Here is a 57,671-nt window from a genome sequence, read left to right on the forward strand (position 1 = left end):
CACTTCCTGCACTTCACCCTGTAGGTGTCCATCTTGATGAAGCCCATTTTCGTGCCGAGATCGAGCGTCCGCCATACCCTCTGTTCCCGGCCGTTGTCGTAGAGTTTCCCTTTTCGCCCGCAACAGCCGCACCTGCTGGCGTTGCCCTTGGTGAGTCTTACCGTGATGGTGACCGTGGTATCGGTTTGTTCCTGCTTGACGACTGAACAGCCGTTGACATTGAAGATGGATTTGTATAATTTTGACATGGGCTTTTTCTTCTGTTTTTTTTGGCGATTAAATTTTAGAAAATAGCCCATTTTTTGTTTAATTTAGGCGAAAGTCAACAAAAAAGGGTGGCGAAGCCACCCACACATGTTGATGAAGAGCCATATTTTTTACGATTTATTCTTCAAGGGCGTTACAAATACCAAGGACGAAGAAGATGAACAGGTAGACGACAAGATTTCCCTGGAAAACAATTCTGACCCCAACATCATCATCGTAGATATCGACGAACCCTCCCTGGCAAAGCTTGGCCCTTATAACGAATGGGACCGTTCCATCCACGCCAACGTGGTCCGCCACCTGAACGAAGGCGGCGCTTCGGCCATCGGCTTTGATATCTTGCTAAAAAGTGCAGACTTTGGATCCAAGAAGGCAGGACAGGTAAACACCCTCCTATCAAACATTAGCCCCAAAAGCAACTGGGATTCCCTAAAGCCTAGCATCAGGGCTTTCTTCAACTACGATTCCATGCTGGTCGCAGCCATCAAGGCTGGCGGCAACTCCATCGTATGCGACATGTTCGATGACGCCAAATCCTACAAGCACGAATCCCAGTGGCGCCCCCTCAGTTCCAAGGAACGTGCCGACGAAGTTGGATATAGTTCGGTATTCCGCAACGACCAGATTGACAAAATTGACCAGGTAGAACCCAAGGAACTGCTAGACAATATTTTCCCGGAACTGGCCCAGGCAGGAACCAAGCTAGGATCCGTGAACGCCTATCCGGACCTTGATGGCGTTGTTCGCCGAGTCTCCATGCTGTACCGCTTCCCCAGTCCGGAACTCTATCCCGACGACACCAGCATGGTTTACTCCACCATGTCGCTGATGACCATCCTCCATCTATTCGGTCAAAAACCCGAAAACGTCCAGATCAAGATGGGGCAATACATCGATCTAGGCAAGCCCTTTGGCATCTACCGCGATTCTGCAGGTATATACCACACCACCTACCCCAACTTCAGCTACCCCATGTTCCTGGCGTTGCACAGCGCCCTAGCCGATGCAGATTTCCAGAAAAAGGCTGCCAAGGACTTTATCGACATTTCGTCCAAGATTGTGGCCCGCAAGGATAGCCAGGGCCAGCTGACCTTCGAAATTTTTGAGGGCCAGTACCTGAACGAAAGACTTTCCCAGGAACTGCTGAACATCTCAGAAGAAACCTTGGCCATGGTCAAGGAAGACGCCCCCGTAAACCTGAACTACGGCATGACCCTGAGTTTCGATGACGAAGACAATTCCGGAAACCGATTCATTTTAAACGACCCCGAAGAAGGCGACGACATTATCATCAACAGATACATCGTCAAGACAATCCAGTACTTCCAGGACTCCATTCAGCGGATTCCCGCAAACAGGTCCATTCACCTTTCCATGGATATGGACATCCGATATGACAGGTCTACCAAAAAGTGGAAATCCAATCAGCTAATCCTGTCCGACGAAGTCATCCGCGACATCAAGCTTACAGAAAATCTGGCCATCAAGAACCTCGCCCCCGGCGAAGAAATGCGTTTCGGCCCCGTCAAGCGAGTTCCAATCGACAAATTCGGCCGTTACCAGGTCAACTACAAAGGCCATTACAAAACAACAGTGGGCCAGAGGACCTTCCAGCACCTTTCCTATTATGACGTATCCAACGGCCGTGTCGACCCCTCACTTTACCAGGGAAAAATTTTCATCCTGGGTTCTGCCGCGGCGGCCCTATTCGACTTTGTGTCCGGCCCCCACGAAGAAAACTATCCCGCCGTGCTGATCCATGCCACCATCATCAAGAACATTCTGGATGGGGACTACGTCACTACCCTCAGCGAACACAAGCAGCAGATTATCGTCTTGCTTCTTGCCGTATTCAGCCTGTTAATCGGCCTTTGCTTCAAGAGCAACATTTCTGTGCCGATTTCCTTGCTGTCAATGATTATCTACACCTACGTCGCCTACAATTTCTTTGACCACGGGCTTTACATCGGTGTATCGAGACCTCTATCGACCATGCTGCTCATCAACATTACCACGCTGGTGGTGCAGTTCTATTTCGAAAACAAGGAAAAACGATTCATCAACGATGCGTTCAAGCAGTACATCTCTCCGGCACTGATCGACGCCATGGTGAACAACGAAATTATGCCCACCCTCGGTGGTGAAAAGTCTAACATTACCGCCTACTTTACCGACATCGCCAGTTTCTCCACCTTCTCCGAAAAGATTGGCGACCCGCGAAAACTAGTTGATTTGCTGAACGAATACCTGACCGCCATGACCGACACGCTCCTTCAGAACGAAGGCACTCTGGACAAGTATGAAGGTGACGCCATTATCGCATTCTTCGGAGCGCCCATGCCTCTAGAAAACCACGCCCAGAGCGCCTGCGATACAGCCGTGGACATGCAGCGCAAACTGAAGATGCTCCGTAAGAAATGGGCCAGCGAAGGAAACAAGTGGCCAAAGATCGTCCATGACATGCACATGAGAATCGGTATCAATTCCGGCGACATCGTTACCGGCAATATGGGATCTACCATGCGTAAGAACTACACCATGATGGGTGACGCCGTGAACCTGGCCGCCCGTCTAGAAAGTGCAGCCAAGCAGTACGGAGCCTACATTCAAATCAGCGAAGATACCGAACAGCAGCTGGACAAGTCCAGATTCATCTACCGTTCGCTGGATACAATCCGCGTTGTGGGTAAGAGTCTGCCTGTAAAGACTTTCGAACTGCTGGAACACGTCGGTTGCGAAAACGAAAGCCAACTGCAGCAATTGGTAAAGCTCTGGGAAGAAGCCCGCCAATATTACCTAGCCATGAAATGGGACACCGCCCTGCAGATGTTCAATATGTGTCTAGAACTGGAGCCCCACCACCCAGACCGCGACCCGGGAAGCAAGACCACCCCCTCCCACGTGTACATCGAACGTTGCATTGCCTACAAGCAGCACCCCCCTGTCACCGAAGGCGAAGAATGGGACGGCGTATTTACAGCAACAGAGAAGTAAACGTCTAGGCTTAGCGCATTCCCATTATGCATAAAAAGACCCCGGTTAAAACCGAGGTCTTTTTTTTGAAAGTTCGAGTTACCGGCGCAGCCGGATTCCTGACTAATTCAATTCAATATTATCAATGAGGCGGGTCTTGCCGAAGAAGGCAGCAACCAGGATGACAACCTTATCTTCGGGAGCCAGCATTCCTGCAGAGAACTTCTGCAGAGTCTTCTGGTTCACCACTTCTACGAACTGCACGGTACCGCGAGCGGCCAAGATGGACTTCAGGACAAAGTCACGAAGCTTAGCAACGCTACGTTCACCAGCATCGAAAGCGTCCTTAGCCTGCTTCAAGCCACCGCTAATACCCAGTGCGCGAGCCTTTTCTTCTTCGCTCAGGTATTCGTTACGGCTAGAAAGAGCCAAGCCGGATTCTTCACGGACAATCTTCACACGGTGAATCTGGATATCGAAGTTCAGATCCTTCACCATGCGTTCAATCAGGAACACCTGCTGATAATCCTTTTCGCCAAAGTAGGCGTGATGGGCACCGGAAATCAGGAACAGCTTGGAAACCACGGTGAGCACGCCACGGAAATGGCCCGGACGGTAGGCACCGCAATACATGCTTTCCAAAGTTTCGTCGCGGACCATGGTCAAAGGATCGCCATCCGGATACATTTCTGCAACGGAGGGTGCGAACACATAGTCGGCACCGATAGATTCGGCCAGCTTGGCGTCAGCTTCGAGACGCTTGGGATACTTGTCCAAGTCCTCGTTCTTGCCAAACTGGATGGGATTCAAAAATACACTGACAACCGTTACGTCGCAATCCTTGACCGAAGCCTTGATCAAGGCTCCGTGACCGTCGTGCAGAGCGCCCATGGTGGGCACAAGACCAATAGTCTTGCCCTGCTGAGCCAACGGCTTCAGGGTTTTACGTAGAACATCGATTGAAGTGATGACTTGCATTATTTACCTTCTGGAACAAAATAAGTCGTTTGCCTGGGGCATTCTGCGATAGCATTCAGCACCAGCTGTAGGTGGGATTCGTTATGTACAAAATCGATATTGTCGGTATTGATGATCAACACCGGAGCATAGGGATAATTCCAAAAGAACTGATCATACCGGTCCATCAGGGACTGGAGGTATGACCCCTCGATGGTCTTTTCCATGGGGCGACCACGACCCTTAATTCGGTTTAGCAAGGTAGGTACGCTGGCCTGCAGGTAGACCACCAGATCAGGGCGGGGAATGTCCCTATTCAAGGCCATGGCCACCTGTTCGTACATGGTAAACTCGCTATCCGTCAAATTCTGCGCAGCAAAAATCGGATCCTTTTCGTAAGTGTAGTCACTGACCCGCAGTTCATGGAACATATCGCTCTGCATGGCGCTATTCTGCAATTGCTTGTGACGTTCCAGCAAGAAGAACAATTGTGTCTGGAAGGCGTAAGCCGACTTGTTCTGGTAGAACTTTTCCAAAAACGGGTTTTCGGCAAAATTTTCCTCGATGAACATGGCATTCCACCTCTCCGAAATAATCTTCGCGAGAGTAGACTTTCCCACACCGATAACGCCTTCGATGGCCAGGAAATGCACACCTTTTTCTACTAGCATATTACGCTTCCTCCGAGGTGACTACGCGGAAAGGAATTTTCTCCTCTTTCAGGAGAAGTCTCGTCAGAAGGTCAGAAACCTTGGAATCCATCTGGGGATCCACCCACTCCGGGGCAATATCATTCAAGGGAACCAACACGAACTGGCGGTTAACAATCTGCGGGTGAGGCAATGTAGGAATTCCCCGGCTCACCTCGTTTCCAAAGTAGAGCAAGTCAAGGTCAATTTCCCTGGAATTCCAGTGCCCACGGTACTTACGTCCCAAAATGAACTCTGAACCTTTCAGATAATTCAGCAAACGTTCCGACGTTCCCGAATACCAGAACGAGACAACCTGATTCAGGTAGGGACCCTGCCCCTCCGGACCAACCGGCGGAGTTTCATAAATCGGGCTTTCTTTCCAGCCACCCTTAGACACCTTGCGGAGCATATCGCGCCCCTCACTCAGGTGAGCGGAACGATTGGGCAAATTGGACCCCAGGGCAACAAATACACGTTCTAGTGAATTCACGCTGGTAAATATAACTATTCAAATTGTCACTAAGTTGACACCCCCATTTTTTCGGCACCCCCAAAAAGTTTTTTTATAAAATCTGACCTTTTTTATGACAATCCCCATATAATTAATTATAATTAGCGACGTTCGGTCGACATTCGGCCGCATTCATATTTTTTTTCAAATTTTTCATATCGAAAATTATTCATCCGTCCATTTTGGGAATAATCCAAATACTGCAGATGAATAAAGTCGCATTTTAATACGTCAATTCTTATTTAATAGGACACAATCGTGGCTCCCATCAAAAAAACGACTAAAAGTACCCACTTGGCCGACCAAGAATCCACAGGCATGGAAGTTCCTGCCGAACTCCGCGAAGGCATTGAACTCCCCGTCCAGGCAGAACCGGCTCCCGAAGGAAAACCCGCAAAGCGGGCTCCTCGAGCAAAGGCAGCAAAGAATGACGATGAGAAAAAAGCAAACAGGAAAGTCGAACGGATAAAGGAAAAGAACAACGTTCAGGAAGTTTCCGCCGAAAAGCAGGCCGACACAGCACCCGTTGAAACAGCGAAGGCCGAAAACGAACCGGCAGCCGTTCCCGCAGAAATTAGCGCAGTTCCCGCAGCAGAAACCGCTCCCGCAACGGATTCCGCACAGAATGCAGATGGTCAGCAGGCAGAAACTCAGGCCACCGCAGATCCTAGCGCAGCCCAGGACGGCACCTCCGAAAACGCATCTGCAGACGGTCAGCAGAGACCCCAGCAGAAAGAACGCTTCAACAAGTACGACAAGAAGAACAAGTTTAACAAGTTCGACAAGAACAACCGCAACAACAATAACAACAACCGCCCCCAGCAGCAGGAAGAACAGGAAGACACCGTGCCGATGCCGGATCCGGATTCCGAAGCCTGGTGCAAGGCTCGCGATTGCTGGGCCAAGTACCGCAAGATGACCATGAGCGACTTGCAGGAACTGGCAAGCCAGAAAGAAAATCTGGACTTCCGCCGTTACCGCAAGCAGTCCCTGGGCCTTCTGCTCCAGAGCCTGGAAAACGAAAACAACATCGTTTACGCCGAAGGCCTTTTGGAAGTCACCCCGCAGGGTCACGGTTTCCTCCGCAATACCGAATTCAACTACCAGCAGGGTCCCGATGACGTTTATGTGAGCCAGAACTTGATTCGCCGTTTCGGCCTGAAGGTTGGCGACACCGTTGCAGGTCTTGCACGCCCCCCCCGCGATGGCGACAAGTTCTATGCCCTCCGCCGCGTAGACAAGGTCAACTTTGACGATCCCGAAAAGATCAAGCGCCGCGTAGCATTTGAATACCTGACTCCCATCCATCCTAACGAAAAGATCAACCTGGAATGGGACCAGGACGAACTGACCACCCGCGTCATGGATTTGTTCAGCCCCATCGGTAAGGGTCAGCGTTCCATTATCCTGGCACCTCCCCGTACCGGTAAGACAATCCTCCTGCAGAACATGACCCGCGCCATTGCAGCAAACCATCCTGAATGCATCATCATGGTGTTGCTCATTGACGAACGTCCCGAAGAAGTGACGGAAATGCGCGAAATCGTAGGCAAGCTGGTAGAAAAGAACCCCGCCCTCAAGGCAGAAGTCGTTGCATCCACTTTCGACGAACCTCCTGACCATCACGCCCGCGTGGCCACCATGGTCCTGGAAAAGGCCAAGCGCCTGGTGGAACAGCAGAAGGATGTGGTTGTGCTTCTGGACTCCATTACCCGCTTTGCACGCGCCAACAACGTAGTGATTCCCCACTCCGGCAAGATTCTTTCTGGCGGTGTGGACGCCATGGCCATGCAGTTCCCCAAGAAGTTCTTTGGTGCCGCCCGTAAGATTGCCGACAAGCTTGGCGATTTCCAGAAGGACACCAACGGTCAGATGATTTACACCTCCGCAGGTGAACCCGTTCGTGAAGTCATCCAGAAGAACGGCTCCCTTACCATTATCGGAACCGCCCTGATCGAAACCGGCAGCCGCATGGACGAAGTGATCTTTGAAGAATTCAAGGGCACAGGTAACATGGAACTGGTTCTGGACCGTCGCCTTGCCGAAAAGCGCACCTGGCCCGCTATCGATATCTTTAAGTCCGGCACCCGTAAGGAAGACCGTCTGCTTTCTCTGTACGAACAGAACATCCTCTGGAGCGTTCGTCAAAGCATGCAGAACGATACCGAAAACGGCATTATGGACAAGCTAATCAAGTGGATGAAGCAGTATAAGAGCAATGCCGACCTGCTGGAATTCCTCCGCAAGGCCAAGGACAGCGTGAGGTAAAAATCAACGAAGTTGATTTTTACCTAATTATGAATTATAAAGTACGAATTACTAAAATTAGCTAGGCGGCAGAGCCGCGATTATTCGTCTCGTAATTCATAATTCGTAATTTATAACTGAAAATTTTCACTTTTTTAAAAACAACGAACTATGGTTAATAAAATTTTCTTCGCTGGCACCGGCAACATGGGCGGTGCAATTCTCCGCGGCCTTCTTCAGGCCGGAAATGATCCCAAGTCCATTTTCTTCTTCGATCCCAGCGACAAGGCTGCCGCAGAAGTTTCTGCACTGGGTTGCGTCCGCGTAGCAAGCTTCGCAGAAGGCGTCAACAACGCCGATGTCACCTTCCTTTGCGTAAAGCCCCAGATCTTTAAGCTGGTCAGCGCCGAATGGAAGGCAGCAGCCGACGCCATCGCAAACGAAAAGACCTTCATCAGCATTATGGCTGGCGTTACCCGCGCCGCCCTGACCGACGTTCTTGGCGCAAAGAACCAGGTTCTCCGCGTCATGCCCAACCTGCCCCTCACTGTGGGCAAGGGTTCCGTAGGTCTCGCTACCGACGGCGTTACCGAGGCCACCCTCGCTACCGCAGAAAAGATTTTCGGCAACATCGGCGTTACCTGCCGCGTAGCAGAAAGCCTGATGGATGCAGTGACCGGTCTTTCCGGCAGTGCTCCCGCATACGTCTTCGAATTCATTGAAGCATTGACCCGCGGTGGCGTAAAGGCCGGCCTTACCCGCGATGTCGCCTTGAAGCTGGCCCTCGGCACCATCGAAGGCAGCGTCGAACTGGTGAAGCAGTCCGGCAAGAGCCCCAGCGACTTGTGCGCCATGGTCTGCTCTCCCGCAGGCACCACCATCGCAGGCATCAACGCCCTGGAAGAAGGCGCATTCCGCAGCACCGTCATGAAGGCTGTGGTTGCAGGCACCGAACGCAGCAAGGAACTGGGCAAGTAAAGTTTAAAGGATAAAGGATAAAGGATAAAGGTTAAAGGTAAGAGTTTAAAGCGAGTTTCTTTCTACTTTAAGCTCTACGCTTTACGCTAAATCATGCTCATCGATTTTTTCACCCAGGAGACTCCGACGTCCTCGTTCATCCAGGACGTTTTCTCCACGGTGAATTACGATGTCAACCTGCACATTACCGACACCTACGCGGGTGCGGATTTTCTTTTAAAGTCCGTCGACAAATTAAGCCCCCTCGTCATCTGGGATCTGGATTCCTTTAGCGACAACTTACAGGCACTGACCCACATTCGCGAAAAGAATCCGGACACATTGATTCTTGTTTATGGGGAATCGCTGGACAGGTACAGCGAACTTTCCAATAAACTGTATGATATCATCCTATCTGTCGAAGCCATAAAGCTTCATCTGATGAGCAAGATTTCCAAACTAAAGGAAATCTACAACGCCCGCAAAGTCTTTAGCGAACGCATGAGCCATCTGGTAGGAAACAGCGACGCCATGCAAAAGCTGCGCAAATCCGTAGAACGCGCCATTATCCACACCGGCCCCGTACTGATCCAGGGCGAAACCGGCGTCGGTAAGGAACTGATTGCCCGAGCCGTCTCCTGCGTCTACGACAAGTTCGTAACGGTCAACTGCAGCGCCATTCCCGACAACCTTTTTGAAAGCGAACTGTTCGGCCACACCCGCGGAGCCTTTACCGGCGCCCAGAACGAACGCATCGGCCTTTTCGAAGCCGCCGATGGAGGCGCCATCTTCCTAGACGAAATTGGCGATATGCCGTTGCACACCCAGGTCAAACTGCTGCGAGTGCTGCAGAACAAGGAAATCCGCCCCATCGGAGCCAACAAGACAAAGCATATCGACGTGCGATTCATCGCGGCAACCAATCGCGACCTAAAGGAAGCCGTCCGCAACAAGACTTTCCGCGAAGACCTTTACTACCGTCTCAGCGTCATCCCCCTCAAGATATCACCCCTCCGCGAACGCCGCGAAGATATCGAGGATCTGGCCAGCTATTTCATCCAGCAGTATCAGGCCCCCGGCGAGCAGTTCACCCTTTCCAGGGCCGCCCTGGAAAAACTGCAAAACCACCCCTGGCCCGGCAACATCCGCGAACTGGAAAACGTCATCCAGCGAGCCCTCTGTTTCGCAACGTCCACCCTCATTTCTCCCGAAGATTTACAGTTGGACGAACCCCAGGATTTCCCCAAGATCCAGGATTTTCCCGCAGCCGAAACCTATGACGAATTCCGCGAAATGCAACTGGACCAGGAACGGGAATTCCTTAGGAACAAGATCCGCGAAAACAACGGTTCTGTACGCGCCACCGCCGAACAGCTGGGCCTATTGCGCACCGCCCTCTACAACCGTCTGAGCCACCTCGGCATCGATGTGAAAGATTTAAAATAATTAGAATCGCCGGATTCTAAAGCCCTTACGGCGAAGCAGTTCTATCACATTGTCTTCATCCAAGGCCAAGTGGGCAGCCCCGATTACCACAAATACATTTCTGTCTTCTTCAAGGAACTGCGCAATGGAGCCTGCCATCTTGGCATTGCGACTGGTATAAATTCGTTCTTCCAAGTCCGCCTTCATTTTCTTTTCGGACTCGGAATCACCTTCGCAATTACCGGATTTTTCGTCGCAGAATTCAGCATTCATTACAACACGAAGCAAAGAATCATTGCCAGTCTTCCAGGCACGCATCATTTGCGCCACCATAGAATCCAGCCCCGCAATTTCACGCAGGGTTGTCTTCAGATAGTAAACGCCCGCGGAATCCGACTGCGATTCATCGGAATCTTTCCCCGTTCCAGAAAGGGCACTCACCTGATCCTCGGCAGTTTCCAAGCCCACAATGGCCTTCCCATCGGTAGCGGCACGGTCCATCAGAACGACGTCAATTCCGTATTCCGCCTGGATGCCAGCCCGCTGAATGGCAACGGCGCTTAAAGTCGTGGCCGCAAACCAGGGGCGCAAACGCTGCAAGGCCATCACAGGAAAGTTCCAGGCCGCGCACAGGCTGTCCAGGGAATTCCAGACATTACGGGGCAGCACAGAATTCAAGGTCACCCCCGCAGGCAGCAAGCCGTCCTGCATCATCTTCGACGAAACTTCATTGCTGGTGGAATCGTCATTCAGATTAATTTCTACCGCCAGTTCCTCTGAAGCGACAAAGGCCGTTTCAATCACGGAATCCAGCGGATAAAAAGTCGAGTCCGCAAAATGAACGCTACCCAAAACCCACACGCTGGAATTTTCGTCGGAAACTTTCCAGAAGAAATGCTTCTCCCCGGCAGGCGCCTCAATTCCCTTTAGAGCCGGCGAAACGGAACTTTCTGCAGGAACTTCAGCGGACACCTCTGGGGCCTTGTTCCCGGCGCACCCCGCCAGAATAAATAAGCAGCCCAGAATAACGCACTTCAAAAAATTTGCATTCCCCATAAGCTATTCCCCCTTTGTCCAGTCCAGCAAGCCCCCGGCTCGCGCCCCTTCCCAATTTTCTACAGAAACGCTACGGTCCCCAACGACCATCACGCGCTGGCAATATTTTTCTGCAAAATCCAGGGAATGGGTCGACACCAAAATTCCCACGCCACGTTCCGCCGCAATAGTGCGCAGAGTCCTAAAAAGCTGATGGCTCCAGGGAATATCCAAAAACGCGTTAGGCTCATCCAACAACAAGACCTTCACCTGTTGGGCCAGGGCCATAGCCAAATACACGCGGCTCCGTTCGCCATCGCTCAGTTCGCAAACATAGCGGTCCCCAAAACCGGAAAGTTCCAAAAGTTCCAGGGATTCATCCACAATCTTCACGTCCTCGGCAGTACGGCCATCCAGAAAACCGCTGTAAGGCATGCGGCCGAGCCCCACGAATTCACGGACGGTCATCCGATCCGGAGCGGCCTTGCTAATGGAAATATAGGCGATCAGCTTTGCAAGATCCATAGTTTTTAGGGACTTCAGACAGGTCCCGCAAACCTTTATAGTTCCGCCCAGGGCGGGAATCCGACCGCACAAAGTTTTCAGCAAGGTACTCTTGCCGGAACCGTTGCGGCCCATCAGGGCCACCACTTCGCCAGGCTGCAGTTCAAAATTCAGGGGTGCCGCAAAACCAGAACCGCCATACCCAAAGCAAAGATTTTCACACTTCAGCAATTCCGCCATCAGCGCCCCCTCCCACCACGGATAATCACCCACAGCACCACGGGAACGCCCACCAGGCTAAGAACCGCATTCAAGGGCAAAGTCATGAAGAGGCTTGCGGCCAGGCAAAGCACAGCACCGCACAAGGCCGCCCCAGGAATCAGCACGCGATGGTTGCTGATTTTGAACAACATAAAAGCCAGGTGAGGAACCGCGATTCCAACGAAAGCCACCGGGCCGCAAAAAGCCGTGGCCGATGCCGCCAGGATGGAAGTTCCCAGCAGAACAAGACCGCGGCCCAAACGTACATTCACACCCAGACCTCGGGCAAAATCATCCCCCAGGCGCACGGCATTCAAGTACCGCATGGCACACACCACCAGCCCAAGTCCAACCGCCACCGCAGCCGCAAAAATCCAGACCCCGTCATAAGTTAGACGTCCAAAACTTCCCATGCCCCAGCTCACGTAAACCCGCAAGGATTCCGCATCGCTGTTCACGATCAAGAGGCTAATCACGGCGTCGATGAAGTACCCTACCAGCAGCCCCACCACAAGGAGCACCGTGGAATTTCTAAAGCGGGTAGACACCGCCATCACCAGGAACGTCACACCGAGAGCGCCCACCGCCGCAGCCCCCAGCACGCCAAAGTGTCCAAAGCTAAGACCTGCCAACAGTGAAAGGGCAACACCCAGACTAGCCCCGCTGCTAATACCCAGCACAAAAGGTCCCGCCAGCGGGTTACGGAATAAGGTCTGCAAAGCCAGGCCCGAAACCGCCAACGCCACACCAGACAGAACCGCCGCCACCAGTCGAGGGAAGCGGATTTCCCAGAAAATCTGGGCAGCCATATTCTGGTAGGGAACGTTCCTGAACCCCAGGTCCGACCAGCTGATGGAGGTTGAACCGGCGGTCAAGGTCAGGGCCGCAAAAAACAGAAAGAGCAGTGTTAGCACTACAAAGCCAACAACTGCTCTAGAAATTTTCGAAGAATTTCGGCTCATGGCGCTTGGCCCCAAACCGCAATTACTTTTTCTTCTTGCTGTTTTCGTATTCGCGCTTCATTTCGGCAGAGCCCTTTTCGTCGCGATTATAAACTTCGGGAGGAACGTTATCAAAGCCCTGCAGAGCGTTGAGCCAGTTATCGTTCAGGTCACGGAATTCCAGTTTGTTCAGGTTGTATTCAAGAGCACCATCGGTAATATCGAAGGTGATAAAGTCCCAACGGACCACCTTACGGTCGCTGAACACTTCGCGGCTGACCAGAGAACGGTCAGAATCAAAGCGGTAGCGGGCCTTGAACACATATTCACCAGTCATCTGATAACGACCGGAATCGGAATAAGTACGGGTAACACCGATCAAGGTATCGTTCATGCAGAAACGGAGTTCAGCATCGCGGAAGGCATGACCGTGAGCCACAATGGGAGTGCGCCACACGCCCACCAGCTTTTCCTTCATGGACTTCTGGAGAACGGTATCGATGTTCCAGTGGTCGAAGTTCTTTTTGTCGTACTTGGCGCGCTGGACGTACTTGCCTTCCTTGATCAGTCTGCGAACGCTATCGGCCTGAACCTTAGCGAGGCTATCAGAGTTACGGGGACCGACGGAGGGAACAGCATGATTCATGGAATCCAGTTTTGCCTGGATCATTTCATCAAGAGTCGAAGCGCCACGGGGAGCCGCCACCACCTGGGATTCAACCTTGGAGGGAACGGACTGAGCCATTGCCACTCCGGCAAAAGCCAGAGCCAACAGCGAAATAACAACGTGCTTATAAGAAGAAAATCTCATCACCGTTAAATGTAGTTAAAGCATAAGCAAAAAAGTTTAAAAAGGTGTAAAAAAAGGCTATCTTTGGCCCTATGCTAGACTATTCTCAAGTTCCATCCCCCTGTTTTGTCCTCGATGAGGCCCGTCTCCGCCGAAATATGGAAATTTTGGACGATATCCAGAAGAAAACCGGCGTAAAAATCATCTGCGCCCTGAAAGGTTATAGCTTTTGGCGTTCCTTCCCCCTGATCGGCGAATATCTAGCCGGGGCCACCGCCAGCAGCCTAAACGAGGCTAAACTGGCCAAGGAAGAAATGGGAAAGGAAGTCCACGTCTTCGCACCGGTGTATGACGACGACGAAATCGACGAAATTTTGAGCTGTGCAGGCCACATTACCTTTAACAGCTTCAGCCAGTGGCAACGATTCAAGGAAAAGACCCTGAAGGCAGGCGTTTCTGCAGGCATCCGCGTCAATCCCCAGTATTCCACCGTAGAAACCGACCTTTATAACCCCTGCGGCAAGTTCAGCCGCCTTGGAGTCACCGAAGCCGAGTTCAAACCGGAACTTCTGGACGGAATTGAAGGTCTCCATTTCCACGCCCTCTGCGAACAGGATGCAGACGCCCTGGAAGGCGTACTGAAGGCATTCGAACAGCACTTCGGCAAGTATCTGAACCAGATGAAATGGGTCAACTTCGGTGGTGGCCACCACATCACCCGCAAGGATTACCACCGCGATGAGCTGGTCCGCATCCTGAAGGACTTCATGGGACGTTACCCCCATCTGACTGTCATCATGGAACCAGGCGAAGCGGTCGGCTGGCAAACCGGCGAACTGGTAGCCACAGTCGGCGACATCGTCCACAACGAAATGGACATCGCCGTACTGAACGTCTCCATTAGCGCCCATATGCCCGACTGTCTGGAAATGCCCTACCGCCCTGCCGTTACCGGTTCCGCATTCCCCGGCGAAAAGCCCTACACCTATAAGCTGACCGGAAATTCCTGCCTGGCCGGCGACCAGTTGGGCGACTTCTCCTTCGACAAACCCCTGCAGGTCGGCGACCGAATCATCTTCGAAGACATGATCCACTATACCATGGTGAAGACCACATTCTTCAACGGTGTGCGCCACCCCAGCATAGGCAAGTTTGACGAACAAGGTAAGTTCCACCTGCTCCATAAGTTCACCTACCAGCAGTTCAAGGACAAGCTGTAGCAGGTATCAGGTCGCTCGCAAAGCTCGCTTTCAGGTTCGAGGTATGAGGGCGGGGCCTGCGGCTCCTTTTAGAAAGTAGACAGTAGGCAGTAAGCATTTTTTTGTCAGCGGCTCTTCCTACTTCCTACTAACTTCTAATAACCGTGCCAAAGGCGCCTTGTTCAGCCATGAGTATTCAGCTTTGAGCCATGAGTTATCATAACTGCGCCAAAGGCGCCTGACTTATTAACTCACAGCTCAAAACTCATCACTCACTGCTCATCGCTCAAAACTATTCACTCTTCACTGTTCACTATTATGAAGTTTACGTCAGAAGAAACCACTTATGCTTGGGCCGTGGAATTCGGCAAGTCCCTGAAACCAGGCGACAAGGTGGCCCTGTTCGGCAACCTGGGTGCAGGCAAGACGGTTATTAGCCGCGGAGTCTGCAAGGGTCTCGGATTCGAGGGCGCCGTATGCTCCCCCACCTACACCATCCTCCACGAATACCCCAACAATCCACCCATTTTCCATTTCGATCTTTACCGACTGGAAGGTGGTGCCGACCTGAACGAAGTGGGTCTGGATCCCGACTACCTGGAACAAGGTGTCAGCCTGATTGAATGGCCGGAACGTCTCGAAGAGAATGACCCGGGCATCACCCACGTGATCCGCATCGACATTCTCAACGAAACCGAACGGGAAATACACTTGGAAAAACGTTGAGGCAAAACCTCAAATAGACGGTCCTAAAAAATATTGTGGACATCAAAAAACACCGCATTTCATTGCGGTGTTTTTCAGTTCAGCAAACCTTTTGACAAGAATTACTTCTGAGCATCAGCTGCAGGTTCAGCAGCCTTTTCTGCGGCGGGTTCTGCAACCTTTTCGGCAGCAGGAGCGGCAGTCGCAAACTTTGCGATTTCATCCCATTCAGACTGGTCGCCCGTGTACAGAAGCATAGCACCCTTGTATTCGGTCACGATCTTGACTGCGGCGGCGGTATCGCCCTTGTCGAAAGCGGCATTGGCGCTAGCCAGCAAATCCTTCTGGGCAGTACGCATATCTTCCACTTCGCCCAGGCGGTTCTGGCGAACCACTTCCAGAGTATCGCTTACAAAACCCAGATCCCAGGTAGCCTCATAGCACTTTTCCATTTCGACATACTTGGACGCATCGGTCTGAGCCGCAGTATAAAGAGTTCCGCAGGTAGCGAAGGCTTCTGCACTGGTGCGCTTGGCATACTGATAGTACTGGTAGCCACCAACAACCAGGGCAATAATCACCAGGAGGGCAACACCATCCTGCCAACCCATGACAGGAGCCACAGGCATCTTCGGCTTGCCGTTAACGGTTTCACCAGCTTCCAGGCGTTCTTCAGCCTCGTCAAAGGGGCTCTTTCCATTCAAGAAACTAAAAGACATTTTCCTTTATCCTTTACTTTTATAAATCGCGTTCTTCTACTTCTTGGCCAGAGCAGCAAAGACTCGGGCGTACAAATAAATCTGCTTTACAAGGCTCGCAAAACCGTTAGACCTTGTAGGTGAAAGTCCAACGTTTAGACCAATGTCCTGAAAGAACTTCGGGTCCACCGCCAGAATGTCAGCCGGAGCGGTATCATTATAAATCTTGAGGGCCAGGGCTCCCAGACCACGGCTGATCAGGGGATTCGTAGTGCCGCCTTCCACATCCATTTCAAAATGGAGCAGGTTTCCGTCAAAATTAGGAACCAGGTACATGGTGGATGCGCAACCAGAAATAATGAACTTTTCTGCCTTAAGAGCGGCGTCCATCCCCTTGTGGGCCTTAGCCAGATCAAGGATGAACTTCCACTTGTCATCGGGATCGGTGAAGCCAGCGAACTTGGTTCGAACTTCCTCGAGACGTTTTTCGATAATTTCAGACATACTAGACTACCAGTGGAGGAATGACCTGAGTTTCCAGACTAAGGACGGACTTGCCCACAGGACGTTAAAGAATATGCGGAACAGAGTCTGCTTCTCTTTAGGCAACTTGGACAGACGCAAGGCAGCCTTGTCGAACTGCTCGTCTGTAATCTTGTTGAAGCCAGGCTTTCCGCGGGCAATCTGCATATGGGACTTGCCCATTTCCTGCATCCAGCGCTGGTGGGCGCGGGCCTCGATCGCTTCACGGTTTTCGCCAGAATCCTGCAACCATTCCATGGCAGCCTCGGCCACAATCTTACCGCAAAGGAGGGATTCCGTAATGCCGGAACGGCTAATGGGATTGACGCAGCTGGCAGAATCGCCGGCCTTAAAGAGACCGCACTTGGCGATCGGCTTATGGGACTGTCCGCAGGCAATCATGCCCCCGTAGACAGCCTTGACCGTAGAGCCAGGATAGTCGCGAGCGATAAAATCAAGAAGTTTCTGGCGGAGGGAACCCTCGTTACGAACGTCCTTCCCCAGCACAAAACCAATATTTACTTCCTTGCCGTCACGGGGGAAGATCCAGCCGTAGCCGTCCTTAAATTCACTACCGAAGAACAATTCAATATGTTCACGGCTATGAGGAATGCCCTCGGCCACCGCAAAGACTGCAGGTTCAAGATCAGTGGCACCGTCTTCCATGCCCTCGAGGCAGGGGATTCCACGGGTCAGCTTGGCACCGGGGCCAGAGCAGTCTATAATAAGGGTAGAGCTTAGGGTTTCTTCGACACCCTTGGAAGATACCACCACATTCCAACCGTTTTCGGTGCGATCCAGCTTCTTGACCACGGAGTCAAAATGACATTCCACACCAGCCTTGACGCATTCGTCGGCAATATTCTTGTGCAGAGCGGAGCGATTCAGCTGATAACCGCAATCCTTACTATAAAACTCAGCGCGGTAACGTTTGGGAGAGGTAAAATAAATCCCGGACAGGTTTCCGCGAACAAAGGAGGGATCCACAGGCCAAAGGGCCTTCAGACGCCGAGAAGATACCGCTTCGGCACAGAAAATAGGCTCTTTCCAAGGTTCCTTTTTATCTAGAAGCAAGACCCGTCTAGCACCGGAAGTCTCCTTTTGAACCAGACGTCCAAGGGTGCAGGCAGCCATCAAGCCTGCAGGACCGGCCCCACAGACCACCACATCGTACTGTTTTGACGAAAAATTGCTCATTTCGCCCTACAAGTTAGCTTTTATTTATAGAGTTTTTTTAAAAGTCTTGCAGTTTTGCAAATTATTTAGTTATTTTAGGGCTATCCGTTATCTGGTTTATCCTCAAAGGGAATGTTATATATGAATATGAAGAGAGTTTCAAAGTTTGGCCTTTGCCTTGTTAGTGCACTTGCACTGAACGTATTCGCACAGGACAACTGGGCAGGCAAGGATCTGAACGTTTCTTTCAGTAACAAGCGTATCGATGGCTTCAACTTCAGCAAGGCTAAGGCAGTCAAGAACACCACCGACTTCCGCCGTGCTACTGGCGAAGGCCCCAACTTTACAAAGGCAAGCCTCCAGGAAGTTTCTTTCCAGAACGCTGTGATTAGCGACGCTAGCTTCGAAGACGCCAACCTCGAAAAGGTCGTCATCAGCGGCGCAGACATTCGTAACTCCTCTTTCGAAGGTGCAAACCTTGCAGGCGCAAACCTCTACCGTGCAACCCTCCTGGGTAGCCAGTTCCCCCAGACCAACATGAAGAATGCCCGTCTGGACGCTATGAAGGTAGACGAAAACACCAATTTCGAAAAGTCTGACCTCACTCAGGCTTCTGTCATGGACGTTGACCTTACCGGTGCAAACTTCTACAAGGCCAACCTGACCAACACCAACTTCTCTCGTTCCTTGATGGCTGGTGCAGACCTCCGCAAGACCACCATGGTCAAGACCGACTTTACCGCCTGTAACCTGATTGCAGCAAACTTCAAGGGCGTGGACCTGGTTGACGTTAACTTCGCCAAGGCCGGTCTTTCCCAGGCTGAATTCAGCGGTGCAGACTTCAAGAACGTCAATCTGCAGGACGCAGACCTTTCTCTGACCACCTTTAACGATGTTGACCTTTCTAAGGCCCAGCTCCAGAAGGCCAAGTTCGCTCAGTCCACCGTCAAGAACATGAAGTTCAGCGGCCAGGACCTGACCGGTGTTGTATTCGACAAGGGCTCCGTTTCCAAGAGCGAATTCAACAAGTCCAAGATGAGCAAGACCTCTTTCTTCGACACCGAAGTTAGCAAGAACGACTTTAAGGAAGCTGAACTCCTGAAGGCTGTCTTCGACGGTGCTTACGTCCGTAAGAACATTTTCGACAAGGCTGACCTGACCAAGGCCAACTTCGCCAACTCCACCATCGAACGTTCCGACTTCATCCTCGCTCAGATGGGCGGCGTAAGCTTCGCCGGCGCTAAGCTGGAAATGGTTAACTTCACCAACGCCAACATGCAGGGCATCAAGATCGACGCCGACACCAAGATGAACGACGTTGACTTCTCCGGTGCAAACCTGGATGGCGCTAAGATCGAAAAGTTCACCGCCAAGAAGGTGATCTACGATAACAAGACTGTCTTCCCCTCCGGTTTCGATCCTCGTCAGTACGGCTTCACCAAGCGCGGCGAAAAGGCTGCTGACATCAAGGTCGAAGGCAAGAAGTCTTCTGTAGCAGACGACGCAATGCCCAAGAAGAAAAAGAAGAAGAGAAAATCCGACGACGAAGACTAATTTCTTCTTTGCTTCTTAAAACCAAAGCGGATTTTATAGAACTTAAAAACACCCTGCATCGCAGGGTGTTTTTTTGATGTTCACAGTCAAAGCAGCATTGGCTTTTTACATCTACTTTTTATCCATCAGCCAGGCTATGGCCTCACCCAAGGTCTTTACGCGGACCACCTTAAGGGAACGACCACCCTCGCGGGACGGATCCGCTCCAGACGCAGGAACGATCGCTTCGGACATTCCCAGTCGACCGGCCTCTTTAAGACGCTGATCCAGCAGACTTACGCTGCGGATTTCGCCAGACAGACCTAGTTCACCGATGGCAATAGTCTGACGGGATAACGGAATTCCCAAGTGGTTGCTGGCTATAGCTAGAGCCAAGGCCAAATCCGACGAAGTATCGTTCACCTTCATGCCCCCGGCAATGCTTGCAAATACATCGGACGCCCCGATTGTGATACCGCCAAACTTTTCAAGCAGGGCCAGTATGATAGTGAGCCTCTTGGCATCGATACCCGCCGCCACCCGCTGAGGAACCGCAAAGGTAGTCTGATTCACAAGGGCCTGAGTTTCAAAGAGCAGCGCCCTTGACCCTTCCATGGTACAGCACACGACACTCCCCGGAGTAGGCGGAACGCCTTCCTGCAAGAACACCTTGCTAGGATTCGGGACGGAAGCCAGCCCGTGGCTCGTCATTTCAAAGACGCCGATTTCGTCGGTAGCGCCAAAACGATTCTTTATGGTTCGAAGAAGACGGTATTGATGATTCCGGTCGCCTTCGAAATAGACCACGGTATCCACCATATGTTCCAGAATACGGGGGCCAGCAATCTGGCCGTCCTTGGTAACATGGCCAATCAAGATGGTAATGCAGCCTGAGTTTTTCGCCCAGACCATCAAGTCCAGAGTACATTCACGAAGTTGCGCCGCGGACCCGGGCGTTCCTGAAAGATCGCCCTTATACACAGTCTGAATGGAGTCGATTACCAATATTTGCGGTTTGATTTCGTTTGCCTGCTGAATAATCTTTTCGAGGCTGGTCTCACAGAGCAGTAGCATATCGGAGCCAGCCACGTTCAGACGTTCGCTACGGAGTTTAACCTGACAGGCGCTTTCTTCGCCACTGACGTACAGCGCCTTGACGCCAGCCGCATTCATGGTAGCGAGAGTCGTCAACACAAGAGTCGATTTACCAATTCCGGGATCGCCACCAATCAGAACAAGACTGCCTGGAGCAAAGCCGCCTCCAAGGACCCGGTCGAATTCCGTGTTTGCAGTACTCAGACGTTTCGTATCTTCCGTGGCCACATCTCGCAGGGCCACCACCTTATGCACGGGGCCTCCCAAACCGCGGCCACCTCGACCGGCAGCCACATCCAGCTTTTCTATAGCATGTTCCTTGAGGGTGCTCCAGGCACCACAGAACGGGCACTTTCCGGCCCACTTCGGCGTAGTATTGCCGCATTCCGTACAGAGGAACTCAATTTCTTTCTTAGACTTACTTACTGCTACCATGTGCACTAATATAACAAAAGTCCGTTGACATTTTCTGTCAACGGGCTTTTTTCTTAACAATTAGCGGAACTTTGCCCGACTCTCCCCCATTAACCTCGGGTGAGACGCAGGAATTTCAACCTGGAAACCTGAACCAAATCCAGCCCAGCTATTATCATCCAACGACATGACGGCAGTGACGACATAGCCTACGGAACCGCCAACACAGAAAACTTGTTCACCATTACTTTCTCATGATAGTGAGAGCGAACCCAACGGTATACATGGAAGATTCTTCCCTGCGATAATCGCTATCGTTATCATCAACAGCGTCATCAATACTCAGGGACCATGTGAAACCAATATTGAAGTGATCCGCCATTCTCCACACATATCCTGTTTCAAACTTGATTCCGACGCCCACGTCATCAATGCCCCCCACATCCTCAACGTCATCCCAGGAAATGTGCTTCTGGGCAGCAGACAAAACGAAACCGAAATCCAGGCCCAGGAAAACGCCGCTTGAAGCAGACTGCGGGTCATTGCTAAGGAAACATGTCACACCACCACCAATGAAAAATCTAAAGGCGCTGGTCTTGGCCTTACGATACTCGTTCTCATCGGAATCATAGTATTCTTCTTCTGTTTCACCATAAGATTTGCCAAATTCCATTACAAAATGAGGTGCAGCCCAGCCACGAATGTTGCCACCAATTTTCAAACCAAGTATCGGACCCAAACCAGAGTATTCCCGCTCCATCTGATCACGATTATAGTAATCATCGTAATAGCTGGCATAGCTACGATACATCGTTTCACGACTGTAACTATTCCACATAATACCCAAGGTAAGGTCAAGGAAGAAGGCGCTTCTGGCAGGAGCCGTCTGCACCTGGGCTACAGGTTGACCGGATGCCGTGTTGGATTCAGCGGTGTTTGCACACGGAGAATAAACCGAGCACTTGGAAGGGGATGACGCAGATGCAGGTTCCGCATACGTTGACGGAGCCGGTGCAGAAACAGACGCACTGTTTTCGTCTGCGAAATCCAGGGCATCCGAATCATCTTGCTGCGCAAAAACAGTCGCTGCACAGAATAAAGAAAGAAGAAATAACTTCCTCATGACTAACCTCCAAAAAAAATTTTTACGTCTTCGCAGGCTTTGAAACAACAGGGCGAATACGTTTACCGCACAGAGTCACAACAATGTGGGCCTGGGCGAACATGTAGTAGGCTGTGTCGCGACTGTTGTTCAAGGTGGACTTAGGATCGTAATCGTCCTTCGTGACAAAGACTTCAGAAACACCGGAAAGGCTTACATCCAGAGCACACCTTTCACAGGGGAATCCAATCACGTACAGCTTGGAACCTGCAGGTACCTTACCGCGGGCATAATGCAGGGCATTGATTTCGGCATGTACCATGAAGGGATACTTATTAGCCTCGAACTCGTGATGGCTCAGGAGTTCACCGGAATCAGCATCCAGCAGGTCGTAGGCCAACAACTGCTTTTCGCGAGTGTAGGGAACTGTTTCGTCGTCAAAACCGGCAGGAGCACCATTGTAACCAGTGCTGATGACGCGCCCCTCGGGAGATACCAGGATGGCTCCCATCTGAGTGTTCTGATCCTTGGAAAGACGAGCCTGGGCCACCATCATCTGGGTGTAGACTTCGTCGCGAAGCTGTGTACGGGAAGGTTCCTTGTTCATGGCGCTAAATATATAATAAAAGTTTTACTGGATCCTTCGCTAACGCACAGGATGACAACAAAAACGCATTTATCAACACCTTGCGGAACTCAGGAAGACAATAAAAAACTGGTGGCAGCCGAAGCCACCACCAGCTTTTTTGGGGGTTAGGAGGAACTTTTATTGAACGTCTGCGCCTTTCTTGACAGCGTCTTCAAGAGACATGCCGGTAAATTCCTGTGCGCTAAACCAGCGACCGCTCTTCTTGTCGTCCAGGAGGACACCCACCATGGAGCCGGGGATAACCGTTTCGGGAGCGTTGGGAGCTGCGGGGCCACCCAGGTCGGTACGGAGCCAACCCGGATCCATGACGTTCATCATGACGTCGGTTCCGTTCAGCTTGACAGCGAAATCCTTGACGAACTTGGTCAGGGCGGCCTTTGCGCAGGCATAACCCATCAATTCCGGTTCATTGGCGATACCGCTGGTAGTGAGCTGCATACGGCCAAAACCACGCTTGATCATACCCGGCAAGAAATGATAGGCAATCTTGATGGGAGCGTAGAAGTTCACAGCCATGGCGTGGTGGAAATCTTCCATGGTATTGGACAGATAATCCTGGAAATAATGGCTCATAAGACCGGCATTATTGAAAACCAGGTCTACCTGAACGCCCCAGGAGTCGATTTCAGCAAGGGCTGCGTCAATTTCTGACTCAGATTCAAGATTGCAGCCAACAGCGCGGACTTCAACACCATAGGGTTTCAGTTCTTCGATAACCTTGTCGGCATTAGCCTTGCAACGACCCTGAAGAATGATATTTGCGCCCAACTTGGCCATTTCAATGGCAGTTAGACGTCCTACACCGCGGCAACCGCCAGTAATCAAGGTCCATTTACCCTTAACGTCAATCATTTGTCCAATCCCTTTTTTAAAAAGCCAGTCTTTTTTGTCAAACCGGTCTTGTATGCTCAAAAAATATTCAAAAAATCATAGAAATCGGGAATATTTTACGCAAATCTTGTATACACTTGTAAAAGGGGCAATATTTCACTACAAAAACGCATACATAGCTATTACCTAAATGTGACAAGAGGCACATTTTTCTAGATTGAACCCCAAATTTATTTAGGGACATATACGATGAACAATTCTAGAGACAACTGGGGCTCAAAGATTGGCGTTATTCTCGCCGTTGCCGGTTCTGCCGTTGGTTTAGGAAACTTTTTACGATTCCCCGTTCAGGCTGCAACAAATGGCGGCGGCTCCTTTATCATCCCTTACCTGATAGCATTCCTGCTTTTGGGAATTCCTCTGTCCTGGATGGAATGGACTCTGGGCCGCGCTGCCGGCGGTAGGCGTCATGGTACGGCTCCGGGCGGTTTCCACTATATTCTAGGTCAGAAACCCTGGGCAAAGCACTTGGGCTCCCTCTGCATTCTGCCTCCGCTGTTCATTACCTTCTATTATATGTTCATCCAGTCCTGGATTCTGGCATTCACCTATTATTCTGCAACCGGAATCTTGATGGATGTGGTTAAGGGTGGATATGGCCCCATGAAGGAATTCTTCGGCAACTATATTATGCTGAACACCCAGCTGGGTCCCTTCCCTGCCGCCATCGTTTTCTTCCTGATTACTTTCGCCTGCAACATGGCACTGCTTTCCTTCGGTGTGCGCAAGGGTATCGAACGAGTCAACAAGATTACCATGCCAATTTTGCTGATTATGGGTTTGATTCTGGTGGGACGCGTTCTGACAATTGACGGCATCGGTAAGGGTCTCGCCTTTGTGTGGAATCCGAACCTGTCTGAAATTACCAACCCCACGATATGGCTCGCCGCTTCTGGTCAGGTGTTCTTTACCATGAGTCTGGGCATGGGTATCGTTTTCTGCTACGCCAGCTACCTCAGACCCAAGGAAGACCTGGTTCTCTCGTCTCTTACCGCAGGCGCCACCAACGGTTTTGCAGAAATCATCCTGGGCGGCACCATCGTGATTCCCATGGCCGTTCTTATTGCAGGCAACAACATCGAAGAATGCGCAAAGCTCGGAACCTTCGGCCTGGGCTTCCAGACCATGCCTTTCGTATTCGGTCAGCTGCCCTTTGGCGGATTCTTCCAGACTCTGTGGTTCGCCATGCTGTTCATTGCCGGCGTCACTAGCGCCATCTCCATTATCCAGCCCCTGATCAGTTTCTGCGAAGACGACTTGAAGCAGACCCGCAAGGGCGCAATCACATCTGTCAGTATCGTAACCTTCCTGGGCGGTCTCGTAGGCATCTTCGGTCTTGCAGCCGGTGCCGTAGATGAATTTGATTTCTGGGGAGGCAGCTTCCTGCAGGTATTTATCGGCACCATCCAGGCAATCGTCTTCTCCATTGTCTTGGGCAGACGCAAGTCCGCAACCGTCAAGGACGAAAACGGCAATCCGGAGAGCGAGGCCTTCGCCCTGATGAACGAAGGTGCCGCCATCAAGCTTCCCAAGTTCTTCAGATTCATTATCCGATTTGTATGCCCGATCTACTTGGCCGTAGTGCTGGTCGCCTGGCTGATCCACGACGGTTGGGCCGTAGTCAGCCTGCAGAACGTACCTGCAGACGCCATGGTCACTTTCCTGGGTTGCGAAATGAGTCAGATTTCCTTTACCTGGGGCATCCGTATTTTCTTGCTGGTCCTGACCATTCTCTTGAACGTGCTCATCTACTTTGCTTGGCGCAAGGGTGATCCCGCAGACCAGCCCCCCAAGAACCACCACAAACAGAACATGTCTGTGGGAAATTCCGACACTGAACGTTCGTCAAACATGGAGGTCTAACTATGGAACTCACTACCGGCGGTCTCATTTTCATGATTGGCTCCTGGACAGCCATCATAGCCCTCTGCGCGTTCTGTTTCGCCAAGGTCTTCAAAAAGAAATAAACACCCACCTCGAGTTTTTATGAAACTGTATAAATACCACGGAGCTATTCCTTTCTTCTTCGCTGTATTCTTCGGCGCATTTACCCAGATGGGAATCTTCGTTCACTTCCAGGCCTGGCTCAGTGCCAATTACCAGGATACTGCGTTCCTCTGGAGAAGTCTGCTTTTGCAGGTGGGGATGTTCGTGCCCAGCATCTTCATGATGCCCATTGCAAGCTACTTTGTGAGCAAGCAATCCGAGAGCAGAGCCATGGGTTGGTCCAGCATCATTGCAGCAGCAGCCCTTATCGCCATTTCGGTCTGCTACGTTACGGATTGCAACTGGGTTGCATTTGGCTTAGTTGGAGTCTACGGCATCGGCTATGCGCTCCATGTGCCAGCCCGACTCAGCGCCATGCAGAAAGTCTTTGACGGAAGCGATCTTGTAAAGGCAAACGCCTGGTTCATGATTTACTACGTACTGGGAGTTGCACTGGCCGCCTACCTCGGTTTTATCGGTTTCAATCAGATTCTCTTTATCTACCTGGGCGCCTCCGTCGCCACAACCATTTTCAGTTTCTTTGTCCGCGTGGGACGCCGCGACGAGTCCATCAAGTATCGTTCCGCAAGTCGCGTCTTTACCGCCACCTGGAAGATTCCCAGCGCCCGCCTGGCCATTCTCGGTCTTTCTGCCTTCTGGGGTGTCATCCAGATTCTGATGCTTCTGGCACAGCACATGTCCAGCGGCAGCGCAAACAACGCTTTCAGCCTGACCCTGGCAGGATTTGTATTTACAGTAACGCTGACTGCAGCAGGTATTATCGTCGGCGCCGTCATGGCAAGTCGTTCTTCCAAGGGGTTCGTAGAAACAGGCATCATTCCCTTTGCCGCAATCGCATCGGCTCTGGTCATGTTCCTGATTCCCTTCGTTCATATTGACTGGCTGCAGGGCATCCTCTACAGCATTCTTGGAATCAGCACTGGTGCCGCCTTTGTCATTCTTAGAACAACAACCCAGAATCTGGCCAAGACCAACACGGCAGGACGAATTCATTCTGTATCCAACATGATCCAGATGATTGTTCTTACAGTACTCACAGGCGGTCAGACACTGCTCCTCATCTTTACCGACTGTCAGGTTTACCACTGCTTCCTGATTCTGTCTGTAATGTTCATCATCACCTTCATCCTAACATTGCGGAGTAATCCCATGACACTTCTGCGAGCTGGCCTCCGCTTTGCTTTCAGCTATGTTTTCCGTTACCGTATCATGGTAAAGGGAAGCGTGAACATTCCCGAAAGTGGCCCCGCCCTTCTAGTCGGCCCCCACTTCAGCTACATCGACTGGGCAGTACTCCAGATGGCAAGCCCGCGCCCCCTCCGCATCGCAATCAACAGAAATACCTTTGCGGACTGGTACCAGCGCTGGCTGTTCCACGGCAAGTTCCTGATTCCCATTAACCGCCGCGATCCCAAGCCCGCCATGGAAGAAATCCGTCAGGCCTTGCTCAATGGAGAAGTGGAGGTAATCTTCCCCGAAGGTGAAGTTTCCAAGTCGCCGTTTATTTCAAAGTTTACTCTTGATTATTCCGCCGCCGTCAAAGATACCGGCGCACAGATCATTCCCTTCTATATTCAGGGTCTCTGGGGCAGCCGCTACAGCCACGCCTCGGAATGCGTCAACCGCCCCCAATATTACAACCGCATCGTTAGCGTAGGCTTCTCCAAGGCTCTGACCGAAACGGCAACCGAAGAACAGATCCGCGCCGACTTGCAGGCACTGAGCGCCGACGTGTGGAACGTAACCATGGATCACTCCAAGCCCATCGTTCCGCTGTGGTTCAGGGCCATGCGCAAACGCCGCAACCGTCCCATTCTCATCGACCCTGCAGGCAAACACGTTTCCGGCCACGGCATGCTCCGCCTCTGCCACCGTTTCGGCGGCAAAATCCGTTCCGTTTCCAAGGGAGAACGCCACATCGGCTTTATGCTCCCCACCAGCCGTGACGCCGCCCTAGGCATCATGTCTATTCTCGGCACTGGCAAGACCTCCGTCAACCTGAACTATACCGCCCCCGTAGACACTGTGTTGGGTTGTATCGAAAAGGCCGAAATTTCTACGGTGGTCACCACCCGCGCCTTCTTGACCAAGCTTTCCAGCAAGAACCCCGCTTTCGAAGAAATCGCCAACCGTTGCAAGATGATCTATCTTGACGACGAAGAAGAAAAGTTGGGTTCCATCGGAAGAATACTCGATGCCGCAAAGATCAAGTTCCTCCCCGCCAAGTGGCTCAAGTTCCTGTGGTTTACTTCTGCAAAGCCTAACGACGATGCCTTGATCCTCTTCAGTTCGGGTTCCGAAGGTACCCCCAAGGGCGTTCAGCTGACCCACAAGAACATCGTCTCCAACGCCCAGCAGATGGACTACATCATCAAGATGCATCGTGGCGATGTCATGACCAGCCTCTTGCCGCTGTTCCACTCCTTCGGCTTTACCATGACCTTCATGGCACCCATGCTGAACGGTGTTCCCATGGTGCTCTGCCCCGATCCCACCGACATCAAGACTTTGGCTCGCGTCTGTGCCCAGTACAAGACTACCATCCTGATGGGTACCCCCACCTTCCTGCGCGCAATCGTTATCAACCGCTGGGTCCACCCCATGTGTCTGGACTCCCTGCGTTACATCGTGGCCGGTGCCGAAAAGCTCCGCCCCGAAATGCGCGAAGCCTTCAAGCTGAAATTCGGCAAGGACATCTACGAAGCTTACGGTTGTACCGAGCTCTCCCCCTTGGCTACCCTGAACGCACCCAACGTGTTGCTGGATGACTTCCTGACCATGGGCAAGTGCAACGATACCTCCAGTATCGGCCTCGGCATCCCTGGTTCCATCACCGCCATTATCGATCCCGAAACCAACGAATTCCTGGAACCCACCGCAGAGGGCATGATCGTGGTCAGCGGTCCCCAGGTCATGAAGGGTTACCTGAAGGATCCCGAAAAGACCGCAAGCGTGGTCTTCGAAAAGGATGGCCGCCGCTGGTACAAGACCGGCGACAAGGGCACCCACACTCCCGACGGATTCGTACAGATTCTCGGTCGCTACAGCCGCTTTGCCAAGCTGGGCGGTGAAATGATTTCCCTGACCGCCGTGGAATTGCGCCTCGCCGAAACCAAGCTCCTGGAAGGCATGGAATTCGCAGTCACCGCAGTTCCTGACTCCGTGAAGGGCGAACGAATCGTGCTGCTGGTAAACGGCCAGTTCGACGTCGAAGAACTATCCCGCAACATCCGTAAGTCCGGCATCCCGCCCCTTATGATCCCCGGTTCCGTATTCAAGGTGGACAGCATCCCCAAGCTGGGTTCCGGCAAGTGGGACTTCACCAACATGAAGAAGTTGGCCATCGAACTGATGGAAGGCACCAAGAAGTAAATCTTCTGGGTATTCCTACAACAAGAGCTATAGAAAAGGCGGATCGAAAGATTCGCCTTTTTCTATGAGTTTTTTATGGGGAACCGCAAATAAAAAAAGCAAACTTTATAAAGAAAAAGAAAAACTCAGAAAAGGAAAGTTTGTATTATTTAGAGGTAAAAGTCAAGGAGATCCTTATGCAGAACATCGTTAAGAAAGTCGAAGAACTGGGTTTGACCCTTCCCGCCGTTGCAGCCCCTCTGGCCGCATACGTACCCGCCACTCGTGCAGGCGATGTGATTTTCGTGTCGGGCCAGCTGCCCTCCGTGAACGGTGATTTTTCTGCATACACCGGCATTGTGCCCGACGCCCTTTCTCCGGAAAAGGCCAAGGAAGGCGCAGCCATCTGCCTGCTGAACAACCTTGCCGCCGCCATGAGCTTACTGCAGGACGGCGAAACCTTGAAGCTGGTTCAGCTCCAGGGCTTTGTGCAGTCTAACCCGGAATTCAAGGAACAGCCCGCAATTTTGAACGGAGCCAGCGAACTGGCCGTACAGATTCTGGGTGATAACGGCAAGCACGCCCGCACCGCAGTAGGTGTGGCCGCCCTGCCCAAGAACGCCGGCGTAGAAGTCAGCTGTACCTTCCAGGTGATCAAGAGCGAAACCAAGTTCGAAGGTCGCTACGGCTGGATCGAAAAGTAACTAGAATTCAAATCGAAGCAACCAATCTCGCATTTTTTGCGTCGGAACGTTTTCCTTGCGGGATTTGGTTGCAATAAGGGCGCCCGCCGAGGTCGCCATTTTTTGTGGATCCAAAAGAAAATCTACGCGGCCCAAATCCAGACGGTCGGCATCGTAGCAAGTATCGATCGTCGGGTCACCGCTACTACGTTCCGTAGTATGGTGCTTGCAGGCGTGATACAGTTTTTCAAACTGTTCGTCCGTAATTTCGAACAGTTTTTCTTCGCGACATTTTAGAGCAAATTCAGCCCCGCGGCCGCCATGCTTGCTATCGTAGCCGTCACTTTCCCGCTTGGAATCATGAAAGAGCGCAAACAGACGAACCACAGTGACATCGGCCTTGGTCTTTTTAGCTAACAAAAGTCCGTTAAACTCCACCTGGCGCCAATGGGCCAATCCGTGGATATTGGAATCGTAAACCCGATCCTCGTAAACGTAGTCCTGTAATGCAGCGAAATCGATCATACAACAACTAATAGCAATTTTTTCAGTTGCCACACATTCTTTGTAAAAGAAAAGGTGTTTGCAAGATATGCAAAAACCTTTTCCCTTTAACCTTTACGCTCTACGCTATTTCCCGTAGTGGTCCTTCATGTCCATCAGGTATTGGAGCGCCTGCATGGGGGTCATTTCTTCGGGGCGGAGGCGGCGGATTTCTTCCTTCAGAAGCTGGGCGGATTCGTCTACAGGGGTTGCAAACAGGTCCACCTGGGGCTTTTCCTTCAGTTTCTTGTTGGCGGCTTCATCGCTGGGGTCGATCTTGTGCTTTTCTAGGCGGAGCAAGATCTTGCGGGCACGGCGCAGCACGTTATTGGGAAGGCCTGCCATTTCTGCCACATGGATACCGTAGCTAGAGTCGCAAGCCCCTTCGAGAATCTTATGGAGGAACAAGAGTTTATCGCCCTTTTCCTGAACGGCCACCTGGTAGTTGCCGGCGTGTTCAAGGTCATCCACCAAACCAGTCAATTCGTGGTAATGGGTGGCGAACAGCGTGAGGGCCGCGCGGGCAGGTTCGTCGTGCAACGTTTCTACGATGGCCCAGGCGATGGAGAGACCGTCGAAGGTACTGGTACCGCGGCCGATTTCGTCAAGCAGCACCAGGCTATGGGCGGTGGCGTTACGCAGAATGTTTGCAGTTTCAATCATTTCCACCATGAAGGTAGAAAGGCCTCGGCTCAGGCGGTCGCTGGCACCTACGCGGGTAAAGATACGGTCCACAACGCCAATGCGGGCACTTTCCGCAGGCACAAAGCAACCGATCTGTGCCATCAGGACAATCAAGCCAGTCTGACGCAGGTAAGTTGATTTACCGGCCATGTTGGGGCCAGTAATCAGCATCAGCCGGGTCGCCTCGGGAGAAAGCGTTACATCGTTGCTGATGAAATCCAGGTCAGGATTTACCGCAACGATCACCGGATGGAAACCACCCTTGATTTCGATGCCGGAACCTTCAAAGACTTCAGGGCAAACATAGTTGTACTTGCGGGCGGCGCGGGCAAAACTGTAAAGCGTATCCACGCGGGCAATGGCGTTGGCGATTTCCTGAAGTTCTGCACGCCAGGAGTTGACGCGGTCGCGGAGTTCGCAGAAAATCTTGTATTCCAGAGCGTGAATGTTCACTTCGGCATTGCTGATGATGGATTCGCATTCCTTCATTTCCGGAGTGATGTAACGTTCGGCATTCACCGTAGTCTGCTTACGGATATATTCGTCGGGAATAGGATTGGTGGCCTTGGCCATGGCGGCGCGGGTCACTTCGATGTAGTAACCGAAAACCTTGTTGTAGCCCACCTTAAGACTGGGAATTCCAAGACGTTCCTTTTCGCGAGTTTCAAGGGACGCAATCCACTGACGTCTATCCTTAATGTCAGCATTCATGGCGTCCAGTTCTGCGTTGGCTCCTTCACGGATCATGCCGCCTTCGCGAACGGTCAAGGGCAAGTCTTCGTTAAACTGGTTGAGAAGTTCCTCTCCCCTGCCCTGGGCGCGGATCAAAGCCTCACGCATGGGTTCGAAAATGGGAGAACGCAAACCTTCCAGAACATCGGCCACCTTGGCGGCCTGAGAAAGGGAGCGGCCCATACCCGCAAGGTCACGGGCATTGGCACGGCCAGAGCCTACGCGGCCCATCAGGCGTTCCATATCCAGAATAGAAGTGAGAGATTCCTTCAACTCGTCAAGGGCTACCGGATTGTTCACCAGTTCATCGACGGCTTCTTCGCGAGCCTTGATGCGGTCTACAGAAATCAGCGGATGGCTCACCCAGTCCTTCAAAGTTCTACCACCCATGGCAGTAACGGTAAAGTCCAGCACATAGCAAAGGGTGCTGCTCATGTCATCGGCGTTCAGCGGGCGCACCAGTTCCAGGTTACGCAAGGTGGACGGATCCAATGTCATGTAGTCATCCAGATTCAAAATTTCCAGAGCCGTAAAATGAGACAGCTCAGACTTTTTCTGGAACATCAAATACTGGAGCATGGCCCCAGTCACAGAAGTTTCTTCGGGGCGGCCATCAAGACCAAGGCCATCCAGAGCTTCCACCTTGAAATGGCTAAACAGCGTATCGCGGGCAGCCTCTTCACCGAACTGGAAAGCGGGCAGTTCAGTCACCAGAATATTTTCGGACTTTACCAAGTCCATGACACCATCGGGAATCACGGTTCCTTCGGGAACAACGATTTCCTTGGGCATGCGGCGGCAGAATTCACATTCAAAAGCCTGAATGGAACTTTTACTTGTGGCCAAATAACCGGTAGTCACATCGGCGATGGCAAAGGCGGCCAAGTCGGCACACTTTCCGTCGACGGTTTCCGCAACGGCAGCCTTCGCAGGGATGTAGGCGCAAAGGTAATTCGCTTCCTTAGCATCCAGGTTAGCTTCGTTCATAGCGGTACCGGCACTGATGATTTCAACAATGTCGCGCTTGACGATACCCTTGGCCAGTTTAGGATCTTCGACCTGTTCACAGATAGCCACTCGATAGCCTGCGGCCACCATCTTGGGAACGTAACGTTCAGCGGCGTGGTGAGGGAATCCGCAAAGGGGTGTGGCTCCAGATGCACCGTTATTGCGGCTGGTCAAGGTAATGCCTAAAATCTTGGAGGCGATAACAGCGTCTTCTTCAAAAAGTTCAAAGAAGTCACCCATTCTAAAGAACAGAATACAGCCCGGATTCTGGGCCTTGATATCGTAATACTGTTGCATTAAAGGAGTGCAGGCCATTACAGATCTCCCATAGAAAGTTCAACCTGATCCGGATTATCCTCAGGTTCCTGAGGTTCATCGTTGGCAATGGATTCAGGCTTGGCGTATTGAGGCACCAGGGCGCCGGCTTCCAGAAGTTCGCTAAATTCGCGGAGGCGGGGCAAGTCTTCGGGAATGCGGTTGATTCCGAAGTACTTCATAAATTCCTGGGTGGTCACGTAGGTGTAAGGGTTACCCACAGTTTCGGCGCGGGAACCCAGGGCGATGAAACCCTTATCCAGCAAGTTACGGATCGGGCCATCTACAGAAGACACACCACGAACCTGTTCAATGGCCGCCTTGGTAATGGGCTGCTGGTAAGCAATCACAGCGAGAGTTTCAAGTGCAGCCTGGCTTAAGCGGCGGGCATTTGCTTCGGGGAACAACTTGCGGACCCAAGGATAATACTTGGCGCGAGTACGGAAGCGATAACCACCGGCCTGTTCCACAATTTCAAAAGGTGAATTGATCTTGTTCAGGGAATCGTTGGCAGCAATAAGTGCGTCAGACACTAGGCGAGCATCCAGGAAGTCGCCCAGGATTTCGCGAAGCTTCTTCAAAGTCACCACATCAGTAGAGGCAAAAACCAATGCCTGGATAATGCGAGCCAGATCTTCCTGACTTTCAACTTTCGGGAGTTCCGCCGATTCTTCGGCCAATTCGTCTAAGTTCTGATCTTCTGCCATAATTCAACTCTCTTATTAAAACACCACCAGGTCGTTCTTGTGAACCAGTTCGTCGGCAACGTCCTTACCCAGCAAGGCATGGATTTCGGAAGTCTTCTTGTGGAGTACAAGCTTCAAAGTTCCACTATCGAACTTTGCGACACCGCGGGCCACAGCTTCGCCAGATTCGCTCAGGACTTCAATAAGGTCGCCCTTGTCAAAATGTTTCTTCACAGCGACAACACCAACGGGCAGCAGGCTGGAATGCTTTTCGCGCAAGGCCTTTACGCCACCTTCGTCCACCACGACACTTCCGCGGGGAGTGGTAATAAAGCTGAGCCAACGCTGACGGCTGTTCAACTTTTTCTTGGAGCCTACAAATAAAGTACCTTCGGCCTGTTCGAGAATCACTTCGTGGGGAAGCACGCGCATACCGCAAGCCAGGAACGCATTGCAGCCGCTCTTGGTTACATTACGGATAGCTTCAAGCTTACTGCGCATACCGCCGGTACTTACAGCAGAACCGGCTTCGCCGGGCTTACCAGCCAGAGCGAGAACAGCGGGAGTAATTTCGGGAACGAAACGCAACAGGCGGGCATTGGGATTCTTCTTGGGATTATCGTCAAAGAGACCGTCTTCGTCCGTAAAGATTAGCAGCAAGTCTGCATCCAGGAACAGGGCCACGTCAGAAGACAGCTTATCGTTATCGCCCACCTTGATTTCAGCCACAGCCAGGGAGTCGTTCTCGTTGATGATAGGAACGATCTTACGGGCGAGCATGGCCTTGATGGTGTTCTGCAGATTCTTGTAACGGCCGCGATCGCGGAAGTCATCTGCAGACAAAAGAATCTGGCCCACAGAAAGCTGGCACCAGCGGAACATTTCGCGGTAGGCGTACATCAAGTCAATCTGACCCACTGCAGCGCAAGCCTGCTTTTCAGCAATGACCGTAGGCTTTTCCTTATAGCCCAGCTGACTCATGCCGGTACCCACAGCACCGGAAGTCACGATGACAACTTCCTTTCCAGCTTCCATGAGGCGGGCAACGGAATCAGCCAGCTTCTGGATATAGCGGGTACGGACGCCACCCTTTTCGGAATCCACCAGAATGCGGGAACCAATCTTCACCACAATGCGGTGGGCTTCATTCAAAATGTTCTTTCTTAATTCACTCATATTCAGGTCGCACCTTTGGTGCTTTCAGTTTTCAGGTCGCTCACTACGTTCGCTTTGAGGTATCAGGTCGCTCGCGTCGCTCGCTTTCAGGTTAAATTACAAATCTCTTTACATCTCTCAAAATTCTTTCCCGGTTGACCTCATACCTCAGAGGGCCGCAAGGCCCGACCTCATTCCTCATACCTATTATCTGCAGACCAGAAGGCGGATGGCATCCAGGCGGAGCTGCGGGTTAGAAATAATCTTCTTCCATTCCTGGGCATTCTTGCGGAGCTGCTTCAACTGTTCGTTGTTGCCAGCCTTGCCACGCATAATCAGCAAGTGGTTCATGCGCTGGTATTCCTGTTCGGCACGAGCTTCCACAGCTTCTGCAGCCTGTTCGGCAAGTTCCTTAGCCTTGGCAGTCACCTCACGACGGGCAATAGCCAAGCCTTCCTTACCAAAGTACTTCAGAGTCATGTTCACAGCCGGATTTCCCTGAGGCACGGCCACATCCTTAAAGGAAGCCTTGGCAAGATCTTCAAGCTTGCTAGACAAGTCTTCGCCATTGGGGTTCACCAGAACGCTAATGTACTTGGGACCCGCAATGTCAGACACGCCCCATTCTTCAGAAATGGAGAAGTCTACAGCAAAGTTGTACTGCATGAGCAGGCCGCGCATACCGGAGTTCTGCCACATATTGCAAGACACAGCGCCATTGTCCAAAGTAGTTTCAAAGTCAATCACACCCTGAGACAGCGGATGTTCCAAGCTAACGAAATCCACTTCGTCATGGATCATGGCTACACTACGGTCAAAGGTAACGGTCAGGCTGGAGGCATCGGAGTAACGAGCATCTTCGTCACCGCCACCACCTTCAGAGAAGTCGCCCACATTCTGGACCACACGTCCGCCACCGCCACTGCTACCAGGCACACCGCCCACAGATTCGGGCATCCCCGGCACAGAACCGGCTTCCACCTGAGTTCCCATGGTCACCACATAGCAACCCGGAATCTTGCTCTTTTCAATTTCAAGTCCGCGGTTCATCAACGAAGAGAACACCAAAGTTTCAAGTTCAGGTTCAGCATCCACGCGCTGGATTTCGTCGGTAATTTCCTTTGCCTTCGCCGGATTGCGGGAGTTGAATTCCAGCAAGCGGTCACGCCCCTTCTCGATGTTCTTGCGCATGGTGTCGCAATCCTTCTTCACCTGGGGAATGACATTGTCCATGAAGTGCTGCAGGAATTCCTGGGGTTCTGCCAAGGCGGCAATCAACTCGTCGGTGTACTTCAGGAACAGTTCGCCACCGCTCATCATGGGAGTGCCGAAAGCATTCAAGCCGTTGTGGTACCAGCGGAACATGACTTCCTGACCGGAACCCTTTACATAAGGCACATGGATGATAATGTTTTCAGTCTGGCCAATGCGGTCCAGTCGACCGATACGCTGTTCCACCAAGGAAGCGTCCAGCGGCAAGTCAAACAAGATCAAGTGATGGGCAAACTGGAAGTTACGGCCTTCGGAACCTATTTCAGAAGCGATCAGAAGGTTAGCGCCGTTTTCACGGCTAAAGTTTGCGGCGGCCTTATCGCGGGCCATGATGGTCATATTTTCATGGAACATGGAGAAGGCGCCTTCGCCCATGTATTCCGTCAGCAAGGTCTCAAGAGCAAGAACCACCTGAATGGATTCGCAAATCAGCAGGACCTTGTCGTCCTTATGTTCCTTCAGGAATTGCTTCAACCACACATAGCGTTCGTCCATGCACCAGGCATCGGAGTAGCTGGTGCAAAGCAAACCGTTTTCCTGAATGTCCGTAGACATATCCAGGTCGTTCTCGGCAGCCACGTTCACCATTTCGCGATAACGTTCGTTAGGTTCCAACGGGATTTCGTCCAACACGCGCTTGGGGAATCCGCCCACGCCCTTACGGGTATTGCGGAACACCACGGAGCCAGTACCCACGGCATCCACGATACGGCGGATCCATTCATCGGCAGACATGGACTTGGCGCTTTCCTGTTCAAGCCAGGGGCGGATCATGGACTTCTTGGGAACAATTTCGTTCAGGTCGTCCCAGCTCATCTGCTGACCAGGATCGGTAGGCAACTTGTTCAGTTCATTCACCAGTTTGCGGTACGCATCCTGATCCTTGATAAAATTATTGTAATCCGCAAAGCGGACCGGGTCCAACATCTTCAGTCGGTTAAACTGGGATTCCGGATGGAACTGCAGCGGAGTACCGGTCAAGAGCAACACACCCTTGGAGCGCTGGATCACCGCATTGGCCAGCAAGTATTCGTGGCTGGTAAATCCATCTTCGCAAACCAGGTGGTGAGCTTCATCGATAATGGTCATGTCCCACTTGACCTTCAGCAAGTCTTCGATCAGGGCCGGCTGCTTGATCAAGAAGTCGATGGAACAGATGATGTCGTTGGCCTGGGAGAACGGATTGGGCTTATCGTCTTCGTCAGCCACAAACAAGCCCTTCAGGTAACCTTCGTCCACCAGGGTAAACAGATGGTTGAAGCGGCGCTTCATTTCCACCAGCCACTGATGCTTCAGAGTTTCGGGAACAATCACCAAGGTACGGGTCACGCGTCCGCGGGCCTTCAGGGCATGCCAGATCATGCCGGCTTCGATAGTCTTACCCAGGCCCACTTCGTCAGAAAGCATCAGACGGGGCAGAGCGGAGCTGGAACAGGCGCGCTGGCACAGATAGTACTGGTGGGGAATCTGGCTTACACGGGGGCCAATCATACCGCGTACCGGCGAAGACTGCCACTTGCAATACAGCTTCATGGACTGTTCGCGGCGGAGGAACTGGTCGCTATCGGAAATGCGGTTTTCCTGCAGGGCACGGAACAAGTCGGCGGGCCTAGCAATGGAAATCTTGCCATTCAGTTCGGATTCCTTCATGGAACGACCGGCGCGACCTTCATAGACCACCAGCCCATCCACTTCCACCACATTTTCCACCGTAAAGGAAACACCCTTTTCGCTCTTCGCAGTTTCACCCACGGCAAGCAGGAAACGGTCCACCGGGGCACCCATGGAACGGTAAAGACGAACATCATTCACAGCAGGGAAAGAAATCTTCACAATACGGTCCTGAACTTCTGTGACTATGCCGAGTCCCAGAGCAGGTTCCGATTGACTTACGTAGCGTTGGCCAACCTTAAAATTCATCATAAGCCCCCAATTTAGTTTTTTTTCAAAATTTCGGCTTCCCTACTACGCCCGACAATATCCGCTTTTTTTGCTACATTGTACCCAGTATGATTTGGTATTATATTGATGAAAGCATAACCGACGGAGACAGGCGCAAGGGTCCTTATTCTATCGATGAATTAATGGATCTTGTCAAATCCGAAACGGTAAAGCCCCAGACTCTGGTATGGCACTCAGGTATGAAGGACTGGGTCCGCTGGGAAGATACGGAAGAAGCAAAGAACAATGCTAACCTTTTTGAAAAGGGGGAATCCGCAGAAGGTTCCGTCCTTTCCGACGAAGAGCAAATCAAGGCAGCCCTAGAAGCCATCCTGGCAGAACATAAGGCCTCCAAGCGCTACGCCGGATTCTTCGTCCGCGCCGCCGCCTATTTCGTCGACAACCTCATCCTTTCTGCATTCGGAATCGTCATCCTCATGGTCCTGAGCGCAATGCAGCTGGCCGACCTGAACGCCATTTCCGAAGCAATGAACGCCTACATCGCAGACCCCTCCGCCGAAGACGCCATGAGCAAGATCCTGGAAGCCCCCGGCACCCATCTGTTCCTATCCATCTGGGGTATCGTGCAGGGCATTTACTTCATCGTCTTTACCGCAATAAAGTCCGCCACCCCCGGCAAGAAGTTGTTCAAGATCCATGTGGAACCCGCCTACAGCATCAGTACCGTCAGCGGAATCGCAAAGGTTAGCTGGGTTCTCAGCACATTGCGTTATGTGGCAAGCCTTTTCACCCAGTTCACCTTGATGTTCTACGGCATCGGCTATCTGGTGGTCATGATTGACCCCAAGCGCAGATCCCTTCATGACTGGATTGCAAGAACCTACGTGGTTCACGACACAAGTGTTAAAATCAAAGTTCGTCCCGACGACGATCAGGAGAAATAGTTTATATGTATCGTTTTGAAGTTCACCAGGCGGTAAAACCTCTCGAAGGTGAAGTCGAAATTTCCGGCGCAAAGAATGCCGTGCTTGCCGTGATGGCAGCCGCTCTCCTGGCCGACGGCGTTTCCGAAATTACAAACGTCCCCCACCTGAAAGACATGAAGACCATGTCTGACGTGCTCCGCGTTATCGGTTGCCGTATCAGCGGTGAATCCCACCAGCTTAAAATCGACACCCGCGGTGCCGACCATCTGGAAGCCCCCTACGAACTGGTAAAGACCATGCGCGCCAGCTTCTATGTGTTGGGACCTCTGGTGGCCCGCTTCGGACGTTGCCGCGTTTCTCTCCCCGGTGGATGCGCCTGGGGCCCCCGCCCCGTGGACTTGCATTTGAAGGGTCTTGAAGCCCTAGGTGCAAAAATCACATTGACCCGCGGTTATGTAGAAGCAACCTGTGAAGGACGTCTCCCCGGCGGTAACTTCAACTTCCCCATTTCTTCTGTAGGCGCCACCGTCAACGTGTTGATGGCAGCCACTCTCGCCAAGGGCACCAGCGTTCTTCAGAATGCCGCCCTTGAACCCGAAATTGACAACCTGGTGGACTTCCTCAACTCCATGGGTGCCAAGATCCAGGGCCGCGGAACCCGCACCCTTACCGTGCAGGGCGTGGAAGCTCTCCGTCCGGGCAAGTGCTTTACCATTCCCGACCGTATCGAAGCAGGCACCTTCCTTTGCGCAGCCGCCATCACCCGCGGATGCATCAAGGTCACCAAGGTCTTCCCCGAACATATCGCCAGCACCCTGGACGCCTTCCGCGATATGGGCTGCAAGGTGGAAGTGGGCAACGACTGGGCTCAGGTTGACGCCCGCGGCGTAGAACTGAAGCCTCTCAACGTCACCACCCTCCCCTACCCCGGCTACCCCACCGACATGCAGGCTCCGCTGATGGCAACTCTCGTTTCCATCCCGGGCAACAGCACCATCCAGGATACAGTCTACAACGACCGCTTCAAGCACGTGGCAGAACTGCAGCGTCTTGGCGCAGACATCCAGGTGAACGGCAACACCGCCATCATCAAGGGCGGCACCAAGCTGGAAGGTACCGATATCATGGGTAGCGACCTGCGTGCAACAGCCGCACTGGTTCTGGCCGCATTCATTTCCGAAGGCGAAAGTACCGTCAGCCGCGTGTACCATCTGGACCGCGGTTACGAAGACTTCGAAAATAAAGTCGCTAAGATCGGCGGCGTAGTGATCCGTCACTCCGACGACGAAGAAGACGATAATTTCTGATAATGATGCAAGGGAGGAGCAATTCCACCCTTGATTCATTCACCAAATTGACCAAATTACCGACCAAATTGGTCCAAAGGCGCCGTTTGGTTAGTAAAAAACGAATACCTTTTCCCAACGGAAGAGGTTTTTTGTTTTTGTCTTACTAACCAAATTGACAAAAAAACGATGTTTGGTTAGTATATATATTCCAATTTTCAAGAAAACACTATATATAAACTAATTTCTTACTAACCAAACTTTCTTACATTCGACATTAGGTTAGTAAACCCCGAAAAAAAAACTCCCACACACGCGAATTCCACTTCCGCACCCCATTCAAAACCTTAAGGAAAAAAATCCGGCGCAGCGAGCTGCGTCGGACTTTTTCATTTTTATGTAGGTAAAATTCTACGGATTTGCAGCGGGGGCAGCAGGTGCGGGGGCTGCGGCGGGATTTGCGGATTCTACGGCAGGAGCGGCGGAGGGGTCAGCGGGGGCTGCGGCAGGTGCTTTTTCCGCAACGGGCTGAGCTTCCAGGGGTACTTCCTTAGGCACGCAAGCTTCTACAGGAGCGCCTTCCTTAACCTTGTCTTCCTTTTCCAGGATTTCCTGGAGCATTTCGGCGGCCTGTTCGAACTCGCCGGTAGTTTCGCAAGACTTGTTAGAAAGAATCTTCTGCAGATACTGCTTCTGCATATCGATATCGCATTCATCGCTGTAGATGCTAGCCAGCTTGAACATCGCCGGGCAAGTCTTCTGACCATCGGGGAATGCTTCGGACATACGGGCGAAAACCTTCTTGGCCTTATCCATCTGATTCACTTCAATCAGGCAGAGAGCCATCCAGTACAGAGAATTTTCGGCAAGTTCGCCGGTCTTCATCTGTTCATAGACCTGCTTAAAGCCGGAGTAAGCCAGCTTATATTCGCTACGGTGATAGTCGCTGCGGGCAGTATTGAACATGGCTTCCGCTTCCACAAGCTTTTCAGCTTCGCGTTCCAGGCTGTCCATAGAAACAGGAGCCGGAGCGCCGCTGACCACAACCTTCTTGGCAAGGATCTTGTCAGACTTACCCAACAGCATGTCCAGACGATACAGAATTTCTTCCTGTCTAGAGTCATTGCGTTCAGATTCGTCGGACACTCGACGAGAAAGCATGGTAATTTCAGCCTGCATACGCTTTTGAGCCAGGGAGGCCGCTTCCAGACGAGCCAAAGCCGAGTCCAGTTCTGCACGCAGGGAATCATTCTGAGCGCCCAGAGTTTCTACGGTATAGGCAGCATTCTTCTGCACGGTAGTCTGCACGTCCGTGCCAACAGCCTTCATTTCCTGAGTGCGGAGCATGGTCACCTGACTACAGCCAGTGAGTGCCAGCGCGACAACAGCAATACCCAAAGCCAATCGTTTCATATACACCTCGCTATAAAACCAGCGAAAAATAAACGTTCAAGTCCACATTATTCATTGGCCTCAATCATGAGCAAGCAAGCTTGCTCGCGACACCCGGCTCTAGTCCTTAATATTCACGCGGAAGTTAGCGCGACGGTTCTGAGAATAGGCTTCTTCAGAGGAACCTTCAGCCTTGGGAGCTTCCTTACCGTAGCTAACAGATTCCATGCGCTTGTTGTCGATGCCGTAAGCAGCCAGGAATTCCTTCACCTTCATGGCGCGCTTTGCACCCAGGGTAAAGTTGTAATCTTCGGTACCGCGAGCATCGGTATGGCCTTCGATAGTGATGGTGAAGCGTTCTTCCTTGATCAGGAGTTCGCCAACCTGAGCCAGCAATTCCTTAGCCTTTTCAGTCAGTTCGGAACGGTCAAAGTCAAAGTAGACGTCTTCGCTCATGATCTGGTTGATCAGCTGTTCCAGACGGGCACGTTCTGCTTCAAGGCGGGCGCGTTCTGCAGCAAGGCGTTCAGCTTCAAGGCGAGCCTGTTCTGCAGCCAGGGAATCCTGGTTCACGGGAGCAGATTCAACAGCGGGAGCTGCTTCTGCAGCAGGAGCCTGTTCTGCAGCGGGATCCGTTACAGGGGGCTGCTTCTTGGAGCAAGCGACAAGGGCGAGGGAGGCGGTAGTAACCACCAGGGCGAGTTTAACGAAGTTCTTCATTTTGCACCTTCTTTTGTTTATTGTTTATTATCGTCTTCATAGAAGAAGGACCAGGTAGGCGCGGTGTTTTCGCCGGAGTTGGTAATACGGGTCACGTTGGATCCGTCCTTCCTCATGATATAAATCTGATAGCTTCCGCTGCGGTTACTTGCGAAAGCGATGAGCTTACCATCGGGAGACCAGGTGGGATGCTCGTTGTTGCCTGCGTTGTTGGTCAGCTGTACAATGTCAGAGCCATCCAGGGCGCAGGTATAAATATTCATCTTGCCATTATCCATGGAAGTATAGGCAATGCGATCCCCTTCAGGAGACCAGCTGGCACGTTCATTGTAACGGCCCATGAAAGTCACGCGGCGCATATCGCTGCCATCCTTGCCCATCACAAAAATCTGAGGTCCACCGCCACGGTCACTGGTAAACAGGACTTCGCTGGCAAAGGGGCTCCAGGCGGGGCTGGTCTGATTGCTCTTCAGATAGGCAAACTTCCTGGCCTTCCCCGTTTCAGGATTACCGATATACAGATCCGTCTTACCGTCTACGGTACTGGAGAAAAGTAATTCGCCAGTTTTGGGATTTACAGCAGGACTATACGTCTGATCTAGATGAGGGAACAAAGACTTAATAGGTCCGCCAAACGTCTTGGAATAAAGCTTGGGGCGGTGAGTCTGGAAGTTCACAAAGATCAAGCCCTTATTGCCGCGGGTCCATACAGGCATCATGCTGATGGTCGTATCGCGAGTAATCTGGGAACGATGGAAACCATCGTAGTCAGAAACCACAACCTGCTTGACTCCATCGATCTTGGATACATAGGCCAGCTTGGTGGAGGCAACACCACGTTCGCCCCACAAACGGTAAATGACCTGGTCAAAGAACTTGTGCATGGCACGGCGAAGGTCCTGCTGACTGATAGTATAGGCTTCGCCCAGCATCATGTCCTTGGTCTGAGCCACATAAAGGAAGCATTCCAGACGGAGCTTGCCACCTTCAGCCGGAGTCACCTTACCGGTAATGTAGTGCTTGGCACGATTCTTACTGAACAAGGCCAAGTTGAACTTGTCAGAAGCAATCACTTCGAAACGTCCAGAGAGTTCTGCATCTCGGGTAATGATTTGATGAGGTTTTTCCTCGATCCACTCAATGGCACCCTTGGTTTCGGTAAAAGGCACAATGCCAATGGGCATAGTCTTGAACACCGAAATACCAACGTCTACCGCAATGGTATCAATGGCAGCAAAGCTTGCGACCGGGGAAAACAGCAGGTACGCAAAGAACAGTACCAGAGCCCAGGACAGAAACTTAGAGATAGCCTTGATTTTTTCAATCATATCCGATCACACCTCTATATTAATTCGGCGTAAAGTTAAAATGCAACGTCAAGCTGGGAGCTCTAAAATTAAGCGGAAGCTCCGGAGCCTTGGAAATCGAGACCGCACGAACAGACAAATGATCCCAGGTCTTGTTACCCGAAGAACGCTTCAGCGTAATTCCAGTAATGCCACCAAAACGGTCAATGGTAAACTGCACCGTGGTCTTCACGCTCTTCTTCACAGACAAACTATTGGGAGGATTGAAGTTCGCCATGATAATGCGTTTCAGCTGTTCCAGGTAGACCTGCATCAACGGGTCCATGTCAACAGAACCCACAGGATTCAAGCTGGGCGCTTCTACAGCGGCCGGCAAATCCAGGTCATCCACGTCAAAGTCATCTACCGGCTCCGGCTCGGGTTCCGGTTCCGGCTGCGGTTCCGGTTTTTCTTCCGGCTCGGGTTCCGGCTTCTTTTCTTCTTCGGGTTTGATGTCCGGCGGAAGTTCCTTATTTACCTTGGGCTTCGGCTCTGGCTTAGGTTTCACGTCGGGCTTAGGCTGTTCCTTAGGCGGATCAGGCGGAATTTCTGGGGGCTTAGGACGAGGCGGTCTGGGGCGAGCCTTCGGAGGCTGTTGCACCTGCACCATCTCGAACACGGGAATGGGTTCCGGTTCCTGCTTGAAATTCACAAAGTGAATACCAATACAAATTCCTGCGATCACCATATGGAACACAACGGCGCAAATGATGATTCGCACCATCATTCCATCGCCTTCGCTAGAGAAGTAGCGGATTTGTTCCTTACGTTCGCTCACTAAAATAATCCTTACCTTTTACCCGGTTTTTCTTTCGGGTTCATGGTCAAGAAGCCAAGCTTTGTAACGCCCAGCTTCTGCACCTGGGTCACCACCTTCATCACAAGGCCGTACTTCACTTCTTCGTCGGAGTTAATGACCACAGCCATTTCCCCATTCCACAAAGACTTGAACACGTTGTTGAAACTATGGAAATCCACCATCATGTCTGCGATGTAGATTTCTTCCTTCTTGGTGATGGAAACCTTCAAAAGTTTTTCCTGCTCCATAGTCGGAGCCTCGGCCTTGGGCAAGTCCACCTTGACACCCTGGCTCATGAGGGGAGCAGAAATGATGAACACGATCAAGATGGCGAACACGATATCAATCATGTTCGTCAGGTTCATTTCCTGCTTAAGTTCTTTACCGCGACTGCGCTTCACGACGCCTCCTAGCCGGCCACTTCTTCAAGAGCCAGCAAGTCACCGCGCTTGAATAAGCTCAGCACCTGGGAACCAAAGTTGTAATAGGAAATTTCGTTCTGACCGTTATGGGAGGTAAAGTAGTTGTAGCCGGCAGATGCGGGAATAGCCACCACAAGGCCGCCAACCGTAGTAATCAAAGCCATAGCGATACCGGGAGCCACCACAGTCAAGTCGGCAGAACCGTGCTGACCGATCTGGAAGAAGGCCACCATAATGCCCCAGACCGTACCCAGCAGTCCGAAGAAGGGAGCCAGGTTGGAGCAGGTTGCTAGGAAGCTCAGATAGCGGTCTTCGGCCAGGCGCAGACCTTCGATAGAACGCTGGATGGTATCTTCCAGCAAGGACGCGCGGTGCTGGATGGAGTCATAACTCACGAAGTTACTGAACTTGGAAGCTTCCTTAAGTACTTCGGAAGTAAGGCTCTTCAGGGCACTTTCGTCGGCGGTTTCGCAAAGGGTCTGCAGTTCCACAAACTGCTGAACGTTAATGAACTTGCGGAAGAACACCACATTGGCCCGCTGATTCTTCTTGTTCACCACATACTTGACCAGAATAATGCCCCAGGAACCCAAGGACATGACTGCAAGAATGCAGAGCACAACAATGGTAGCGATGTCCGACTGGGCAATCATTTGAAACAGAGGAACTGAGTTATTCAAAATAGCCTCCCTTCATAAAAAAGGATTACATAAATCTTTGACTATCAATAAGATAGAAAATTTTCAAGTTTTACATCTTCATTAAGACATAAAACCATGGCAAAATGTCAGTTTTCACCACAAATTAAAGAGAAAATACAAAAAAGAAGGTGCCAAGACCCAACATTTACAATTTCTTACAAAATAAATGGGTCCGTCAAAACAAATAAAAGTCAAACTTTTATAAGTAAAAATTATAACGGAAGTTCCAACTGCAAGGACTTGGGATGGAAACTCATGCGGTGTTCAGGGGTATAGCCAAGCTTTCGGATCGCATCAAGATGAGCCTTGGTACCATATCCGGCATGTTTGTCAAAGCCATAGCCCGGGTACTTCTTCTCCAGGTCGTCCATATAGCGGTCACGGAACACCTTCGCCAGGATAGAAGCGGCAGATATACTGGCAACACGGCCGTCACCCTTTACAATAGGCAGCTGGTTATCCTGAGGAACACCTCGGATCTTCAAGTTACCGTCTACTGCTACTAATATAGACGAGAGGGATGAAACCTCAGCGAAGGAACCCTTGACTTCAATGGGGATCTGGGGGGCAGATTCCTGAATACCAGGCATTCCCAGAGCCTGCAAGGCGCGGCGCATGGCCAAAAAGTCAGCCTCTAGAATATTGATTTCATCAATTTCGGCAACGCTGGCACTGGCAATGGCATAGCAGGCGCAAGCCTCCTTCACCGCTTCGAACATAGCTTCTCGCTTGGGGCGGGTCAGTTTCTTGGAGTCGTTCAGCGAAATCAAGGCGTCAGGCGATTTGAGAACGGCAACACAGGCAACCACAGGGCCAGCCAACGGCCCTCGACCCACCTCATCAACACCGGCAATGATGGATCCTGCGAAGTTCTCACGAAGGGCAACTTCACCATCGATAGGCGATTCGATTCCATCCAGAAATGCCGGCAGTTTAAATTTCATAAGCTACGTGCGGTGTGTTACGAGCCATGAGCTGCGAGCTAAAGTCAGGCGGCTTCGCCGCGATTATTGAAGCTCAAAACTCACAACTGATTGCTGACAACTATTTTACCAGCGCTTCGCCGTATTCCTTGATGGTACGCCAGTACAGGTCGTGTTCCTGAACAAGCACACGGGCAGCAAGAACTTCCGGAGTATCGTCAGGCATAACAGGCACCTTTCGCTGGGCAAGAATGCGACCGGCGTCAATTTCTTCGGATACCAGATGGATGGTAGGACCAGATTCCGTTTCGCCTGCGGCAAGAACAGCCTCGTGTACGAAATGCCCGTAGAAGCCTCGACCACCAAACTTCGGCAACAGAGACGGATGGATGTTCAGCACACGGTCGGGCAGACGTCTCAAAATGCTGGTAGGAATTGCCTTCATATAACCAGCCAGAATCAACAAGTCGATATCATACTTGTCAATCACTTCCAGGAGGGCGGCTTCATATTCCGCCTGGTCCGGATGGGTCTTGCCAGAAATATGGAACACGGGGACACCGTAAGTCTTGGCGTGGTTAACAGCACCACAGCCACCATTATTGGTAATGAGGAACTTACACTGGGCCTCCAGATCGCCCTCGCCAATTCGATCTATAATCGCTTTAAAATTGCTTCCTCCACCGGAAGCCATAACGCCAATCTTAAACATGGTGCCAAAGATAAAAAAAAATGCGACTCAAGGCCGCATTAACCACAAAAACTATAGAATTTGACTAGAACAGATGGACAAGAACAATCACGGCAAACAAAACCATGATGTAATTTTCCATAAAAATACCGAAAGGAGTCTTCTTGAAGGACTTTTTCTTTTTCACTTTTTTCGGTTCTGCAGTCAAGTACTTATACATTATAGCTCCTATAGTGCCCAACCAAAACTTCCCTAAGCGAGGCCAAATATAGAAAAGGAAAGGCTCTCCTCCTAGGAACACAAGCCCATAAAAATTTTCAGTGTGAGATAATTCACAACAGCAATTCTCAACATATTTTTTGAGAACAAAAAAGTCGCAGGGCAAAGCCCTACGACTCTTAAAATTCATAGATAGGATCTAATTATTTCAGCTTCCAGACAGGTTCTTCAGCAACCTTTTCTGCGATGACTTCGGGAGTACCTTCGGCCACGGCTGCGTTGGATTCTTCAGGCAGCCAGGGCTTGTCGAGACCCTTTTCCCAGCTCACAGTGGGGTTCGGATCTACGGAAGCGTCAACCACAGGCAGGCCCAGAAGTTCGCGGGCACGGTTCAAGGCGGCATCGATGTTACCCAAGGCGTTTTCTTCGCCAAGCTGCTTCAGCACACCTGCGCGGGTCAGGGCCACCACCGGCTGGGCGTGCACACCGGAAAGGAGCAGCTGGGTACCGTCGGCCTTGCAGTGGTTCAGCAGGTCTTCGATCATGTTGATACCGGCTGCATCGATGCTGGAAACGCTACGCATGCGTAAGATGAGGATCTTGGGCTTCACTGCAATGCGGTTCAGGGTTTCCTTGAACTTGTCTACAGCACCAAAGAACAGGGAACCGGCAAGTTCATAAACCACAACGCCCTTGGGAACCTGACGGGCAAATTCGGTGTGTGAGACTTCTTCGTCATCGGCACGGATTGCATCGGTAACGGCATCCACTTCGGCAACTTCACTCATGCGCTTGATGAAGAGGATGGCAGCAAGGAGAACGCCCACTTCGATAGCGACCGTCAGGTCGATGATCACTGTGAGGAAGAATGCAACCAGCATAACGATCACGTCGCTCTTGGGAAGCTTGAACATCTTGATCACAGCGCGATAGCCGCACATATTGAATGCCACCTGGAAAAGCACTGCGGCAAGGGCAGCCATAGGAATCATTTCGGCATACTTACCCAGAACCAGCATGATGAGCAGGAGCACAACAGCATGAACGAGACCGGAAATCGGGGAAACGGCACCATTACGGATGTTGGTTGCAGTACGGGCAATAGCGCCAGTAGCCGGAATACCACCGAACATGGGAGAAAGAAGGTTAGCCACGCCCTGACCGAAAAGTTCAGTGTTGGAGCGATGCTTGGTAGAAGTCATACCGTCGGCCACCACAGCAGAAAGCAGGGATTCGATAGCACCGAGAATAGCGATAGTCAAAGCAGGCTGGAACACTTCGCGCATCATGGAAAGGCTGATGTTCGGGAGATGCGGAGTGGGGAAACCAGACGGGATATGGTTCTTCATACCGATGGTCATGACGCCGTGGCCGTTAATGGGGTCGTCCCAGCCAAGCACCTTGACAATGACGGTAGCAACGATAATGGCGATGAGGGAACCCGGAACCTTGGTGGTGATCTTCGGCCAAAGAATGCAGACGGCCAAGGCGATAACACCGATAATCACGGAGTATACGTTTACAGTGTCGAAAGAGGAAACATAGAGCTTGATCTTGCCCACGGCGTCGGCAGGGTCCTTAGCCAGGAACTTCAGACCGAAGAAGTTGGGAACCTGACCCAGGGCGATGATCACGGCGATACCGGCAGTAAAGCCCACAGTCACCGGATACGGGATGAACTTGATGATGGCACCAAACTTGGCAAGGCCGAAGACAATAAGAATGATACCGGCTAGGAGCGTTGCGGAAGCGAGGCCATCGTAACCATACTGGCTGACGATGCCGTACACGATCACGATGAAGGCACCAGTGGGACCGCCAATCTGGAAACGGGAACCACCCAAAAGGCTGATGGTGAAACCAGCAATGATGGCAGTGTAGAGGCCCTGTTCAGGACCCACGCCAGAAGCGATAGCGAAAGCGATTGCCAAAGGCAATGCCAGGATGCCGACGATAACGCCGGACATCAAGTCGCTAATAAGATTTTGCTTGGTATATCCCCTCTTAATGGACTTTACAAGTTCGGGGGTAACAGTTGCTACAGATTCGGTCAAGAATTTCTTGACGGATTCTTTGGCATTAACGTTAGACATTTGGGCTTCTCCCTTTAAAAAGCGGCCCAAATTTAATTAAATCCAAGAATTTCGTTAAGGGTAAAAATTACCTATTTGAAGCCGCCCTCTAGCGGAGGCTCTTCTTCACGGAGCGCATCAGATTCCTGATTTCCTTGCTAGACATGGAAGGAACGTCAGCCTCTTTCTGAGCCTTTGACTTGGGAGCGCAATTTTCGCAGAGACGCTTGACCACGGTACCAAAGCTTGCCGCGCCGTCAGAAATAGAAGTTTCCTTGAAACGGAACTTCTTAAGGAGGGCTTCAGTCTTGCACTTGTCGCAGATACCCATCTGGGGAACGGCAGGTTCACGGGGAGTACGCTTCTTTTCAGTCTTGATTTCCATTATTCCACCTTTTCTTATTTTATTTCTCTAATTATAAAATCATACATGAATAAGCCCAGCAGCATATTGCACAAGGGGGTAGCCCTTCCCTCTTCTGTGTAGAGGCTACGTCCAAACTTGCCCCTTTCCAGCTGCTTTTCCTTGTATTTCGCGGCATGGGCTGCGAAATCTTCTACAAAGACCCGCTTCTCGTTTCGTCCGGCCAATTCAAAAATTCGTTCGTTCAGGGCCGTCAACTGCGCCGGTTCCGGAGGAAACATGTCTTCGGGAATAGTCAAAAAATGCAGTGGAGCGGTTGTCTTGTTCAGGAGTTCGCTAGCCAATGCGCTATACCGATCAAAAACGCCATTATAGTCTACACCGCCCCGCTTCAGTTCGCGAAGTCCAAGACCGATGATAAGGCGGCCAGCCTTTTTGCCGATAATGTCGGAAGAAGCCCGGGTCAAAAGCTGAGCCATGCTCTGGGGGGCAGGCGCATTGATGGAAAACTGGATAGGCCGATTAGCTTCTCGACACAGGATCATTTCGGAGCAACGGTTTGCCGCCTCGCCCTGTTCTCCCAGAAATTCATCGCCTAATATCAATATACGGTTTTCCACATGTTATAATCTACACAATTGCACCGCCGCAAACCACACTTATAGACCAAAAATTTCCTTTTTTTTCGCGATTTTCCACAATATGGCCATCGGCGACCAAGGACTGGGGTACGTTTTCGATGGGCGACCCCTCATCTAGATAGATGGTCATACGGGTCCCCTTGGGAGCTCCGGCAAGCACCAGCCGACTGCGGGCCGCGTTTCTGGGGCATACCACCCCGCGCAAGTCCAAAAGTTCAGGAAAATCAGAACAAAGTTCCTTCGGCAGTTCTAAAACCTTTATTTTTTCGCAAAATTCGGCAATTTTAATACCATTGGCACATGGCTCCTCTAGCCATGGTCCCATGGGAATTCCGGGCAAATTGGCGGCAACCACCATGGCAAGAGCCTCTTCCGGCGGAACCACCCTGCCGGAACCACGACGAATCCAGTCGGCGCAGGCAAAAGCCAGCAGCTTTTTTAAGGATTCATCAAAATTAGACAGCCCCTGATTGGCGGTCAACCATTTCATGATAGGACTTTTTTCCAATTCGCCAGCCATATTTGACCAAATTTTAGGTAAAAAACACCAGATAATCACAATATAATGTAGCAAACTTCACATCGGGTTTCTATATTTGGCCCCAAACCTTGAAAAAGGCCATTATTTTAATACAGGTTATACGGTTATTATGGCAATCAGTACAATCCTACTGGACATCATGTTCGCGGTCTACGTGATCGCGGGTGTTGGACTCGTCATCTACGGCTTCAGCTGCTACTACAGCATCTACCTGTTCCTCAAGAACAGCCGTACCACACGCCTTTCCGACCGCAAGAAAATCTTGCAGTTCTATCGCGAACACAGCATGGCAGACCTGCCTCAAGTCACCACCCAGCTTCCCGTATTCAACGAAGCTAACTGCGTCGAACGACTCCTTGAGGCCGTATGCGCCATAGACTACCCCAAGGACAAGCACGAAATCCAGGTGCTGGACGACTCCACCGACGAATGCTATGAAGTCGCCAAGAAGAAGGTGGAAGAACTGGCAGCCAAGGGCTACGACATCAAGCTCATCCACCGCACCAACCGTCAGGAATTCAAGGCCGGTGCTCTTAAGGAAGCCATGGCTGTCGCCAAGGGTGAATTCCTTGCAATCTTCGACGCCGACTTCGTACCGGAGAAGGACTTCCTCCTGAAGACCATCCCCTACATGGTCATGGACGAACAGGTGGGCCTGGTCCAGGGTCGCTGGGGTCATCTGAACCGCACCGAATCCGGTCTTACTCTCGCTCAGTCTATCGGTATCGACGGCCACTTCGTGGTGGAACAGTCTGCACGTAGCTGGGGCAAGCTCTTTATGAACTTTAACGGTACCGCAGGTGTCTGGCGCAAGCAGGCCATCTATGGCGGTGGCGGCTGGGAAGGCGATACCTTGACCGAAGACATGGACCTTTCTTACCGTTCTCAGCTTGCTGGTTGGAAGATGAAGTTCGTGTTCGACGTGATCGTTCCTGCAGAACTCCCCAACGATATCAACTCCTTCAAGGCTCAGCAGTTCCGTTGGGCAAAGGGCTCTATCCAGACCGCAATCAAGATTCTGCCCCGCGTTCTCAAGTCCAACGTTCCGACTCGCGTAAAGATTGGCGCAATCCTTCATACGACTCACTATTCTATTCACCCCTGCATGTTGTTCACTGCACTTTGCGCATGGCCCCTGCTGGCATTCTTCCAGCCCGTAGCTAACCTGCCGGTCTGGGTTTACACAGTAGGCTTCACATTCATCTTCCTCGCTGCAATCGCTCCTTCTGTTCTTTACTTCGTTGCACAGCGTTGCTCCGGCTATACCGGTTGGAAGGTCCGCCTCCTCAGCATGCCGATCCTTATGGCACTGGGTGTAGGTATCGCAGTCAGCAACTCCAAGGCTGTGTTCGCCGCAATCACCGGCCGCAAGAGCGGCTTCGTCCGCACCCCCAAGAGCGGTGTCGGCCAGAAGAAGAAGGCTACCAGCCACTACAAGCAGAAGTTCCCCTGGCAGGCAATCCTTGAACTGGGCGTTGGCGTCTACTGTATCTTCGGTATGCTGGAATACATCGGCGCACAGAAGTTCATTATCGGACCGTTCCTCGCCCTCTACTCCATCGGTTTCCTTTCTGTTGGCGTTCTGAGCTTCATGCATTACCTGGGCAACCTGGTTGAAGTTCACAAGGCTCGCAAGGACGAAAATCATTTCGTTGAAGACGTGGACAAGGGTCAAGGCTAACAGCTAACCCACCTAGAGATTAAACCCCGGCTTTTTCGCCGGGGTTTCTTTTTTTTAGCATCAGGCATTTACCGTCTTTGATAACATCGCCCCTTACCATAGGGAAGAACCCCATTCATTTGTTCTATCTGAATTCGAGATTCCGTGATGTATTTTCGTTGAAGGTGTAACGTCGCTTCATGATATCTGACATAAAACAAAAATGCAGACAATGTAACGACGGACGCAACAGACACGGCAACCATCAATTCCATCAAGGTAAAGCCTCTATTTTTCTGCAGACGGATTATCGTTTGCATTGGACAAGCCTTCTAAAATGAACCGGATGAGCAGGAGGTTCTGGAGTTACAAGAACATCAGCCCACGCGAGACCGGTTCCTGGCAACACCGAGTCAAGCTGATTGCAGGGAGGCGGATTTAAAACAAAGCTTTCAACCTTAGTGACAGCCGATTCAAAGGCCAGAGTTTGATTGCGTTCAGCCGTCTTCATTCGATTAAAGAAGTCGAACATACGGTCAACCGCCAACATCCCGACAGACATGACCACAATCGCTGTCCAGACCTCCATTAAGGTAAAGCCTCGGCAAGAGTTTAGGTTCATTGCAGGCTCCAGCGAAACGGTTCAAGGCCAGACAAAAACGAATTGCCGTCCGAAGCCAAATCTCTGGCAGGAAGCAACAATGGAGCGGATATATTCCGGGGAGCATATTCCACAGAATCGTTCAACGACATCAAGGCAGAAGGATATTCCCCCAAGGCGCGCTGTCGCAAAACAACGGGACCATCTGCCAGGAGGGCTCCAGAAAAACGAACATTTCCAGAAACTTCCTGCTGATCAGAACTATAGGTTTCAAGCCACCCAGCCCTGACATGGCCAGACAAAGCTATCATCCCGGCAGCATACAATCGCAAAGTATCAAACATTGCGGAACCTCGAACAGAGATACTCCCCGTGGACTTAAAATTACAGGATTGGGCGGATCCGAAATAGTCCACCAGCAAATCTCCGTCCTGAACAAACAGGGAAATATTTTCTGCAGGTCCCATCAGACGGCGGTTGCCCGATTTTATGACGAGGTTCTTTTTCAGCAGGATTTCCCGGTTGAGATTTGTCCGAAAATTTTCGACGATATTTTTCTTCAGCAGGCGCGGTATCTGCGAAGAATTTTCTGAAGAATCCAAACGACGTCCCGCCAAAACCTTTAGACGCCGAAGAGAATCCACAGGAGTCGATAGTTCCACCCATGGGCCTGCCGGAGCACAATCAACACTAGTATCGACGAACCCCTCCAAGTGCATTAGCATTCTAGATTCACTATCATACAAGGTCTGCAGATCCTTTTCTAGAGATTTCGCCTTTCGCAAGACACCCCCTGGCATAGACAGCAAGGCGGAGACCATAAAACCGACACATAACAAGATTACCACCACGACGGGCAACACAGCCCCCTTCATTTAACCTCCACAAAAAACTGTTTATTTCTGCAAGAAAAGAGAACACCATTTTTTAGAACGTCCCGCACAACAAGCCCTCCAAGAGAATCTCCCCTAAAAAAAGTTTTTCCATCCGAAATAAACAACTTCCCAGACACAACCCCCTGTACCCGCACAGAAGAATCGCATTTCATAGTCACAGTCCCCATGTAGGGTTTTAACTCCGTCACTTTTTCAGAGACTGTTTCTTCAGACACCATAGGCAATTCAGGAACCGTAGTCAGTTCCGGAGGAACCACATCTTCCAGGGGAATTGATTTTTTCGAGGAGCCGATCCACCACAGCCACGCTCCAATTAAAAGAAATGCGAACACAACAAAAAAGATGGCGTACATCGACAATCCAACAAACCGATTATCATCACACAAATTGATTTCTCGCCCCAAGGGATCCATGGCAGCCCTTTTAAACAAGCCGTTTTTCCAGACCGTTTGCGATACATCTTTCGGACACTCAATCCGTATGAATTCCATAGTTTCATATCGACTAAAAAGAGCGTCTTGCTTCACAAAGCCCCTCAAGGTTTCAAGTCGATTTTTCAAAGAATCATCTTTTTCATAGCCGGTTTCCTCTAGCCAATGGCAAAGACGCCCTTCAAAGAAAATCAATACAGTGAGCGTCCCTCCTTCCAAAAAATAGAACAGCCCATTCCCACCCCAGTCCTTGCCCATTAGTTGACTACCTCGCAGGATTTCATCGGCGGCCCCATAAATCCAAAAACTTTTTGGAAGCATCCGAACCAAGCCCAAGTTTTTCCTCCATCCAACAATCCCTTTACAAGGTTCTAGATCTTCGCAACCAAGAACGGCCAGATAACGGAAACGACGGCCTTCAGCCGAATTAAAGGATATCAGGGGAAACAGCCAATAGCGCCTACCAGCCATCCGCAACCTTTCGCACGTCAAGGGGAAATCCATTTCAAAGGATTCATGCAATTCCTGCACCGTGGGAGACTTGTCGTAAGTCGTCGTCCATTCCCAGGTCAGCAATTCACAATCAGCAGAATAACATCGCTTTATCACGGAACATGCCCACCTTCAAGATAATTCAGGTCTTCTATGTGAGGCGTTATAAAAATGGCAAGTTCATTTTCCTCTTCTTCCTCCGACACATAGCTGAACAATCGACCCACCAACGGCAAACTTCCCAAAAAGGGGACAGCCGACCGCACCTCCGTTTTGTTCTTGCGGATTAGCCCGCCAAGACAAAAAGTTTCCCCATCCTTCAACACCACAACCGTTTTTAGATTGCGGGTACTAATGTCTCGTGGACCATCTCCGGTACTACGTCCAGCGGTCTTTATTTCTGGCGAAACTTCCAGGGTAATACTTCCGTCCTGCGTGACCGTCGGCGTGATTTCTAGAGAAATTCCATCATTAAAGGAGCGGTAATCCGTAATGGGATAGCCATCTGCCGAAACTTGACTCACTAGATAGTAGACGGTATTGGTCACATTCAATTCGGCTTTATTACCGTTAATCGTGGCTAGCCTAGGCCGAGCCAACACTTCCGCAGAATTATTTTCTTCGAGGGCGGCCAATTCCATTTCAAAACGGTCCGGCAACACGCCCACCTTTCCAAAGGCCCCCGACTTTTGCCAACGGGAATCTGTAAAATCCCAGAACCCACGGAAGCCCACATTTTTCTCCCCCGTCTTACGGGCCGCCCCACCATGAATCCCGATTTCAAAATTTTTCCCCCGTTTAAATTCTACAATCAGACAAGACAATGTCACTTGCAAGGCAGGAACATCTACCTGGGACAGCAAATCTTCAGCCAAGCGAATATCTTCGCCGGAGCCATTCAACAGCAAGCTGTTCTGCTCCTTTACCTCTACAGCCACAAAACCGGAACTATGGGGAAACTTGGAAAGGAGCCCCAGCGCCCGTTCCGTATGCACATGTTTCAGAGTATAGAGCCGCGTTATTGATAACGTCTCTAGACGTCCCGTTCCTGCCACATACAGGGTTTTACGATCCAGGGAGTATCCTAGACGGCGGTCCTTGAAAATAGCCGACAGCAACGTCTCCAACGGTACGTTTTTCAAACGGAGGCGAACCACTTCGGCCATTTCACCATAAAGCGCCAGGTCTAGGTTCGCCACATCGGACAATTCCTTTAGCACACGTTCTAGAGGAGCCTCATTGGCGTCAATGGAATAGCAGGAATCTCCCCACAAACTATCCTTCTGCAAAAAGACTTGCCCCACCTCCGCATGACCGAAAGTTCCAGAAACCCCATCGGCAGTAACGCTTTCAGATTCTGCATCACCGGCTTTTTCTACGCGAAAAGCAGCCCCGTCCCGCACCAACTTGAAACCATTAGACTTCATCAGCAGACGCAAGGCTTCTTCGGCCGTTACACCTTGAAGATTGCCGTTCACTTCCCCATGTACCCCTTCCATCATCAGGACGTTCATTCCCGTGTTATTTCCAAATTCCCTTATAAAGTCTGCGATCCCCTTCTGCTTAACCGAAATCGAAATCAGGGAATCATGCATAGAGAACAGGTGCTCCCCGCGAATGCGGGCCTGCCGCACATGAAACACCTCTCCCGACTGGGCCAGCTCTAGCCCATGAGCCTCACACAGGGCCGCTAGTCCATCTAACACCCCCACCCCCTCAAGGTGAAAAGTGACACGGATATCCAGATTTCCATCTACCAGGATCGGCGTATCATAGGCCCGCGAAACAGAACGGACCACATCTGCAATCGGCGTGTCCACAAAATCCAAAGCGACCGCCTGCGCAAAGGCAACGCCGCTGAAAGCCCCCCAAAGGGCCCAGAACAGTACTTTTAAAGGATGCAAGAAATCCCGATTTGGTTAGGCTTATACCGCCCACAAGGGCGCCCGGCCAGGGATATAGAGAAAGCACTCCAATTTGAAGTGATGGAGATAATATATAAAACTGCAGACAATTTAACGCTAACTGGATAAAAAAAGCAACCGGCACATTTTTTACGTTTTTACAGCCCCTTTTTTACGAAAAATCCCTTGCCAACAGGTAGGGATATTCATAAATTTTGGACATGAAGATGATTTATGCTCTTACAGTTGCATTCGACGGCCGATGGTGGCGCGGACTCTAACATAGAGTCTGGTATTTGCAAATTGTATCGCGCGTTTAAAGCGTAAGAGCAAAGCGGCAAGGCTTCCAGACTCCCTGGAGGCCTTAAATTTTTCCTTAAAATTCTTGTTCCTCCGGGTCGGAACCACAACCCTGTTTCGGGTCGTGAAGCCTCGCCAAAAGAATTTTAATAAGTGCGTCATTCTGAACGCAGTGAAAGAATCCATGCTATGCTGGACCCTTCGCTTCACTCAGGGTGACGACGAAAAACGAAGGATTGAACATGAAGGAACCTCGTACCGACAGCATCTACGTCGCCCTCCCCGGCGAACGCTATACACCTTTCTCTCTCGGCAAGAAGCTGGGAGCAAAGGCAATCTTTGAATCCGCTTCTTTCGCTCATGGCCGTAGCCGCTACTCGACCTTGATGGTCGACGAAGCCTTCCGTCTCCGCCAGAACGAGCATGACGTTTCCATCGTCGTCGACGGCAAGGAAAGCGTAT

At 51.3% G+C, this 57,671-nt stretch carries 53 protein-coding genes (1 of these 53 running past the window's edge); 15 read left to right on the forward strand and 38 right to left on the reverse strand.

From position 1 onward, the window contains the following. Positions 1–248: transposase family protein (locus MMG03_RS05175; RefSeq protein ID WP_249505554.1), on the reverse strand; the 248-nt coding region annotated here is incomplete at its 3' end. A 106-nt stretch (positions 249–354) separates the two neighbouring features. Here MMG03_RS05175 and MMG03_RS05180 point away from each other — a divergent pair. Then, positions 355–3,261 carry an adenylate/guanylate cyclase domain-containing protein gene (locus MMG03_RS05180; RefSeq protein ID WP_249505796.1) on the forward strand — a complete coding sequence of 969 codons (2,907 nt, stop codon included), beginning with the start codon at positions 355–357 and terminating at the stop codon, positions 3,259–3,261. Positions 3,262–3,363: 102 nt separating this feature from the next. On the opposite strand, the gene panC is transcribed toward MMG03_RS05180, so the two are convergent. Genes panC through folK form a run of 3 tightly spaced genes read right to left on the reverse strand, consistent with a single transcriptional unit; the run spans position 3,364 to position 5,379 of the window. Then, positions 3,364–4,218 carry a pantoate--beta-alanine ligase gene (gene panC / locus MMG03_RS05185; protein WP_073158134.1) on the reverse strand — a complete coding sequence of 285 codons (855 nt, stop codon included), beginning with the start codon at positions 4,216–4,218 and terminating at the stop codon, positions 3,364–3,366. After that, the gene (locus MMG03_RS05190) at positions 4,218–4,868 is read right to left on the reverse strand and encodes a deoxynucleoside kinase (RefSeq protein ID WP_073158131.1); all 651 of its coding nucleotides are present in this window, start codon (positions 4,866–4,868) and stop codon (positions 4,218–4,220) included. Before MMG03_RS05190 ends, panC begins: the two co-directional genes overlap by 1 nt. 1 nt (position 4,869) lies before the next feature. Beyond that, positions 4,870–5,379 (reverse strand): 2-amino-4-hydroxy-6-hydroxymethyldihydropteridine diphosphokinase, encoded by a 510-nt coding sequence (folK, locus tag MMG03_RS05195; protein ID WP_073158128.1) that lies wholly within the window; start codon positions 5,377–5,379, stop codon positions 4,870–4,872. A gap of 279 nt (positions 5,380–5,658) precedes the next feature. Here folK and rho point away from each other — a divergent pair, with 279 nt between their 5' ends. From rho to MMG03_RS05210, 3 genes are all read left to right on the forward strand, one after another. Further along, positions 5,659–7,668, forward strand: coding sequence for a transcription termination factor Rho (gene rho, locus MMG03_RS05200; protein ID WP_249505797.1), 2,010 nt, complete (start codon positions 5,659–5,661; stop codon positions 7,666–7,668). 150 nt (positions 7,669–7,818) lie between these two features. Then, positions 7,819–8,625, forward strand: coding sequence for a pyrroline-5-carboxylate reductase (gene proC / locus MMG03_RS05205; RefSeq protein ID WP_073234876.1), 807 nt, complete (start codon positions 7,819–7,821; stop codon positions 8,623–8,625). 93 nt (positions 8,626–8,718) lie between these two features. Continuing rightward, positions 8,719–10,050 (forward strand): sigma-54-dependent Fis family transcriptional regulator, encoded by a 1,332-nt coding sequence (locus MMG03_RS05210; protein WP_249505798.1) that lies wholly within the window; start codon positions 8,719–8,721, stop codon positions 10,048–10,050. Here the strand turns inward: MMG03_RS05210 and MMG03_RS05215 are convergent, their stop codons facing one another. Genes MMG03_RS05215 through MMG03_RS05230 form a run of 4 tightly spaced genes read right to left on the reverse strand, consistent with a single transcriptional unit; the run spans position 10,051 to position 13,581 of the window. Further along, positions 10,051–11,085: a TraB/GumN family protein gene (locus tag MMG03_RS05215; RefSeq protein ID WP_249505799.1), complete on the reverse strand. Its 1,035-nt coding sequence runs from the start codon at positions 11,083–11,085 to the stop codon at positions 10,051–10,053. Between the two features lie 3 nt (positions 11,086–11,088). Beyond that, complete coding sequence (locus tag MMG03_RS05220) at positions 11,089–11,808, reverse strand: ABC transporter ATP-binding protein (RefSeq protein ID WP_139258264.1); 720 nt, start codon at positions 11,806–11,808, stop codon at positions 11,089–11,091. Next, positions 11,808–12,791, reverse strand: a complete 984-nt coding sequence (locus MMG03_RS05225) for an iron ABC transporter permease (RefSeq protein WP_073158117.1) — start codon at positions 12,789–12,791, stop codon at positions 11,808–11,810. Before MMG03_RS05225 ends, MMG03_RS05220 begins: the two co-directional genes overlap by 1 nt. Before the next feature lie 22 nt (positions 12,792–12,813). After that, positions 12,814–13,581, reverse strand: coding sequence for a hypothetical protein (locus MMG03_RS05230; protein WP_073234867.1), 768 nt, complete (start codon positions 13,579–13,581; stop codon positions 12,814–12,816). Between the two features lie 71 nt (positions 13,582–13,652). Here MMG03_RS05230 and nspC point away from each other — a divergent pair, with 71 nt between their 5' ends. Beyond that, positions 13,653–14,780, forward strand: coding sequence for a carboxynorspermidine decarboxylase (gene nspC / locus MMG03_RS05235; RefSeq protein WP_073158112.1), 1,128 nt, complete (start codon positions 13,653–13,655; stop codon positions 14,778–14,780). Between the two features lie 297 nt (positions 14,781–15,077). Beyond that, positions 15,078–15,485, forward strand: a complete 408-nt coding sequence (gene tsaE, locus MMG03_RS05240; RefSeq protein ID WP_073158109.1) for a tRNA (adenosine(37)-N6)-threonylcarbamoyltransferase complex ATPase subunit type 1 TsaE — start codon at positions 15,078–15,080, stop codon at positions 15,483–15,485. Between the two features lie 101 nt (positions 15,486–15,586). Here tsaE and MMG03_RS05245 read toward each other — a convergent pair whose 3' ends face one another. Genes MMG03_RS05245 through MMG03_RS05255 form a run of 3 tightly spaced genes read right to left on the reverse strand, consistent with a single transcriptional unit; the run spans position 15,587 to position 17,881 of the window. Further along, positions 15,587–16,183, reverse strand: a complete 597-nt coding sequence (locus tag MMG03_RS05245) for a hypothetical protein (protein WP_249505800.1) — start codon at positions 16,181–16,183, stop codon at positions 15,587–15,589. Positions 16,184–16,219: 36 nt separating this feature from the next. After that, on the reverse strand, positions 16,220–16,666 hold the full coding sequence (locus MMG03_RS05250) for a SufE family protein (RefSeq protein ID WP_073158103.1): 447 nt from the start codon (positions 16,664–16,666) through the stop codon (positions 16,220–16,222). Between the two features lie 6 nt (positions 16,667–16,672). Continuing rightward, a complete protein-coding gene (locus MMG03_RS05255) occupies positions 16,673–17,881 on the reverse strand; it encodes an NAD(P)/FAD-dependent oxidoreductase (RefSeq protein WP_088665590.1) in 1,209 nt (402 codons plus the stop codon). Between the two features lie 120 nt (positions 17,882–18,001). Here MMG03_RS05255 and MMG03_RS05260 point away from each other — a divergent pair, with 120 nt between their 5' ends. After that, complete coding sequence (locus tag MMG03_RS05260; RefSeq protein ID WP_083541948.1) at positions 18,002–19,414, forward strand: pentapeptide repeat-containing protein; 1,413 nt, start codon at positions 18,002–18,004, stop codon at positions 19,412–19,414. A gap of 111 nt (positions 19,415–19,525) precedes the next feature. On the opposite strand, the gene radA is transcribed toward MMG03_RS05260, so the two are convergent. The 4 genes from radA to MMG03_RS05280 form a co-directional block, all read right to left on the reverse strand. Next, positions 19,526–20,923 carry a DNA repair protein RadA gene (gene radA / locus MMG03_RS05265; protein WP_073158098.1) on the reverse strand — a complete coding sequence of 466 codons (1,398 nt, stop codon included), beginning with the start codon at positions 20,921–20,923 and terminating at the stop codon, positions 19,526–19,528. Between the two features lie 223 nt (positions 20,924–21,146). Continuing rightward, positions 21,147–22,025 carry a hypothetical protein gene (locus MMG03_RS05270; protein WP_249505801.1) on the reverse strand — a complete coding sequence of 293 codons (879 nt, stop codon included), beginning with the start codon at positions 22,023–22,025 and terminating at the stop codon, positions 21,147–21,149. 22 nt (positions 22,026–22,047) lie between these two features. Then, positions 22,048–22,611, reverse strand: a complete 564-nt coding sequence (locus MMG03_RS05275; RefSeq protein WP_249505802.1) for a CMP deaminase — start codon at positions 22,609–22,611, stop codon at positions 22,048–22,050. A gap of 159 nt (positions 22,612–22,770) precedes the next feature. Further along, the gene (locus MMG03_RS05280; protein WP_073234855.1) at positions 22,771–23,505 is read right to left on the reverse strand and encodes an SDR family oxidoreductase; all 735 of its coding nucleotides are present in this window, start codon (positions 23,503–23,505) and stop codon (positions 22,771–22,773) included. A 228-nt stretch (positions 23,506–23,733) separates the two neighbouring features. Between MMG03_RS05280 and MMG03_RS05285 the strand changes: the two genes are divergently transcribed. The 4 genes from MMG03_RS05285 to MMG03_RS05295 all read left to right on the forward strand — a co-directional run bounded on the left by MMG03_RS05285 (position 23,734) and on the right by MMG03_RS05295 (position 29,606). Next, positions 23,734–25,407 carry a sodium-dependent transporter gene (locus MMG03_RS05285; RefSeq protein ID WP_249505803.1) on the forward strand — a complete coding sequence of 558 codons (1,674 nt, stop codon included), beginning with the start codon at positions 23,734–23,736 and terminating at the stop codon, positions 25,405–25,407. 123 nt (positions 25,408–25,530) lie between these two features. Next, the gene (locus MMG03_RS05290) at positions 25,531–28,923 is read left to right on the forward strand and encodes an MFS transporter (RefSeq protein WP_249505804.1); all 3,393 of its coding nucleotides are present in this window, start codon (positions 25,531–25,533) and stop codon (positions 28,921–28,923) included. Between the two features lie 64 nt (positions 28,924–28,987). Next, positions 28,988–29,116 carry a hypothetical protein gene (locus MMG03_RS15830; RefSeq protein ID WP_256375045.1) on the forward strand — a complete coding sequence of 43 codons (129 nt, stop codon included), beginning with the start codon at positions 28,988–28,990 and terminating at the stop codon, positions 29,114–29,116. Continuing rightward, on the forward strand, positions 29,100–29,606 hold the full coding sequence (locus MMG03_RS05295) for a RidA family protein (RefSeq protein WP_073158084.1): 507 nt from the start codon (positions 29,100–29,102) through the stop codon (positions 29,604–29,606). Before MMG03_RS15830 ends, MMG03_RS05295 begins: the two co-directional genes overlap by 17 nt. On the opposite strand, the gene MMG03_RS05300 is transcribed toward MMG03_RS05295, so the two are convergent. From MMG03_RS05300 to rapA, 5 genes are all read right to left on the reverse strand, one after another. Beyond that, positions 29,607–30,110: a hypothetical protein gene (locus tag MMG03_RS05300; RefSeq protein WP_073284542.1), complete on the reverse strand. Its 504-nt coding sequence runs from the start codon at positions 30,108–30,110 to the stop codon at positions 29,607–29,609. It lies immediately after the preceding gene. A 105-nt stretch (positions 30,111–30,215) separates the two neighbouring features. After that, positions 30,216–32,867, reverse strand: coding sequence for a DNA mismatch repair protein MutS (gene mutS / locus MMG03_RS05305; protein WP_249505805.1), 2,652 nt, complete (start codon positions 32,865–32,867; stop codon positions 30,216–30,218). Next, positions 32,867–33,574 (reverse strand): SMC-Scp complex subunit ScpB, encoded by a 708-nt coding sequence (scpB, locus tag MMG03_RS05310; protein ID WP_073158075.1) that lies wholly within the window; start codon positions 33,572–33,574, stop codon positions 32,867–32,869. The genes mutS and scpB overlap by 1 nt, the downstream gene beginning before the upstream one ends. Positions 33,575–33,589: 15 nt before the next feature. Next, on the reverse strand, positions 33,590–34,729 hold the full coding sequence (gene proB / locus MMG03_RS05315; protein ID WP_249505806.1) for a glutamate 5-kinase: 1,140 nt from the start codon (positions 34,727–34,729) through the stop codon (positions 33,590–33,592). Positions 34,730–34,915: 186 nt separating this feature from the next. After that, a complete protein-coding gene (gene rapA, locus MMG03_RS05320; RefSeq protein ID WP_249505807.1) occupies positions 34,916–37,903 on the reverse strand; it encodes an RNA polymerase-associated protein RapA in 2,988 nt (995 codons plus the stop codon). Positions 37,904–37,989: 86 nt separating this feature from the next. Between rapA and MMG03_RS05325 the strand changes: the two genes are divergently transcribed. Together MMG03_RS05325 and murA are read left to right on the forward strand one after the other, a co-directional pair. Beyond that, positions 37,990–38,826 (forward strand): RDD family protein, encoded by an 837-nt coding sequence (locus tag MMG03_RS05325; RefSeq protein ID WP_249505808.1) that lies wholly within the window; start codon positions 37,990–37,992, stop codon positions 38,824–38,826. Between the two features lie 5 nt (positions 38,827–38,831). Then, on the forward strand, positions 38,832–40,115 hold the full coding sequence (gene murA, locus MMG03_RS05330; protein ID WP_249505809.1) for a UDP-N-acetylglucosamine 1-carboxyvinyltransferase: 1,284 nt from the start codon (positions 38,832–38,834) through the stop codon (positions 40,113–40,115). Between the two features lie 390 nt (positions 40,116–40,505). On the opposite strand, the gene MMG03_RS05335 is transcribed toward murA, so the two are convergent. The 13 genes from MMG03_RS05335 to MMG03_RS05390 form a co-directional block, all read right to left on the reverse strand. Beyond that, a complete protein-coding gene (locus tag MMG03_RS05335) occupies positions 40,506–41,507 on the reverse strand; it encodes a tol-pal system YbgF family protein (RefSeq protein ID WP_249505810.1) in 1,002 nt (333 codons plus the stop codon). Positions 41,508–41,606: 99 nt separating this feature from the next. Further along, complete coding sequence (locus tag MMG03_RS05340) at positions 41,607–42,206, reverse strand: OmpA family protein (protein ID WP_073158058.1); 600 nt, start codon at positions 42,204–42,206, stop codon at positions 41,607–41,609. A 17-nt stretch (positions 42,207–42,223) separates the two neighbouring features. Continuing rightward, positions 42,224–43,534 carry a translocation protein TolB gene (locus MMG03_RS05345; protein ID WP_249269310.1) on the reverse strand — a complete coding sequence of 437 codons (1,311 nt, stop codon included), beginning with the start codon at positions 43,532–43,534 and terminating at the stop codon, positions 42,224–42,226. 19 nt (positions 43,535–43,553) lie between these two features. Further along, complete coding sequence (locus MMG03_RS05350; RefSeq protein WP_249269311.1) at positions 43,554–44,330, reverse strand: energy transducer TonB; 777 nt, start codon at positions 44,328–44,330, stop codon at positions 43,554–43,556. A gap of 11 nt (positions 44,331–44,341) precedes the next feature. Continuing rightward, on the reverse strand, positions 44,342–44,752 hold the full coding sequence (locus MMG03_RS05355; RefSeq protein WP_073158055.1) for a biopolymer transporter ExbD: 411 nt from the start codon (positions 44,750–44,752) through the stop codon (positions 44,342–44,344). An 8-nt stretch (positions 44,753–44,760) separates the two neighbouring features. Beyond that, entirely contained in the window at positions 44,761–45,453 is a 693-nt protein-coding gene (locus MMG03_RS05360) for a MotA/TolQ/ExbB proton channel family protein (RefSeq protein ID WP_139258260.1), read from the reverse strand. 233 nt (positions 45,454–45,686) lie between these two features. Continuing rightward, positions 45,687–46,418 (reverse strand): ribonuclease HII, encoded by a 732-nt coding sequence (locus tag MMG03_RS05365; protein ID WP_249505811.1) that lies wholly within the window; start codon positions 46,416–46,418, stop codon positions 45,687–45,689. A 100-nt stretch (positions 46,419–46,518) separates the two neighbouring features. Next, on the reverse strand, positions 46,519–47,109 hold the full coding sequence (purN, locus tag MMG03_RS05370) for a phosphoribosylglycinamide formyltransferase (RefSeq protein WP_088665594.1): 591 nt from the start codon (positions 47,107–47,109) through the stop codon (positions 46,519–46,521). Positions 47,110–47,173: 64 nt separating this feature from the next. Continuing rightward, on the reverse strand, positions 47,174–47,308 hold the full coding sequence (locus tag MMG03_RS15835; protein ID WP_254917597.1) for a hypothetical protein: 135 nt from the start codon (positions 47,306–47,308) through the stop codon (positions 47,174–47,176). A gap of 202 nt (positions 47,309–47,510) precedes the next feature. Beyond that, positions 47,511–49,400: a SulP family inorganic anion transporter gene (locus MMG03_RS05375; protein WP_073158044.1), complete on the reverse strand. Its 1,890-nt coding sequence runs from the start codon at positions 49,398–49,400 to the stop codon at positions 47,511–47,513. An 88-nt stretch (positions 49,401–49,488) separates the two neighbouring features. After that, positions 49,489–49,764, reverse strand: a complete 276-nt coding sequence (locus tag MMG03_RS05380) for a hypothetical protein (protein WP_073234834.1) — start codon at positions 49,762–49,764, stop codon at positions 49,489–49,491. Positions 49,765–49,778: 14 nt separating this feature from the next. Further along, the gene (locus MMG03_RS05385; protein ID WP_073158038.1) at positions 49,779–50,363 is read right to left on the reverse strand and encodes a hypothetical protein; all 585 of its coding nucleotides are present in this window, start codon (positions 50,361–50,363) and stop codon (positions 49,779–49,781) included. A 10-nt stretch (positions 50,364–50,373) separates the two neighbouring features. After that, entirely contained in the window at positions 50,374–50,874 is a 501-nt protein-coding gene (locus MMG03_RS05390) for a sulfurtransferase TusA family protein (protein WP_249505812.1), read from the reverse strand. Positions 50,875–51,034: 160 nt separating this feature from the next. Here MMG03_RS05390 and MMG03_RS05395 point away from each other — a divergent pair, with 160 nt between their 5' ends. Beyond that, positions 51,035–52,606 carry a glycosyltransferase gene (locus MMG03_RS05395; RefSeq protein ID WP_170932275.1) on the forward strand — a complete coding sequence of 524 codons (1,572 nt, stop codon included), beginning with the start codon at positions 51,035–51,037 and terminating at the stop codon, positions 52,604–52,606. Positions 52,607–52,674: 68 nt separating this feature from the next. On the opposite strand, the gene MMG03_RS16285 is transcribed toward MMG03_RS05395, so the two are convergent. Genes MMG03_RS16285 through MMG03_RS05415 form a run of 5 tightly spaced genes read right to left on the reverse strand, consistent with a single transcriptional unit; the run spans position 52,675 to position 56,825 of the window. Continuing rightward, on the reverse strand, positions 52,675–52,905 hold the full coding sequence (locus MMG03_RS16285) for a prepilin-type N-terminal cleavage/methylation domain-containing protein (protein WP_073234831.1): 231 nt from the start codon (positions 52,903–52,905) through the stop codon (positions 52,675–52,677). Then, positions 52,893–53,207, reverse strand: a complete 315-nt coding sequence (locus MMG03_RS05400) for a prepilin-type N-terminal cleavage/methylation domain-containing protein (protein WP_073158030.1) — start codon at positions 53,205–53,207, stop codon at positions 52,893–52,895. The genes MMG03_RS16285 and MMG03_RS05400 overlap by 13 nt, the downstream gene beginning before the upstream one ends. Further along, positions 53,204–54,061, reverse strand: coding sequence for a hypothetical protein (locus MMG03_RS05405; RefSeq protein WP_088665599.1), 858 nt, complete (start codon positions 54,059–54,061; stop codon positions 53,204–53,206). The genes MMG03_RS05400 and MMG03_RS05405 overlap by 4 nt, the downstream gene beginning before the upstream one ends. Further along, the gene (locus MMG03_RS05410) at positions 54,058–55,089 is read right to left on the reverse strand and encodes a hypothetical protein (protein WP_249505813.1); all 1,032 of its coding nucleotides are present in this window, start codon (positions 55,087–55,089) and stop codon (positions 54,058–54,060) included. Before MMG03_RS05410 ends, MMG03_RS05405 begins: the two co-directional genes overlap by 4 nt. A 29-nt stretch (positions 55,090–55,118) precedes the next feature. After that, on the reverse strand, positions 55,119–56,825 hold the full coding sequence (locus tag MMG03_RS05415) for a type II and III secretion system protein (RefSeq protein ID WP_249505876.1): 1,707 nt from the start codon (positions 56,823–56,825) through the stop codon (positions 55,119–55,121). 626 nt (positions 56,826–57,451) lie between these two features. On the opposite strand from MMG03_RS05415, the gene MMG03_RS05420 reads away from it, so the two are divergent. Further along, positions 57,452–57,671: the beginning of an anthranilate synthase component I family protein gene (locus MMG03_RS05420; protein ID WP_073158014.1), read on the forward strand. The gene runs 1,193 nt beyond the window's last position; the window shows 220 of its 1,413 coding nt (coding positions 1–220); the start codon lies at positions 57,452–57,454; its stop codon lies beyond the right edge, outside the window.

This window comes from Fibrobacter sp. HC4 (assembly GCF_023373925.1).
In the GTDB taxonomy this organism is placed as follows: Bacteria; Fibrobacterota; Fibrobacteria; order Fibrobacterales; family Fibrobacteraceae; genus Fibrobacter.

What these genes read in the sequence shown, in the direction of transcription:
- MMG03_RS05255 (WP_088665590.1), bottom strand. Translation starts at nt 17,881, where the DNA reads ATGAGCAATTTTTCGTCAAAACAGTACGATGTGGTGGTCTGTGGGGCC.
- MMG03_RS05190 (WP_073158131.1), bottom strand. Translation starts at nt 4,868, where the DNA reads ATGCTAGTAGAAAAAGGTGTGCATTTCCTGGCCATCGAAGGCGTTATC.
- MMG03_RS05230 (WP_073234867.1), bottom strand. Translation starts at nt 13,581, where the DNA reads ATGAGATTTTCTTCTTATAAGCACGTTGTTATTTCGCTGTTGGCTCTG.
- MMG03_RS05250 (WP_073158103.1), bottom strand. Translation starts at nt 16,666, where the DNA reads ATGTCTGAAATTATCGAAAAACGTCTCGAGGAAGTTCGAACCAAGTTC.
- MMG03_RS16285 (WP_073234831.1), bottom strand. Translation starts at nt 52,905, where the DNA reads ATGCAAACGATAATCCGTCTGCAGAAAAATAGAGGCTTTACCTTGATG.
- MMG03_RS05210 (WP_249505798.1), top strand. Translation starts at nt 8,719, where the DNA reads ATGCTCATCGATTTTTTCACCCAGGAGACTCCGACGTCCTCGTTCATC.
- scpB (WP_073158075.1), bottom strand. Translation starts at nt 33,574, where the DNA reads ATGGCAGAAGATCAGAACTTAGACGAATTGGCCGAAGAATCGGCGGAA.
- MMG03_RS05365 (WP_249505811.1), bottom strand. Translation starts at nt 46,418, where the DNA reads ATGAAATTTAAACTGCCGGCATTTCTGGATGGAATCGAATCGCCTATC.
- MMG03_RS05295 (WP_073158084.1), top strand. Translation starts at nt 29,100, where the DNA reads ATGCAGAACATCGTTAAGAAAGTCGAAGAACTGGGTTTGACCCTTCCC.
- MMG03_RS05300 (WP_073284542.1), bottom strand. Translation starts at nt 30,110, where the DNA reads ATGATCGATTTCGCTGCATTACAGGACTACGTTTACGAGGATCGGGTT.
- MMG03_RS05380 (WP_073234834.1), bottom strand. Translation starts at nt 49,764, where the DNA reads ATGGAAATCAAGACTGAAAAGAAGCGTACTCCCCGTGAACCTGCCGTT.
- radA (WP_073158098.1), bottom strand. Translation starts at nt 20,923, where the DNA reads ATGGTAGCAGTAAGTAAGTCTAAGAAAGAAATTGAGTTCCTCTGTACG.
- MMG03_RS15835 (WP_254917597.1), bottom strand. Translation starts at nt 47,308, where the DNA reads ATGTATAAGTACTTGACTGCAGAACCGAAAAAAGTGAAAAAGAAAAAG.
- MMG03_RS05220 (WP_139258264.1), bottom strand. Translation starts at nt 11,808, where the DNA reads ATGGCGGAATTGCTGAAGTGTGAAAATCTTTGCTTTGGGTATGGCGGT.
- MMG03_RS05405 (WP_088665599.1), bottom strand. Translation starts at nt 54,061, where the DNA reads ATGAAGGGGGCTGTGTTGCCCGTCGTGGTGGTAATCTTGTTATGTGTC.
- MMG03_RS05285 (WP_249505803.1), top strand. Translation starts at nt 23,734, where the DNA reads ATGAACAATTCTAGAGACAACTGGGGCTCAAAGATTGGCGTTATTCTC.
- proC (WP_073234876.1), top strand. Translation starts at nt 7,819, where the DNA reads ATGGTTAATAAAATTTTCTTCGCTGGCACCGGCAACATGGGCGGTGCA.
- tsaE (WP_073158109.1), top strand. Translation starts at nt 15,078, where the DNA reads ATGAAGTTTACGTCAGAAGAAACCACTTATGCTTGGGCCGTGGAATTC.
- purN (WP_088665594.1), bottom strand. Translation starts at nt 47,109, where the DNA reads ATGTTTAAGATTGGCGTTATGGCTTCCGGTGGAGGAAGCAATTTTAAA.
- murA (WP_249505809.1), top strand. Translation starts at nt 38,832, where the DNA reads ATGTATCGTTTTGAAGTTCACCAGGCGGTAAAACCTCTCGAAGGTGAA.
- MMG03_RS05325 (WP_249505808.1), top strand. Translation starts at nt 37,990, where the DNA reads ATGATTTGGTATTATATTGATGAAAGCATAACCGACGGAGACAGGCGC.
- MMG03_RS05340 (WP_073158058.1), bottom strand. Translation starts at nt 42,206, where the DNA reads ATGAAGAACTTCGTTAAACTCGCCCTGGTGGTTACTACCGCCTCCCTC.
- MMG03_RS05215 (WP_249505799.1), bottom strand. Translation starts at nt 11,085, where the DNA reads ATGGGGAATGCAAATTTTTTGAAGTGCGTTATTCTGGGCTGCTTATTT.
- MMG03_RS15830 (WP_256375045.1), top strand. Translation starts at nt 28,988, where the DNA reads ATGAGTTTTTTATGGGGAACCGCAAATAAAAAAAGCAAACTTTATAAA.
- MMG03_RS05395 (WP_170932275.1), top strand. Translation starts at nt 51,035, where the DNA reads ATGGCAATCAGTACAATCCTACTGGACATCATGTTCGCGGTCTACGTG.
- MMG03_RS05270 (WP_249505801.1), bottom strand. Translation starts at nt 22,025, where the DNA reads ATGAGGAAGTTATTTCTTCTTTCTTTATTCTGTGCAGCGACTGTTTTT.
- nspC (WP_073158112.1), top strand. Translation starts at nt 13,653, where the DNA reads ATGCTAGACTATTCTCAAGTTCCATCCCCCTGTTTTGTCCTCGATGAG.
- MMG03_RS05225 (WP_073158117.1), bottom strand. Translation starts at nt 12,791, where the DNA reads ATGAGCCGAAATTCTTCGAAAATTTCTAGAGCAGTTGTTGGCTTTGTA.
- MMG03_RS05245 (WP_249505800.1), bottom strand. Translation starts at nt 16,183, where the DNA reads ATGTCTTTTAGTTTCTTGAATGGAAAGAGCCCCTTTGACGAGGCTGAA.
- MMG03_RS05280 (WP_073234855.1), bottom strand. Translation starts at nt 23,505, where the DNA reads ATGATTGACGTTAAGGGTAAATGGACCTTGATTACTGGCGGTTGCCGC.
- panC (WP_073158134.1), bottom strand. Translation starts at nt 4,218, where the DNA reads ATGCAAGTCATCACTTCAATCGATGTTCTACGTAAAACCCTGAAGCCG.
- MMG03_RS05275 (WP_249505802.1), bottom strand. Translation starts at nt 22,611, where the DNA reads ATGAACAAGGAACCTTCCCGTACACAGCTTCGCGACGAAGTCTACACC.
- MMG03_RS05260 (WP_083541948.1), top strand. Translation starts at nt 18,002, where the DNA reads ATGAATATGAAGAGAGTTTCAAAGTTTGGCCTTTGCCTTGTTAGTGCA.
- MMG03_RS05345 (WP_249269310.1), bottom strand. Translation starts at nt 43,534, where the DNA reads ATGATTGAAAAAATCAAGGCTATCTCTAAGTTTCTGTCCTGGGCTCTG.
- MMG03_RS05375 (WP_073158044.1), bottom strand. Translation starts at nt 49,400, where the DNA reads ATGTCTAACGTTAATGCCAAAGAATCCGTCAAGAAATTCTTGACCGAA.
- mutS (WP_249505805.1), bottom strand. Translation starts at nt 32,867, where the DNA reads ATGGCCTGCACTCCTTTAATGCAACAGTATTACGATATCAAGGCCCAG.
- rapA (WP_249505807.1), bottom strand. Translation starts at nt 37,903, where the DNA reads ATGATGAATTTTAAGGTTGGCCAACGCTACGTAAGTCAATCGGAACCT.
- MMG03_RS05400 (WP_073158030.1), bottom strand. Translation starts at nt 53,207, where the DNA reads ATGAACCTAAACTCTTGCCGAGGCTTTACCTTAATGGAGGTCTGGACA.
- MMG03_RS05290 (WP_249505804.1), top strand. Translation starts at nt 25,531, where the DNA reads ATGAAACTGTATAAATACCACGGAGCTATTCCTTTCTTCTTCGCTGTA.
- proB (WP_249505806.1), bottom strand. Translation starts at nt 34,729, where the DNA reads ATGAGTGAATTAAGAAAGAACATTTTGAATGAAGCCCACCGCATTGTG.
- MMG03_RS05390 (WP_249505812.1), bottom strand. Translation starts at nt 50,874, where the DNA reads ATGAAATGGTTGACCGCCAATCAGGGGCTGTCTAATTTTGATGAATCC.
- MMG03_RS05335 (WP_249505810.1), bottom strand. Translation starts at nt 41,507, where the DNA reads ATGAAACGATTGGCTTTGGGTATTGCTGTTGTCGCGCTGGCACTCACT.
- MMG03_RS05180 (WP_249505796.1), top strand. Translation starts at nt 355, where the DNA reads ATGTTGATGAAGAGCCATATTTTTTACGATTTATTCTTCAAGGGCGTT.